Origin of the sequence: Geodermatophilus sp. DF01-2 (genome assembly GCF_004571065.1) — a bacterium.
Taxonomy (GTDB): Bacteria; Actinomycetota; Actinomycetes; order Mycobacteriales; family Geodermatophilaceae; genus Geodermatophilus.
The window spans coordinates 1-49,341 of the sequence record NZ_SPQN01000022.1; the positions used below are offsets into that span (position 1 = coordinate 1).

General features: G+C 69.5%; 52 protein-coding genes, 1 tRNA gene and 1 riboswitch. Of the genes, 23 read left to right on the top strand and 30 right to left on the bottom strand.

From position 1 onward, the window contains the following. The 4 genes from E4P41_RS08385 to E4P41_RS08400 all read right to left on the bottom strand — a co-directional run. On the bottom strand, positions 1-479 hold a 479-nt coding region (locus E4P41_RS08385; RefSeq protein ID WP_245177194.1), incomplete at its 3' end, for a hypothetical protein. Between the two features lie 144 nt (positions 480-623). After that, positions 624-1,244, bottom strand: coding sequence for a GNAT family protein (locus E4P41_RS08390; RefSeq protein WP_135140493.1), 621 nt, complete (start codon positions 1,242-1,244; stop codon positions 624-626). A gap of 8 nt (positions 1,245-1,252) precedes the next feature. Continuing rightward, positions 1,253-2,683, bottom strand: coding sequence for a gephyrin-like molybdotransferase Glp (gene glp / locus E4P41_RS08395; RefSeq protein ID WP_245177195.1), 1,431 nt, complete (start codon positions 2,681-2,683; stop codon positions 1,253-1,255). Positions 2,684-2,724: 41 nt separating this feature from the next. Next, positions 2,725-3,639, bottom strand: a complete 915-nt coding sequence (locus E4P41_RS08400) for a UTP--glucose-1-phosphate uridylyltransferase (protein ID WP_135140495.1) — start codon at positions 3,637-3,639, stop codon at positions 2,725-2,727. A gap of 137 nt (positions 3,640-3,776) precedes the next feature. On the opposite strand from E4P41_RS08400, the gene E4P41_RS08405 reads away from it, so the two are divergent. Next, entirely contained in the window at positions 3,777-4,361 is a 585-nt protein-coding gene (locus E4P41_RS08405) for a 5-formyltetrahydrofolate cyclo-ligase (RefSeq protein ID WP_135140496.1), read from the top strand. A 12-nt stretch (positions 4,362-4,373) separates the two neighbouring features. Here the strand turns inward: E4P41_RS08405 and E4P41_RS08410 are convergent, their stop codons facing one another. After that, positions 4,374-5,105: an FCD domain-containing protein gene (locus tag E4P41_RS08410; protein WP_209307601.1), complete on the bottom strand. Its 732-nt coding sequence runs from the start codon at positions 5,103-5,105 to the stop codon at positions 4,374-4,376. Between the two features lie 118 nt (positions 5,106-5,223). Between E4P41_RS08410 and E4P41_RS08415 the strand changes: the two genes are divergently transcribed. From E4P41_RS08415 to E4P41_RS08430, 4 genes are all read left to right on the top strand, one after another. Then, positions 5,224-6,567, top strand: a complete 1,344-nt coding sequence (locus E4P41_RS08415) for an SLC13 family permease (RefSeq protein ID WP_135140498.1) — start codon at positions 5,224-5,226, stop codon at positions 6,565-6,567. 34 nt (positions 6,568-6,601) lie between these two features. Further along, a complete protein-coding gene (locus E4P41_RS08420; RefSeq protein WP_209307602.1) occupies positions 6,602-7,780 on the top strand; it encodes a CoA transferase in 1,179 nt (392 codons plus the stop codon). After that, positions 7,777-9,309, top strand: a complete 1,533-nt coding sequence (locus E4P41_RS08425) for a carboxyl transferase domain-containing protein (protein WP_135140502.1) — start codon at positions 7,777-7,779, stop codon at positions 9,307-9,309. Before E4P41_RS08420 ends, E4P41_RS08425 begins: the two co-directional genes overlap by 4 nt. A 154-nt stretch (positions 9,310-9,463) precedes the next feature. Next, the gene (locus E4P41_RS08430) at positions 9,464-10,183 is read left to right on the top strand and encodes an AAA family ATPase (protein ID WP_209307603.1); all 720 of its coding nucleotides are present in this window, start codon (positions 9,464-9,466) and stop codon (positions 10,181-10,183) included. 267 nt (positions 10,184-10,450) lie between these two features. Here the strand turns inward: E4P41_RS08430 and E4P41_RS08435 are convergent, their stop codons facing one another. Further along, complete coding sequence (locus tag E4P41_RS08435) at positions 10,451-10,942, bottom strand: MarR family transcriptional regulator (RefSeq protein ID WP_135140505.1); 492 nt, start codon at positions 10,940-10,942, stop codon at positions 10,451-10,453. Between the two features lie 412 nt (positions 10,943-11,354). On the opposite strand from E4P41_RS08435, the gene E4P41_RS08440 reads away from it, so the two are divergent. The 3 genes from E4P41_RS08440 (at position 11,355) to mscL (ending at position 12,848) form a co-directional block, all read left to right on the top strand. Next, positions 11,355-11,681: an FmdB family zinc ribbon protein gene (locus E4P41_RS08440; protein ID WP_135140507.1), complete on the top strand. Its 327-nt coding sequence runs from the start codon at positions 11,355-11,357 to the stop codon at positions 11,679-11,681. A gap of 86 nt (positions 11,682-11,767) precedes the next feature. After that, positions 11,768-12,421, top strand: coding sequence for a Flp pilus assembly protein CpaB (cpaB, locus tag E4P41_RS08445; protein WP_135140509.1), 654 nt, complete (start codon positions 11,768-11,770; stop codon positions 12,419-12,421). Further along, positions 12,387-12,848: a large conductance mechanosensitive channel protein MscL gene (mscL, locus tag E4P41_RS08450; RefSeq protein ID WP_245177196.1), complete on the top strand. Its 462-nt coding sequence runs from the start codon at positions 12,387-12,389 to the stop codon at positions 12,846-12,848. The genes cpaB and mscL overlap by 35 nt, the downstream gene beginning before the upstream one ends. Before the next feature lie 126 nt (positions 12,849-12,974). Here mscL and E4P41_RS08455 read toward each other — a convergent pair whose 3' ends face one another. Beyond that, positions 12,975-13,670, bottom strand: coding sequence for a YbaK/EbsC family protein (locus tag E4P41_RS08455; RefSeq protein ID WP_135140511.1), 696 nt, complete (start codon positions 13,668-13,670; stop codon positions 12,975-12,977). Positions 13,671-13,753: 83 nt separating this feature from the next. On the opposite strand from E4P41_RS08455, the gene E4P41_RS08460 reads away from it, so the two are divergent. The 3 genes from E4P41_RS08460 to E4P41_RS08470 are packed head-to-tail and all read left to right on the top strand — an operon-like array spanning position 13,754 to position 15,377. Further along, the gene (locus E4P41_RS08460; protein WP_135140513.1) at positions 13,754-14,113 is read left to right on the top strand and encodes a VOC family protein; all 360 of its coding nucleotides are present in this window, start codon (positions 13,754-13,756) and stop codon (positions 14,111-14,113) included. Further along, positions 14,113-14,529 carry a PaaI family thioesterase gene (locus tag E4P41_RS08465; RefSeq protein WP_135140515.1) on the top strand — a complete coding sequence of 139 codons (417 nt, stop codon included), beginning with the start codon at positions 14,113-14,115 and terminating at the stop codon, positions 14,527-14,529. Before E4P41_RS08460 ends, E4P41_RS08465 begins: the two co-directional genes overlap by 1 nt. Further along, the gene (locus E4P41_RS08470; RefSeq protein WP_167760979.1) at positions 14,526-15,377 is read left to right on the top strand and encodes a phosphotransferase; all 852 of its coding nucleotides are present in this window, start codon (positions 14,526-14,528) and stop codon (positions 15,375-15,377) included. Before E4P41_RS08465 ends, E4P41_RS08470 begins: the two co-directional genes overlap by 4 nt. Before the next feature lie 8 nt (positions 15,378-15,385). On the opposite strand, the gene E4P41_RS08475 is transcribed toward E4P41_RS08470, so the two are convergent. From E4P41_RS08475 to E4P41_RS08495, 5 genes are all read right to left on the bottom strand, one after another. After that, positions 15,386-16,300 carry an MSMEG_6728 family protein gene (locus E4P41_RS08475; protein WP_135140517.1) on the bottom strand — a complete coding sequence of 305 codons (915 nt, stop codon included), beginning with the start codon at positions 16,298-16,300 and terminating at the stop codon, positions 15,386-15,388. Positions 16,301-16,436: 136 nt separating this feature from the next. Then, positions 16,437-17,288: an NAD-dependent protein deacetylase gene (locus tag E4P41_RS08480; RefSeq protein ID WP_135140518.1), complete on the bottom strand. Its 852-nt coding sequence runs from the start codon at positions 17,286-17,288 to the stop codon at positions 16,437-16,439. 40 nt (positions 17,289-17,328) lie between these two features. Further along, the gene (locus E4P41_RS08485) at positions 17,329-17,775 is read right to left on the bottom strand and encodes an SRPBCC family protein (RefSeq protein WP_135140520.1); all 447 of its coding nucleotides are present in this window, start codon (positions 17,773-17,775) and stop codon (positions 17,329-17,331) included. 18 nt (positions 17,776-17,793) lie between these two features. Then, on the bottom strand, positions 17,794-18,183 hold the full coding sequence (locus tag E4P41_RS08490) for a DUF2695 domain-containing protein (protein WP_245177197.1): 390 nt from the start codon (positions 18,181-18,183) through the stop codon (positions 17,794-17,796). A gap of 98 nt (positions 18,184-18,281) precedes the next feature. Then, positions 18,282-18,659 carry a hypothetical protein gene (locus tag E4P41_RS08495; RefSeq protein WP_135140522.1) on the bottom strand — a complete coding sequence of 126 codons (378 nt, stop codon included), beginning with the start codon at positions 18,657-18,659 and terminating at the stop codon, positions 18,282-18,284. A 95-nt stretch (positions 18,660-18,754) separates the two neighbouring features. Here E4P41_RS08495 and E4P41_RS08500 point away from each other — a divergent pair. Next, positions 18,755-18,830: transfer RNA gene (locus E4P41_RS08500), tRNA-Arg, on the top strand. 193 nt (positions 18,831-19,023) lie between these two features. Next, positions 19,024-19,308: a hypothetical protein gene (locus tag E4P41_RS22000; protein ID WP_167760980.1), complete on the top strand. Its 285-nt coding sequence runs from the start codon at positions 19,024-19,026 to the stop codon at positions 19,306-19,308. Positions 19,309-20,561: 1,253 nt separating this feature from the next. Here E4P41_RS22000 and E4P41_RS08510 read toward each other — a convergent pair. From E4P41_RS08510 to E4P41_RS08555, 10 genes are all read right to left on the bottom strand, one after another. Continuing rightward, complete coding sequence (locus tag E4P41_RS08510) at positions 20,562-21,191, bottom strand: ImmA/IrrE family metallo-endopeptidase (protein ID WP_167760981.1); 630 nt, start codon at positions 21,189-21,191, stop codon at positions 20,562-20,564. A 65-nt stretch (positions 21,192-21,256) separates the two neighbouring features. Further along, positions 21,257-21,652 (bottom strand): helix-turn-helix domain-containing protein, encoded by a 396-nt coding sequence (locus E4P41_RS08515; protein ID WP_135140525.1) that lies wholly within the window; start codon positions 21,650-21,652, stop codon positions 21,257-21,259. Positions 21,653-21,854: 202 nt separating this feature from the next. Further along, entirely contained in the window at positions 21,855-22,181 is a 327-nt protein-coding gene (locus E4P41_RS08520) for a hypothetical protein (RefSeq protein ID WP_135140527.1), read from the bottom strand. Positions 22,182-22,313: 132 nt separating this feature from the next. Beyond that, positions 22,314-22,637, bottom strand: coding sequence for a hypothetical protein (locus E4P41_RS08525; RefSeq protein WP_135140529.1), 324 nt, complete (start codon positions 22,635-22,637; stop codon positions 22,314-22,316). 50 nt (positions 22,638-22,687) lie between these two features. Beyond that, on the bottom strand, positions 22,688-23,758 hold the full coding sequence (locus E4P41_RS08530) for a site-specific DNA-methyltransferase (protein ID WP_135140530.1): 1,071 nt from the start codon (positions 23,756-23,758) through the stop codon (positions 22,688-22,690). Next, positions 23,755-24,495, bottom strand: coding sequence for a replication-relaxation family protein (locus tag E4P41_RS08535; protein ID WP_167760983.1), 741 nt, complete (start codon positions 24,493-24,495; stop codon positions 23,755-23,757). The genes E4P41_RS08530 and E4P41_RS08535 overlap by 4 nt, the downstream gene beginning before the upstream one ends. Positions 24,496-24,694: 199 nt before the next feature. Further along, positions 24,695-26,836, bottom strand: coding sequence for a type IV secretory system conjugative DNA transfer family protein (locus E4P41_RS08540; protein ID WP_135140534.1), 2,142 nt, complete (start codon positions 26,834-26,836; stop codon positions 24,695-24,697). A 620-nt stretch (positions 26,837-27,456) separates the two neighbouring features. After that, complete coding sequence (locus E4P41_RS08545) at positions 27,457-28,017, bottom strand: hypothetical protein (protein ID WP_135140536.1); 561 nt, start codon at positions 28,015-28,017, stop codon at positions 27,457-27,459. After that, a complete protein-coding gene (locus tag E4P41_RS08550; protein WP_135140538.1) occupies positions 28,014-28,238 on the bottom strand; it encodes a hypothetical protein in 225 nt (74 codons plus the stop codon). The genes E4P41_RS08545 and E4P41_RS08550 overlap by 4 nt, the downstream gene beginning before the upstream one ends. 4 nt (positions 28,239-28,242) lie before the next feature. Continuing rightward, positions 28,243-28,572: a hypothetical protein gene (locus E4P41_RS08555; RefSeq protein ID WP_135140540.1), complete on the bottom strand. Its 330-nt coding sequence runs from the start codon at positions 28,570-28,572 to the stop codon at positions 28,243-28,245. Positions 28,573-28,696: 124 nt separating this feature from the next. Between E4P41_RS08555 and E4P41_RS08560 the strand changes: the two genes are divergently transcribed. From E4P41_RS08560 to E4P41_RS08575, 4 genes are all read left to right on the top strand, one after another. Then, on the top strand, positions 28,697-29,476 hold the full coding sequence (locus tag E4P41_RS08560; RefSeq protein ID WP_135140542.1) for a hypothetical protein: 780 nt from the start codon (positions 28,697-28,699) through the stop codon (positions 29,474-29,476). Between the two features lie 138 nt (positions 29,477-29,614). After that, complete coding sequence (locus tag E4P41_RS08565) at positions 29,615-29,905, top strand: hypothetical protein (RefSeq protein ID WP_135140544.1); 291 nt, start codon at positions 29,615-29,617, stop codon at positions 29,903-29,905. Between the two features lie 172 nt (positions 29,906-30,077). Beyond that, the gene (locus E4P41_RS08570) at positions 30,078-32,210 is read left to right on the top strand and encodes a hypothetical protein (protein WP_135140546.1); all 2,133 of its coding nucleotides are present in this window, start codon (positions 30,078-30,080) and stop codon (positions 32,208-32,210) included. 11 nt (positions 32,211-32,221) lie between these two features. Further along, entirely contained in the window at positions 32,222-33,133 is a 912-nt protein-coding gene (locus E4P41_RS08575; RefSeq protein ID WP_135140548.1) for a hypothetical protein, read from the top strand. Positions 33,134-33,221: 88 nt separating this feature from the next. On the opposite strand, the gene E4P41_RS08580 is transcribed toward E4P41_RS08575, so the two are convergent. Then, entirely contained in the window at positions 33,222-34,289 is a 1,068-nt protein-coding gene (locus E4P41_RS08580; RefSeq protein ID WP_135140550.1) for a hypothetical protein, read from the bottom strand. Between the two features lie 365 nt (positions 34,290-34,654). On the opposite strand from E4P41_RS08580, the gene E4P41_RS08585 reads away from it, so the two are divergent. The 3 genes from E4P41_RS08585 to E4P41_RS08595 all read left to right on the top strand — a co-directional run bounded on the left by E4P41_RS08585 (position 34,655) and on the right by E4P41_RS08595 (position 36,365). Continuing rightward, a complete protein-coding gene (locus E4P41_RS08585; protein ID WP_135140552.1) occupies positions 34,655-34,909 on the top strand; it encodes a helix-turn-helix transcriptional regulator in 255 nt (84 codons plus the stop codon). A gap of 105 nt (positions 34,910-35,014) precedes the next feature. Beyond that, a complete protein-coding gene (locus E4P41_RS08590; protein ID WP_135140554.1) occupies positions 35,015-35,239 on the top strand; it encodes a DUF2188 domain-containing protein in 225 nt (74 codons plus the stop codon). 769 nt (positions 35,240-36,008) lie between these two features. Beyond that, positions 36,009-36,365 (top strand): Lsr2 family protein, encoded by a 357-nt coding sequence (locus E4P41_RS08595; RefSeq protein WP_245177199.1) that lies wholly within the window; start codon positions 36,009-36,011, stop codon positions 36,363-36,365. 1,578 nt (positions 36,366-37,943) lie between these two features. Here the strand turns inward: E4P41_RS08595 and E4P41_RS08605 are convergent. Then, on the bottom strand, positions 37,944-38,714 hold the full coding sequence (locus E4P41_RS08605) for a sigma-70 family RNA polymerase sigma factor (RefSeq protein ID WP_135140558.1): 771 nt from the start codon (positions 38,712-38,714) through the stop codon (positions 37,944-37,946). 192 nt (positions 38,715-38,906) lie between these two features. Then, positions 38,907-40,721: an ATP-binding protein gene (locus E4P41_RS08610; protein WP_135140560.1), complete on the bottom strand. Its 1,815-nt coding sequence runs from the start codon at positions 40,719-40,721 to the stop codon at positions 38,907-38,909. Between the two features lie 312 nt (positions 40,722-41,033). Between E4P41_RS08610 and E4P41_RS08615 the strand changes: the two genes are divergently transcribed. From E4P41_RS08615 to E4P41_RS08625, 3 genes are all read left to right on the top strand, one after another. After that, positions 41,034-41,816 carry a ParB/RepB/Spo0J family partition protein gene (locus tag E4P41_RS08615; RefSeq protein WP_167760984.1) on the top strand — a complete coding sequence of 261 codons (783 nt, stop codon included), beginning with the start codon at positions 41,034-41,036 and terminating at the stop codon, positions 41,814-41,816. Further along, on the top strand, positions 41,817-42,710 hold the full coding sequence (locus tag E4P41_RS08620) for a ParB N-terminal domain-containing protein (RefSeq protein WP_135140564.1): 894 nt from the start codon (positions 41,817-41,819) through the stop codon (positions 42,708-42,710). A gap of 350 nt (positions 42,711-43,060) precedes the next feature. Beyond that, positions 43,061-44,071 carry a DNA methyltransferase gene (locus E4P41_RS08625; protein WP_245177200.1) on the top strand — a complete coding sequence of 337 codons (1,011 nt, stop codon included), beginning with the start codon at positions 43,061-43,063 and terminating at the stop codon, positions 44,069-44,071. 339 nt (positions 44,072-44,410) lie between these two features. On the opposite strand, the gene E4P41_RS08630 is transcribed toward E4P41_RS08625, so the two are convergent. From E4P41_RS08630 to E4P41_RS22015, 5 genes are all read right to left on the bottom strand, one after another. Then, the gene (locus tag E4P41_RS08630) at positions 44,411-45,037 is read right to left on the bottom strand and encodes a hypothetical protein (protein ID WP_135140567.1); all 627 of its coding nucleotides are present in this window, start codon (positions 45,035-45,037) and stop codon (positions 44,411-44,413) included. 224 nt (positions 45,038-45,261) lie between these two features. Continuing rightward, positions 45,262-46,197 (bottom strand): LysM domain-containing protein, encoded by a 936-nt coding sequence (locus tag E4P41_RS22645; protein ID WP_135140569.1) that lies wholly within the window; start codon positions 46,195-46,197, stop codon positions 45,262-45,264. A gap of 6 nt (positions 46,198-46,203) precedes the next feature. Beyond that, a riboswitch (cyclic di-AMP (ydaO/yuaA leader) is annotated at positions 46,204-46,358 on the bottom strand. A 234-nt stretch (positions 46,359-46,592) separates the two neighbouring features. Then, positions 46,593-47,441, bottom strand: coding sequence for an ABC transporter permease subunit (locus tag E4P41_RS08640; protein ID WP_209307604.1), 849 nt, complete (start codon positions 47,439-47,441; stop codon positions 46,593-46,595). After that, positions 47,438-48,424 (bottom strand): ABC transporter ATP-binding protein, encoded by a 987-nt coding sequence (locus E4P41_RS08645; protein WP_245177201.1) that lies wholly within the window; start codon positions 48,422-48,424, stop codon positions 47,438-47,440. The genes E4P41_RS08640 and E4P41_RS08645 overlap by 4 nt, the downstream gene beginning before the upstream one ends. Positions 48,425-48,426: 2 nt before the next feature. Then, on the bottom strand, positions 48,427-49,341 hold a 915-nt coding region (locus tag E4P41_RS22015), incomplete at its 5' end, for a hypothetical protein (RefSeq protein ID WP_167760986.1).

Here is a 49,341-nt window from a genome sequence, read left to right on the forward strand (position 1 = left end):
GGGCGCGCGGCGGGACGGGCGACCGGTGCACGGGCGGCGCGGGCGGCAGCCCGGGCGGCCCGGCGCGCGGCCATCCGCTCCCGGCGCGCGGCGGCCCGGAGCACCACCAGGTAGGCGACCACGGCGAGGTCGAGGAGGCCCTGCACGATCCACAGCCAGGGGCTCCAGAGGAGCGCGCCGACCAGGGCCAGCAGGGTGAGCGCCACCAGGCCGGCCAACGTGCGGCGGCGGACGGCGTGCACGTCCACCCGCAGCTCACCGGAGGTCAGCAGCGCCGCGCGGTCGACGGAGACCCGCTCGGTCTCGGCGAAGACCGCGGGGTCCACCGCCCGCCGGCGCTGCAGCGTCCGGCCGGAGTCGGCCCCCGAGGTACGGGCCGCCTGGGCGTCACCGCGGGTCACCACCATGGGCACCAGCACGACGAACCACAGCACGACCAGAGCGGCCAGCAGCACACCCGAGCCCATCCAGAACACCACCCGTCACACGCGTCACCTGCCGGGCGAAGTTACGGCCTGGACTCCCCCGTTCGAGGGAGGCGCGCGGGCGTGTCACTGACGTGTTGTGTGACAGGAGTGCCGGGACGGCGGCGTGTCGACCCGGCGCCCGCGACCGGCAGGTCGTCAGCGTGGTACGCGGGACTGCCACCGGGCCAGCACACCACCGGGCGCGTCCTCGGCCAGCAGCGCGAAGGTGTCGTGGTCGCGCCAGTCACCGTCGATGTCGAGGTAGCGGCGGAGCAGCCCCTCGTGACGGAACCCGAGCCGGTGCACCAGCCCCCGGCTCGGTGCGTTCTCGGGGCGGATGTCGGCCTGCAGCCGGTGCAGCCGGGCAGCGCCGAACGCGTGGTCGCACACCAGCGCCACGGCGAGCGAGGCCAGCCCCCGGCCGGCGACCGAGCGGTCGACCCAGTACCCGAGGTTGCCCGAGCGCAGCGCACCGCGGACGACGTTGTCGATGGTCACCTGCCCGGCGAGCCGGCCCTCGACCCGGACGACGAACGGCAGCGTCGTCCCCATGGCGGCCCGGCGCAGCACCGCCCGCCGCATCGCCCGGTAAGCCGCCGGTGTGTGCCGGGCCGCCCACGGTGCCGCCGCGGTCGGCTCCCACGGCGCGAGCCACGCCTCGTTGGCCCGGCGGACCCGGCTCCACTCCTCCGCGTCGCGGCGGCGCGGAGGGTGCAGCTCGACCGGGCCCCAGGCCAGGTGTGCGGGCCAGCCGGGCCGCAGGGACGGATCGACCACTGCGCCGCTCAGCCGCCGAGCAGCAGGGGCATGACGGTGACCAGTCCGCCGGCGGCCACCTCGGTGACGTCCTCGTCGATGACGACCAGGCAGTTGGCCCGCGCCATCCGCGCCAGCATCGCCTCCCCACCGTCGCCACCGCCGTCCCCGAGAGGCTCGACGACGTAGCCGCCGTCCGGGTGGCGCATGACCTGGCCGTGCAGGTACTGCCGGTAGCCCAGCGGCGAGACCAGCCGCTCGGCGGCGATCGCCTGCACCGTGCGCCGGAACAGCTGGCGCTTGCCCAGCATCATCCGGATCGCGGGGCGGACGAACACCTCGAAGGCGACCAGTGCCGCGACCGGCTCGCCGGGGACGCAGATCACCGGCACGGTGTCCCGGCCGAGCCGGCCGAAGGCCTGCACGGGGCCGGGGTGCATCGTCACCTGGGCGAACCTCATGGGCCCCAGCTCGGCGAGCACCTCCTGCACCAGGTCGCCCTCGGAGGCGAGGGTGCCGGCGACGAGCACCAGGTCGCTGCGCAGCAGCTGGCTCTCCAGCACCTCGGAGAGGCGTCGTCGCTCGGTGGGCAGGATGCCCCACCGGTAGGCCTCGGCCCCGGCGTCGCGCGCCGCCGCGGCCAGCGCGTAGCTGTTCACGTCGACGACCTGCCCCGGTCCGGGCAGCGTGCTGATCTCGACCAGCTCGCTGCCCGCGGAGAGGACGGCGACCCGCGGCCGCGGGCGCACCTGCACCCGGTCGCGCCCGACGGCGGCGAGGAGGCTGATCTGGGCCGGCCCGATCGGGGTGCCGACCTGCACCGCGGTGGTGCCCGGCGCGACGTCGTCCCCGGCACGGCGCACGTAGCTGCCGGCCACCGGGCCGGCGTGCACGGCCACGGTCACCGTGCCGCCGTCGGTCCACACCGCCGGGACGACGACGTCGGCGCCGGCGGGGAGCATCGCGCCGGCGGCCACCTTGTGCGCCAGCCCCGGCCCGATCGACGCGGGACCACTGGGGCCGGCACCGGTCTCCCCGACCACCGACAGGCGGGCCGGCTCCTCGGGGGTGGCGCCCTCGACGTCCATGGCGCGGGCGGCGTAGCCGTCCAGCGCGGCCTGGTCGAAGGCCGGCAGCGCCCGCTGGCTGATCACCTCCTCCGCGCAGAGCAGGCCCTGCGCGTCGAGGACGGCCAGCTCGATCGGGTCCGGCTGCGGCACCGCCGAGAGGATCTCGTCGAGGTGCTGCTCGACCGTCCGTGGCGGCGCCGGTCCGGCCGGGGGCGGCGGCACCTGGCCACGGTCGATCGCCGTCGTCTCGTGCACGGGGGCGCCGGGGACCGCGGCGTCACCGGCGGGCGCCGGCGGCGGCGCGTCCCGCACCGGGGTGCCCCGGCGCAGGTCCAGCGCCGTGGTGTCCCGCTGCCCCGGGAGCGTGCCGTCCCTGCCGTCCTCGGTCATGCCCACCACAGGGGTCGATGCTCCCCCCTGAGCGGCTCCGCTCAGGCCTCCGACGCGCCCGGGGCGGGCAGGTCGGCCACGAACTCGGCCAGCCACGCGCGGAACCCCGGCCCGAGGTCGTCCCGCTCGCTGGCCAGCTGCACCACGGCCTTGAGGTAGTCCAGCCGGTCGCCGGTGTCGTAGCGGCGGCCCGAGAAGACCACGCCGTGCACCGGTTCGCCGCGCTCGACCAGGGTGGCGAGGGCGTCGGTCAGCTGGATCTCGCCACCGCGGCCGGGGGCGGTATCGCGGAGGACGTCGAAGACCTCGGGGGCCAGCACGTAGCGGCCGATGATCGCCAGGGAGGACGGCGCCTCGTCGGCCGGGGGCTTCTCCACCAGGCCGGTGACGGCGACGACGTCCGACCCGCCGGGCTCCACGGCGACCGCGCCGTACTTGTCGATGTTCTCGCGGCCGACGTCGAGCAGCGCCACCACCGAGCCGCCGTGCTCGGCCTGCACCTGCAGCATCTGCTCGAGCAGGTGGTCACGGGCGTCGATGATGTCGTCGCCGAGCAGGACGGCGAACGGCTCGTCGCCGACGAAGGCGGCGGCCTGCAGCACCGCGTGGCCCAGCCCGCGGGCCTCGCCCTGCCGGACGAAGTGCACCTGGGCGACCTCGGTGGAGGCGTGCACGGCCGCCAGGCGGTCGGGGTCGCCCTTCTTCTCCAGGGCCGCCTCGAGCTCGGGGACGCGGTCGAAGAAGTCCTCGATCGCACCCTTGCCACGACCGGTGACCATGAGCACCTCGCCCAGACCGGCGCGGGCGGCCTCCTCCACGATGTACTGCAGCGCGGGCCGGTCGACCACCGGCAGCAGCTCCTTGGGCACCGCCTTGGTGGCCGGCAGGAAACGGGTCCCCATCCCCGCGACAGGGATGACGGCCTTCCTCGTCGGGCGCGCGCTCGCAGTCGGCATGCGCAGAGCCTAGTGACCCGGGTCCGGGCGCCCCCGGCCTGGTCAGGCCGGTACGGCGCGTCCGGCCGGGCCGGGACCGTGCCCCGCGGAAACCGGTCAGGCGCGCGGCTCACCGGCAGGCTGGCTAGCCTGCGTCGGTGATCCCCCCGGACGACCCGACCGGGGCCAAGGTCGCGCTCCGCGCACGCTTCCTGGCCCGCCGCGAGACCCGCTCCGCCGAGGAGCGCGCCGCCGCGAACTCCGCGATCACCGCCGCCCTCCTGCGCGGGCTGGCCGGCACCCGCACGCTCGCCGCGTTCGCGCCGGACCCGACCGAGCCCGGCGCCGGTCGGCTGCCGGCGGCCTTCACGCAGCTGCGGGCGCGGGTGCTGCTGCCGGTGGCCCCTCCCGACGGCCGCGAGCTGGGCTGGGCGGTGGACACCGGCCGGCTGACGCCGGGCCGCTTCGGGCTGCTGGAGCCGGTCGGGCCGCGGCTGGGGCCGACCGCGATCGGCACGGCCGAGGTCGTCGTCGTCCCCGCGGTGGCGGTGGCGCGGACGGGGGTGCGCCTCGGCCGCGGCGGGGGCTACTACGACCGTGCGCTGCGGCACGTCCGGCCCGACGCCCGGCTCGTGGCACCGGTCTTCGACGACGAACTGGTCGACGACCTGCCGGTGGAGCCGCACGACCAGCGCGTCACGGCGGTGGTGACCCCCTCGGGGGGCTGGCTCGACCTGGCCTGAGCCCGGCGACCCTCAGGCGTCGCCGCCGGCGAGTAGCGGGACGTCGGAGACCAGGTCGAGGTGCGCGGTCATCGCAGCCGCGGCCGCGGGTGCGTCGCGGGCACGGATGGCCTCGGCGATGGCGCGGTGGCCCGCCAGGCTGCGCGGCGGACGGCCCTCCTGGGACAGCGACTCGATCCGGCTCTCCCGGACCAGGTCGGCGATCTCGGCCATGAGTCGGCCGAGCAGCGGGGAGTGCCCGGCCGCCGTCACCGCCGCGTGGAAGCGCTCGTCCCCGCCGACGCCGCGCCCGCCGCGCCGGACGTCCGCGGCCATCTCCTCCAGGGCGGCGTCGATCTCGGCGAGGTCGGCCTCGGTGCGGCGGCGCGCCGCCAGGGCGGCCAGCCGTACCTCCAGCGCCTGCCGCGCCTCGATGACGTCCCCCAGGTCGTCACGGCGGACGCGCAGGGCCGCCAGCACCGCCTCGGTGCGGGGTGCCGCGAGCAGGACGGTCCCGTCGCCGTGGCGGACCGACACCACGCCGGTGACCTCCAGGGCGACGAGCGCCTGGGCCAGGGTGGCGCGGCTGACCCCGAGGCGGACGGCGAGGTCCCGCTCGGACGGCAGCCGGTCCCCCGGGCCGAGGCCGCTGGAGTCGGCCCAGGCGATCAGCTGCCGGACCACCTGCTCGTACAGGCGTGGGGACCGGCGGAGCGGCTGCGGGCCGCCAGGGGACGTGATGGCGGGCTCACCGGGCGCGGACACGGACCCCCTCCCGGCATGCTGACGACGTGGCGCCTGACACAGTGTCCCCCACGCCAGTGGCTAGGCCACTGATCCACTGAACCAGGAGTCCAGCCCTCCGTCGCCGTAGGAGCTCCCCGTGTCACCGGAGATCGTCACCATCCTGGCGCTCGTCGCGATCTTCGCGATCGCGACGTTCCTGCCCATCAACATGGGAGCGCTGGCCTTCGTGGCCGCCTTCCTCGTCGGCACGCTGTCGGTCGGTCTGACCACCGACGACATCCTCGCCGGTTTCCCCGCCGAGCTGGTCGTGACGCTCATCGGTGTCACCTACCTGTTCGCGATCGCACAGAACAACGGCACGGTCGACCTGCTGGTCCGGGGCGCGGTACGGCTGGTGGGCGGCCACGTCGCCGCGATCCCCTGGATCATGTTCGCGGTCACCGCGCTGCTCACCGCGATCGGCGCCCTCTCCCCCGCCGCGGTCGCCATCGTCGCGCCGATCGCCCTCGGGTTCGCTGCCCGCTACGGGATCAACCCGCTGCTCATGGGCATGATGGTCATCCACGGCGCGCAGGGCGGCGGGTTCTCCCCGATCAGCGTCTACGGCGTCACGGTGAACACCATCGTCGACGACGAGGGCCTGGCGGGCAGCCCGATCGCCGTCTTCCTAGGCAGCCTCTTCTTCAACCTGGCCATCGCCCTGGTGCTCTTCGTCGTGCTGGGCGGCCGCCGGCTGGTCGGCCGGAAGGTGGGGGCCGCGGCACCCGCCGCCGCCGAGCACGCCGATGCCACCGTCGTCCGCGGCCACGGCGCCCCGCCCGGGCCGGCCGTCGGCGGGGGCGACGGAGTGGACGGCGTCACCGAGCCGGAGCGCCCGCAAGGGGTCACCTTCGACCAGGTGCTGACCCTGGTGGGCCTGGCCGCCGTCGCCGTCCTGGCGCTCGTGTTCGACCTCGACATCGGCTTCGTGTCCATCACGGTCGCGACGGTGCTCGCGCTGTTCGCCGCCGCCCGGCACAAGGGCGCGGTGAGCCAGATCAGCTGGTCCACCGTGCTGCTCATCGCCGGCGTCCTGACCTTCGTGTTCGTGCTGCAGGAGGCCGGCACGATCGACTTGGTCGGCGACGCGGTGATCGGGCTCGGCGTGCCGCTGCTCATCGCGCTCCTGCTGGCCTACATCGGCGGGGTGGTGTCGGCCTTCGCCTCGTCGACGGCGATCATCGGCGTCGCCATCCTGCTCGCGGTGCCGTTCCTGCAGTCCGGGGCCATCAGTGCCGTGGGCGTGGTGGTGGCGCTGTCCGTGGCGTCGACGATCGTCGACGTGAGCCCGTTCTCGACCAACGGCGCCCTGGTGCTCGCCAACGCACAGGACGTCGACAAGGACCGCTTCTACAAGCAGATCCTCGCCTACGCCGCGATCGTCGTGGCCGTCGGACCGCTGTTGTCCTGGCTGGTCTTCGTCGTCCCCGGCTGGCTGTGACCCGATGGGACCCGACCCGATGGGAGACGTACCCGTGACCGGACCACTCGACGGAATCCTCGTCGTCGACCTCACCCGCGCCCTGGCCGGGCCGCACGCCGGGATGATGCTCGGCGACCTCGGCGCCCGGGTCGTCAAGGTGGAGAGCCCCGGCTCGGGGGACGACACCCGGGGTTGGGGGCCGCCGTTCGTCCAGCCGGACACCGGCGACCGGGAGTCCACCTACTTCCTGTCCACCAACCGCAACAAGGAGTCGGTCACCCTCGACCTCAAGGACGAGGACGACAAGGCGCTGCTGCGCGAGCTGATCCGCCGCGCCGACGTGCTGCTGGAGAACTTCCGCCCCGGCACGCTGACCCGGCTCGGCTTCGGCACCGACGTGCTCGAGCAGCTCAACCCGCGGCTGGTCACCCTCTCGATCAGCGGCTTCGGCCACGACGGGCCCGAGGGCGGGCGCGCCGGCTACGACCAGATCGCCCAGGGCGAGGCCGGGCTGATGTCGCTCACCGGCCCGGGGCCCGAGGACCCGCAGCGGGTCGGCGTCCCGATCGGCGACCTGCTGGCCGGGATGTACGGGGCCTACGGGGTCGTCGCCGCCCTCCTGGAGCGGGAGCGCACCGGCCACGGCCAGGTGGTGCGCACCTCCCTGCTGGCAGCGATCGTCGGGGTGCACGCCTTCCAGGGGACGGCGTGGACGGTGGCCGGCCAGGTCGGCCGCGCGCAGGGCAACCACCATCCCTCGATCGCTCCCTACGGCCTGTTCCACTGCCAGGGCGGCAGCGTGCAGCTCTCCTGCGGCAACGAGTCGCTGTGGCGGCGGCTGTGCGCGGAGTTCGGCCTCGACCCGGAGGCCCCGGGCCTGGCCACCAACGGCGAGCGGGTGGGGAACCGGCAGCAGGTGATCGAGCTGCTGGAGCGGACCTTCGCCGACCTCTCCCCGGAGGAGCTGCTGGCCCGGCTCGCGGCGGCCGGCATCCCGGCGGGCAAGGTGCGCGCGATCGACGAGGTCTACACCTGGGACCAGACCCTGTCGCAGGGCCTGCTGGTCGACGTCGACCACGCCACGCTCGGCCGGCTGTCCCTGCCCGGTCCGCCGCTGCGGTTCTTCGCTCCGGGGCCGGACGGCGAGACCGAGACGACCCGGCGCGACCACGCCGCGCCGCCGGTGCTGGGCTCCTCGAACGAGGCGATCCGCGCCTGGCTGCGGTCGTGACGCGGTCGCTCGACGCCCGCGCGCTGCGGGATCTCGTCCTCGACCCCGGGTCGTGGCAGTCCTGGGACCGGCCGATCACGGTCGGCGACGTCCCGGAGTCCTACGCCGCCGAGCTGGCCCGGGCGGCGGAGAAGACGCGGCAGGACGAGGCGATCATCACCGGGGAGGGGCGGCTGCGGGGACGGCGGGTGGCCGTGATCGCCGGCGAGTTCGGCTTCCTCGCCGGGTCGATCGGGGTGGCCGCGGCCGACCGGCTGATCGCCGCGGTCGAGCGGGCCACCGAGGAGGGGCTGCCGCTGCTGGCCGCGCCGGTGTCCGGCGGCACTCGCATGCAGGAGGGCACCGTCGCGTTCCTGCAGATGATCGGGATCACCGCGGCGATCGCCCGGCACAAGGAGGCCGGGCTGCCCTACCTGGTCTACCTGCGGCACCCCACCTTCGGCGGGGTGCTGGCGTCGTGGGGGTCGCTGGGGCACGTGACCATCGCCGAGCCCGGCGCCTCCATCGGCTTCCTCGGCCCGCGGGTCTACCAGGCGCTCTACGGCGAGCCGTTCCCCGAGGGCGTGCAGAAGGCCGAGCACCTGGCCGACCGCGGGCTGATCGACGCCGTCGTCCCGCACGAGGAGATCGCCGAGGTCGCCGACCGGGCGCTGCGGGTGCTCGCCGCCCGGCAGACCTGGCACCGGGACGTCGCCGACGCCGAGCCGCCGACCCCCGAGGACGGCACCGACGCCGGGTCGGGCGGGGCGGACGGTGCAGACGGGCGCAGCGCATGGGAGGTCGTCACCGCGTCCCGCCGCGAGGACCGGCCGGGGGTGCGGCGGCTGCTGCGGACGGCGGCCACCGACGTCGTCGGGCTGTCCGGCACCGGTGCCGGCGAGAAGGATCCCGGGCTGCTGCTCGCCCTGGCCCGCTTCGGCGGGGCGCCCTGCGTCGTCCTCGGCCAGGACCGGCGCGGGCAGTCGCTGTCGGTGCCGCTGGGGCCGGCCGCGCTGCGCGAGGCCCGGCGCGGGATGCGGCTGGCCGCCGAGCTGCGGCTGCCGCTGGTCACCCTGATCGACACCCCCGGTGCGGCGCTGTCGAAGGAGGCCGAGGAGGGCGGGCTGGCCGCCGAGATCGCCCGCTGCCTGGAGGACCTGGTGACGCTCCGGGCGCCGACGCTGGCGGTGCTGCTGGGCCAGGGCACCGGCGGCGGGGCGCTGGCGCTGGTGCCGGCCGATCGGGTGCTGGCGGCGGCCAACGGCTGGCTGGGTCCGCTGCCGCCGGAGGGCGCCTCGGCGATCGTGCACCGCACCGTCGACCGTGCCGACGAGATGGCCGCCGACCAGGGGGTGCGGGCGACGGACCTGTGGCGGGCCGGCATCGTCGACCGGGTGGTGCCCGAGCGGCCGGACGCCGCCGACGAGCCGGTCGAGTTCTGCCGGCGGCTGGGACGGGTGCTCGGCGAGGAGCTGGCCAACCTGCTCGGGCGGGACGACGGCGAGCGCTTCCGCACCCGGCTGCACCGCTACCGCCACCTCGGCCGCTGAGCCGCGGTCACCGTCCCGTCCCCGCCCCGCCCCCGCCCCCACCCCCGCCCCGACGATCAGGTCAGCTGGTCGTTCCGGTTCCGGGCTCAGGACCAGTGGTGAGCCTGGAGCCGGAACGGTGAGCCCGGACGGCGGATCGGTGAGGATGCCCGGCGTGGACCGACGACCCGTCCGGCGGCTGCGGCCCGATCCCGGCGCACCCCGGCCACCGGACGGCGGGTGGCCGCGCACCGTACCGGCGGTCGCGCAAATGCTGCGCGAGGGGCTGGAGCTGCCGGCCGGCGCGACCGTGCTGGTCGGCGAGAACGGGTCGGGCAAGTCAACGGTGCTCGAGGTGCTGGCCGCGGCGCTGGGCCTCAACGCCGAGGGCGGGTCGGCCGGCGCCCGCCACGAGACCCGGCGCAGCGAGCCCGGCTCCCTGGACCTGATCGTGGAGCGCAGCCCGGGCGCCGCACGCTGGGCCTACTTCCTGCGCGACGAGACCCTGCACGGCCTCTACAGCTACCTGGAGGAGAACCCGGAGCCGAGACGCCCGGAGCCGCGGTTCCACGAGATGTCGCACGGCGAGGGGTTCCTCGCGCTGCTGGGCGACCGGGCCACGCGTCCCGGCTTCTACCTCCTCGACGAGCCGGACGCCGCCCTGTCGTTCACCGGCACCCTCTCCCTCATGGTCCGGTTGACGGAACTGGTCGCGGACGGGGCGCAGGTCGTCGTCGCCACCCACTCCCCCGTGCTGGCCGCGCTGCCCGGCGCGCACCTGCTGGAGGTCGGCACCTGGGGTCTGCGGGAGGCGCGGTGGGCCGACCTGGAGCTCGCCGCGAGCTGGCGGCAGTTCCTCGACGACCCCGCATCGTTCCTGCGCCACCTGCGGTGACGGCCACCCCCGGCCACCGGCGACCAGCTCGAGGCTGCGCAGCCGCACCTCCACCCCCGGGTCCCGCTCGGCCTCCTCGCGATCGGGCATTGGTGCCCGGCTCCAGCGTGGACAGCGGCAGCGGCTCGGACGCCACCGGCGGCGACGCCGGGCGCCGGCCGGCGTCGGCTCCGTCAGCCCGCGGCGTCCCACGGACCTGCTTCCGCTCCTCGATCCGCTCCTTGCTCGCTGCGACGCCCGCGAGGAACCGGCTCTCGGACTCAGATCTCAGCCGACGTCGGCGCCGTGCTCGACGCGCAGGCTGCGGTCGGGGTCGAGCCGGTCGAGCACGGCCTCGAGGGCGTCGCCGAGGGCGCGGGCCTGCTCGTCGGTGAGCGGGTCGAACAGCGCCGCGCGGACGGCGTCGACGTGACCGGGCGCGACCGACCGGACGACGTCCCACCCCGCGTCGGTGAGGACGGCGACGTTGCCCCGGCCGTCCTCGGCTGAGCGCTGACGCCGCACCCAGCCCCGCTCCTCGAGCCGGGCCACCGTGTGGGACAGCCGGCTCTGCGACTGGTTGGCCCGCCGAGCCAGGTCGCTCATGCGCCGGCTGCGACCCGGCGCCTCCGACAGCATCGCCAGGACGACGTAGGCCGCATGGCTGAGGCCGGCGTCGCGCTGCAACTGGGCGTCGAGAACCCGCGGGAGGAGCTCGGCGACGGTCAGCCAGGCCCGCCAGGTCCGCTGCTGCTCCTCGTCGAGCCACCGCTGTATCACGTGCCGAACCGTACTGGGGAGCGTCCCCGGCGCGGCCGGATTCGCGGCGCGCCCGTGCGGACCGGGCCCCGGGGGGCAGGACCGGACGCGGATGGCGAGGATGGCGATGTCGTCCTCGCGGCGGCGCATGAGGCCGCGCCCGTCGGACTCCCGCCGCGCGAGGTCCGGGACGGACGGATCCTCCATCGGGCAGCCGCGGGCCACCCGTGGGGCCTTGGGCGTCCGACGCGTGGGCGGGATCGACCGGGCGAGGCCGGACACGGCGAACGCCGGCGCCCTGCTGGCGGCCTCCGCGCGACGCGCTCCTCACACCTTGCCTCGGCACGTGGACGGACGCCGTCCGGGCGCGCATCATTGGCAGTCGCCGGGTGCGAGTGCCAGCCCGGCCCGTCCGACGAGGAGTGCCCGCACCGTGCCCACGTACCAGTACGCCTGCACCAACCCCGCCGGCAAGCACGACTTCGAGGTGGTGCAGTCCTTCACCGACGCCCCGGTGAGCGAGTGCCCCGAGTGCAGCAGCCCGGTGCGCAAGGTCTACGGCTCGATCGGCGTGGTGTTCAAGGGCTCGGGCTTCTACCGCACCGACAGCCGGTCCGGTTCGTCGTCGGACGAGTCGAGCTCGTCGTCCGCCGGCAAGAAGGACGCCGCGCCCGCCGCCGCGAGCAGCTCGTCGTCCTCGGGCGACTCGTCCTCGTCGAGCAGCTCCACGTCTGCCAGCAGCAGCGCCGCCGCGAGCTGACCGGGCCGCGGTCCACAGGTACCCTCGCTCTCCACAACCCGGCGCTCGCCGACCCGCCGCCGGCCGCGGGCGGCCAGCGTGGACCCATGGTCCGCCTCCGCCGCCCGCGCCGGCCGTTGCACACCGCGCGGCAGGTTCTCGCCGCACTGCTCGCCGTCGCCGCGCTCGTCCTGGCCCTGCGTCCGGCACCGGCCCCGGCCCGCGCGCCGGCCACGGTCCCGGTCGTCGTGGCCGTGGTCGACCTGGCTCCGGGCGCCGTCCTCACCGAGGACGACCTCACCGTGGCCCGGTACCCGCCGGCCCTGCGGCCCGGCGGGACGGCGGAGGACCCGGAAGCGCTCGTGGGTCGGGTGCTCGCCGGCGGCGTCCGGTCCGGCGAGCCGGTCACCGACGCCGGCCTCGTGGGAGCCGGCCTGACCGCCCAGCTCGACGCCGGGCAGGTCGCGGCGCCGGTGCGCCCGGCCGACCTCGCGGTCAGCGCCCTCGTCCGCCCCGGCGACCGGGTCGACGTCCTGGCCACACCGCCCGGTGCCGAACGCGCCGAGGTGGTCGCCGCCGGCGCGCTCGTCCTCGCCGCACCCGGTCCGGACGACGCCGGCGACGGCCTGCTGCTGCTCGCCGTGGACGGCGACACCGCCGCCCTGCTGGCCGCCGCGGCGACCACTGCCACGCTGACGCTCAGCCTGTCGCCACGCTGGGAACCGGGTGCTGGACCGGCCCTGCCGGGTGTGGGTGGATGACGCCGTGCTCAAGGGCTTCAAGGACTTCCTGCTGCGCGGCAACGTCGTCGAACTGGCCGTCGCGGTCGTCATTGGTGCGGCCTTCACGGCCGTCGTCAACCAGTTCGCCGAGTCGTTCCTGACCCCGCTGGTCGGCCTCGTCGGCGGCGGTGGGCAGCTGGGCGGCGCCTTCGAGGTCGACCAGCAGGTGTTCGCCTGGGGCGCGTTCGTCAGCCAGGTGATCACCTTCGTGCTGACCGCAGCGATCATCTACCTCCTCGTCGTGCTGCCGATGAAGACGCTCGTGGAGCGGCGCGCCCGGGGCGAGGAGCCCGGCCCGGCACAGCCGACCCAGGTCGAGCTGCTGGTCGAGATCCGCGACCTGCTGCGCGCCAGGCAGGGCGCCGCCCCGGCCCAGGCCCCGTCCAGAGGCTCCGGCCCCGTCTAGAGCTCGCCGCGAGCGTGCGAGCGGTGAGGAGGACGGGATCCTCCTCCGAGCGGTGAGGAGGACGGCGGCCCCTCTGCAGGGTCCCGCCGCGAGCTGGCGAGCGGTGGGGGGCAGAGGGGTCTTTCTTCAGTCGCTGCCCCAGTGCGGCGGACGGTCCTCGAGGTAGCGCCGGTCGGCCGCGGACCGGTCGTCCGGCCGCTCGCCCCAGCCCACGCCGCGGTCGTCGGGCGCCCGCTCGACCGGCGCGGCCGGGGCGGGCCGCGGCGGCTCGGCCACCGGCCGGCCCAGCCCCTCGAGGACCTCGGCGGCGGGCAACGCGGCCAGCGCAGCGCCGGACACCGCGAGCTTGCTGCCCCGCGTCCCCGACCCGACGACGACCAGCTCGGGGGTGGCGACGGCGGGGTCCACGAGCACCGGCCAGGACGGCGGCAGCCCGAGCGGGGTGATGCCGCCGTAGGCCATGCCGCTCTCGGCGACGGCGACGTCCTGCGGGGCGAAGGAGACCTTGCGGGCCCCCAGGTGGCGGCGGACCAGGCCGTTGACGTCGGCGCGGGTGGTCGCCGGGACGAGGCATGCGACCAGCTCGGTCTGCCCGGCGCGGCGTGCGGCGACGACCACGCAGTTCGCCGAGACCTCCAACGGCACCCCGTAGGCGTCGGTGAAGGCGGCGGTGTCGGCCAGGTCGGCGTCGATCTCGGCGACCCAGGCGGGGGCGGTCAGCTCCCCCAGCGCCGCGGCCACGGGGGCGGCCAGCAGCTCGGGCCGCTCGGCGGCGGGCGTCCAGGTCAGCGATCCGAGACGGGGAGCGGTCGAGGGGTCCACGGCGTCGATCCTGCCCCGGGGCCCGGCTGCCGCGGCGGGTGCCCCACTGGCCGGACCGGCACGGGCCCCACGAGGATGGGCACATGATCGGCCAGTTGCACTCCGTCGTCATCGACGCTCCGGACGCCCACGCCCTCGCGACCTTCTACGCCGAGCTGCTCGGGATGGAGGTCAGCAAGGGGTCCTCCGGCGACGACTGGGTGGTCGTCACCGGGCAGGGGTACCGGCTGGCGTTCCAGCAGGCCCCGGACCTGCAGCCCCCGGACTGGCCCGACCCGGACCGCCCGCAGCAGTTCCACCTCGACGTGCGGGTGGCCGACGTCGAGGAGGCCGAGCCGAAGGTACTGGCGCTGGGCGCACGCCGGCTGCCCGGCGGCGGGGGCGACTTCCGCGTCTACGCCGACCCGGTGGGCCACCCCTTCTGCCTGGTGTGGGACGCGTGATGGCCGAGCGGCCCGACGTCGGCCTGGCCTCCGCCAGCCGGTTCGTCGCCGCGACCGGGTTCGACGTCGCCGAGGCCAGCGGCACCCGGGTGACCGGTACGGTGCAGGTCGGGCCCGACCAGCACACCCCGTGGGGTGTCGTGCACGGCGGGCTCTACTGCGCCGTCATCGAGTCGGCCGCCAGCATCGGCGCCAGCATGGCGGTGGCCGACTCCGGGCAGTTCGCGGTCGGCGTCAACAACAACACCGACTTCATCCGCAGCATGACCGAGGGACGGCTCGACGTCGTCGCCGAGCCGGTGCAGCAGGGCCGCACCCAGCAGCTCTGGCAGGTGCTGCTGACCCGGGCCGAGGACGGCAAGCTCGTCGCCCGCGGCCAGGTGCGGCTGCAGAACGTGCCGCTGCCCGGCACGTGACGTCCTCCGCCCGGGCGGTGCGGGCGGCCCTCGCCGCTCGCGCGGTGGCGGCGGCGCACGGAATCCGGGTGGACGCACCGACGGTCCTGCAGGACGGCGTCAACGTCGTCGCCCACCTGGTTCCCGCGCCGGTCGTGGCCCGGGTGGTAACCCTGACGACGCTCCTGCGTCCGCCGCCGCTGCGCTCCCTCGCCCGCGAGGTCGCCGTCGCCGCAGCGCTCGCGGCATCGGGTGCACCGGTCGTCCCGCCCAGCGACGTCCTCCCGCCGGGGCCGCACCGGTACGCGGGGCTGGAGCTGACGTTCTGGCGGTACGTCGAGGTGCAGCCGCAGACGCCGTCCCCTGTCGAGGTCGGGACCGCACTGGCCGAGTTGCACGCCCACCTGGCCGAGGTCCGGGTGTCCGGCGCACCGCTGGACACCCCGCTGGACGACCTCGCCCGCTTCCTCGAGCGCGGTCCGGCCTGGGGCGCCACCCCCGCGCAGGTGGAGCGGCTCGGGGCCCGGCTGGCGCAGCTGCGGCCGCGGCTGGTCGGGGAGGTCGTCGCGCTGCACGGCGACGCGCACCCGGCGAACCTGCTGGCCACGCGCGGCGGCTGGCGCTGGACCGACCTGGAGGACACCTGTCCGGGCCCGCGCGCCTGGGACCTCGCCTGCCTGCGCGCCACCTCGCGACTGGACGGCCGGGCCGCGCTCGACGCCTACCCCGGCGCCCCGACCGACGACGAGCTCGCGCCGTGGCTGGAGCTGCGCCGACTGCACGCCGCGGCGTGGTCGCTGGTCGCCGCGGCCGGGCACCCGCAGCTGCGGCCGGCGGCGCAGGAGCGGCTGGCGACCGTCCTCGGCTGACCGCCGCGTCATCCCGAGTGGCTCGGGTCCAGGGTCACCGAGAAGAAGGCGCGCGGGTCCTGCAGCGTCGCCGGGGGCAGCGCCGCTGACCGGGGCACCACCCGGTCCCAGCGGGCCGGACGGCGGTGCGGCAGCAGCTCGCGCCCCTGGAACAGGTAGTCCCCCACGACCTCGCCGAGCAGCAGCCCCGCGCCGTGCTCGACGGGCAGGCCCACCCGGTCGCCCGGCTGCACCTCGTCGAGGAAGGCCGACAGCTGGCGCAGGTCCTTGGCCGGGCGCCGGCCGGAGATCTCCTTCGCCAGCGCGCGGAGCTCGGCCGGGGACAGCTCGGTGGCGTCGACGTCGATGCCCGACTGGGTGCCCAGTCCGATCACACCGGCGGCCAGGCATGCACCGAGTTCGTCGTGCGTGCGGGGGCGCACCACCCACACCCGCACGCCCTGGGGCGGCGGGGTCGGCGGCACGTCGTCCGGCTCGGGCCAGACGTAGGGCAGGTCCTCGGGCTCGGTGCCGAACACCGGGGCGAAGCGAGGCCGGTAGAAGTCCGGCTCCTTGGCCAGCAGGTTCGACCGGTGCGAGAGGTGCAGCGCCTCGTCACCGACCCAGGAGGGCAGCATCCCGGCGCGGGCCAGCTCCTCCTGCGGGACGCCGACCACGTCAGGAGCGAACTCCGCGATCAGGGTGTGCGTGCTGTCGGCGAACCCGCGCTTGCGCCATACCCGGACCATCGCCAGCCCGTAAGCCACCAGCGCCGGAGTGCGCCCCCGCCACATCCGGACCACCGGGTGCGAGGCCCAGCCGTAGTCGGGCAGCTCCAGAGCCCGCAGCACCTGCAGCGTCTCGACCCGCTGCTTGCCCAGGCGCGGCGCGTCCAGGAAGCGGGCGCTCTCCTCGAAGTCGGCGACGGGCAGGAAGGTCTGCATCGCCGTCGATCCTCGCCGAGGACGGCACCGCCCGCCCGGTGTGCCCGCGGCGTCGTCCCCGGCCCGGCCCGCCGCCCACCGGCGCCGCCGGTCGACCGTCGGCCGGAGGCCGTCTCGGTGCGGACCAAGAACGGACTCACGCGGCCAGACGCCGGACCAGGTCGGGCAGCACCGTCCCGAGCGGGGCGTCCACCCGGACGTCGACCTTCGCGTCCCCACGGGTCGGGCCGAGGTTGACCAGCGCGACGGGGATGCCGAGCTTCTCGGCGCGCAGCACGAACCGGTAGCCGCTCATCACCGTCAGCGAGGAGCCCAGGACCAGCAGGGAGCCGGCCCGCTCGACCAGCGAGAAGCAGACGTCCACCCGGTCCCGCGGCACCGTCTCGCCGAAGAAGACGACGTCGGGCTTGAGCGGGCCGCGACCGCAGGCCCCGCAGTCGACCATGACGAACCCGTCGAGGAGCTCGTCGGGCAGTTCGGCGTCACCGTCGGGGTTGACCTCGTCCACGTGCGGCCCGAAATGCGGGTTGACCATCCGCAGCCGCTGGTCGAGCTCGGCGCGGTCGGCGACGTCGCCGCAGGCGAGGCAGACCGTGCGGTCCAGGCCGCCGTGCAGCTCGACGACGTCCCGCGCGCCGGCGGCCTGGTGCAGCCCGTCGACGTTCTGCGTGATGACCCCGGCCACCAGCCCGGCCCGCTGCAGGTCGGCGACCGCCCGGTGCCCGGCGTTGGGCCGGGCCTCCCGGATCTGCCGCCAGCCGACGAAGCTGCGTGCCCAGTACCGGTGCCGCCCGCGGGGGTCGCGGAGGAAGGTCTGGTACGTCATCGGCGTGTGCCGGCGCAGCGACCCGGTGGCCCCGCGGTAGTCGGGGATGCCGGAGTCGGTGGACAGGCCGGCGCCGGAGAGCACGACGACGTCGCCGTCCCCCACGAGCCCGGTCAAGGCGTCGAGGGTGTCGGGGTCGGCGACGGTGGGGACGGCGGTCACGCGGCCATGGTCCCCCTCGGTCGCCGCCCGTGCCGCCGGCTCAGGAGACCGCGACCTCCCGGTCCAGCCGGCCCAGCAGGTCCTCGTACACCCGGCGCAGGCCCTTCGGGGCGAAGGTCCGCTCGAAGAAGCCGCCCACGCCCCCGGCGCCGTTCCAGGTGGTGCGCACCCGCACCGTGGTGATCCGGGAGTCCGCCGGGTGCACCGTCCACGTGGTCACCATCGAGGAACGGGTGTCGGTCTCCACCAGCGTGTCGGCGTCGGGCTGGCTGACCTCGACCAGCTGGTCGCGCACCCGCTTGGAGGTGGCGGCGAAGCGCCAGGCGACACGGGTGCCCGCGCCCTGACCGCCGGCCTCGACCCGGTAGTCGCTGAACTGCTCGGGGAGCACCCGGCGACGCGTTCCCTCGTAGTCGGCGAGAGCGGACCGCACCCGGTCCACCGGCGCCGTGACGACCCGTTCCGCGGTGGTGACGACCTGACCCATGCCCTCATCCTGCCGTCGTCACCGGCGGCCCCGCCGCCAGGGCTCCCAGTTGGCGCACGGCTGGGACGAACGCGACCCGACCCCGGCGCACGGCGGGCGTTGCGCCGGCCAGGCCGGCTCGCCGTTCTCGTCGGGAACCTGCAGCTCATCGCGGAGCGTCCAGCCGTTGAGGAAGATCTCGCAGTCGCAGAAGCCGCCGCAGGCCTCCATGCGGCGCTCCAGGCCGGTGGCCCGCGGCAGCCGGAGGTCCCGCCAGCGACGCGCCCAGCGCAACGTGCAGTCGCAGCCGAACGCGTCGAGCATGCGCTCGACGTAGCAGAGCACGCACTCGGCCGGCTGGGGCGCGGTGAGCGCCGTCGCCAGGCCGGCGAGGTGCTGCTCGAGCTCGTTCGGTGTCCTGATCTCCACGGGGCCTCCTCGATCGGTGGGAGGCCAGGCTCGGCGGAGTGGACGACGATCGCGGCGCGGCTGTCCACAGCGCGTCCCGCCGTCCACACACGGTGCCGTCAGCCGGCGGACTCCTCCGCGTTGAGGTAGGCGCAGCGGAACCGGGCGCCGGACATCGCCTCGGTGAAACGCGCCTCCCAGGCCGGGTCGGTCGCCGGGAAGGTGCTGAACACGCGTTCCTCGAGCACCGCCGGCAGCCCGTCGAGCCCGGTGTAGGAGCGCCGCAGCAGCACCCGGGTCTCGCCGTCGACCTCGTCGTGCGCCGGCGCCCAGCGGGCTCGGGCCACCGCGTCGGTCAGCTCCGCACGGTCGCGACCGGACAGCCGGCCCGGTCCGGCGTCGGCACGCGCGACCGGACGGGACCAGACGCCCAGCTTGTAGAGGAGCAGGCCGGCGACCAGCAGGAGGAGCACGAGCCCGACCAGCGTGACCACCATGGGACGACGGTAGCCAGCGGGAGCGCCGCGGGCGGGCCCCGGACACCGGCCAGCTAACCTCGACCGGTACGCCCCGGTCGGCCACGTGCCGACGAGCCCCCGTAGCTCAGGGGATAGAGCATCGGTTTCCTAAACCGTGTGTCGCAGGTTCGAATCCTGCCGGGGGCACCAAGAAGTTCTGTTTCCAACCTGCGCCGCATGATCCATGCGGCGCAGGTTGTTTCGTTCTGCCTCGTCCGGGTCGCAACCGCCAGGTCCGGATGAGGCGCAGGTCCTCGATCGTCCAGGCGTCGGCGGACGTGTCCGGGGCATCGCCGGACGGTCCAGAGACGTCCTCTGCGTCGTCGGGGACGGTCGAAGCGCCTTGGACGGCCTGAGCGACTTCCGGCCCGACGAGGGTTCGGAACGGCTCGGCCAAGACGGCGCTCATGCCCTCGTCGCTGATGAGGATCTTCTCGAAGAAGGCCTGGTTGTAGAGCCGGCGAACGCTGTCGCTAGCTCGCAGGTACGCCTGGTGGCAGTCACCGAGCAGCTCCAGGGCGAGCTGCAGGCTCTCCTCGACGGTTTCCGCGGCTTGATCCGCCCGCTGAAGCCGGTCCTCGACGTGAGCCAGCTGGCTGGCGATGCGGTCCTGTTCGATCTTCAGTAGGTCGACCGGGACAGCACCGGCATAGTGGGCCTGCAACAACTTGGTTCGTTCGTTGGTCAGCCGCTGACGCTGGGTTGCCAGGTCCATGCGCTCGTGCTCGGCTGCGGAGCGCGACGTCGCCAGCTCCTGGCGGAGGAAGCGCCCGATCTGGCCGCGTAGCTCAACGGGAAGCTCCAGGTCGGCGTAAAAGTCTTCGACGCGTTCTTCGACCGCGGCGATCAGCAGCGCCTTCTGGGTGCACCCGGTTCGTTTCTGGTGACGGCCGAGGCACATGAAGTACGGGTAGGTCGTGCCGTAGCGGTTGGTCGTCAGGTTGACGACGAAGCGGCTGCCGCAGGCCCCGCAGAAGACGGTCGACTTCAGGTAGTGCGGGTGGGCCCGTTGCTTCTCGCCGACTCGATTGCTCGAGAGCACGGTCTGCACCCGCTGCCAGGTCACGTCATCGATGAGCGGGGTATGCCGTCCGGGGTAGCTGGCACCGTTCCAGGTGACTTCACCCTTGTAATAGGGGCTGGTCAGAATCTTGTGCACGATGTTCGGTCGGACTGGCCGGCTGGGCTGCCTGGGCGTGGCGACGGTGCGCAGGCCCCTGCTCTCCAGCTCGTCAGCCAGCTTAAGAATGGTCCAGTTGCCGCTGGCGTACGTCTGGTAGGCCCAGGTGATTAAGGGGCCACGTTCCGGGTCTACGGCGATGGTGCGAACCTCACGACCGTCGGCGGTGGATTCCCGGACGTTTCGGTAGCCAAGGGGCGCTCGGTTGGGGGTCCCGCCGGTGCGGGCCTTCTGGCTCATGCCCTTGACGACTTCATTGGCGAGGTTACGTGAGTAGAACTCAGCGATCGTGCTCATGATCCCGTGCAGCAGCATGCCACTCGGGGTCTCATCGATGTTCTCGGTGGCCGACACCAAGGTGACTCCGGCCTTCTGAAGCGCCAGGTTGATCTCGACGTCGTCGATGCGGTTACGCGCCAGTCGGTCAACCTTGTGTACGAGCACGAAGCCGACCGGATTCTCTTGGACGTAGCGCAGCAACCGCTGTAGCTCGGGCCTGTGAACCGACCGGGCGGATTCACCACGGTCGACGAACTCAGCGGTGATCGTTACCCCGAGAGCTTCGGCCTTGCGCCGGTTCGCCTCTCGCTGAGCCGGGATGGAGTAGCCCTCGGGATCACCGTCTCGCTCGGTTTGCTCCTTGGTCGAGACGCGCAGGTACGAGACGGCGGTGGCCTGGACGTCGGGAAGGGATTGGCTGGTCACGAGCGCACCTCGGCTCTGTTGGAGGTTGACTGCGGATAGTCCTGATCCCCGTTGTCTGCGTTCAGGGACACCTCTGCATCCAGCAGACCGAGCTGCGCCAGCCGTACACGCGCGGCGCCCATAGGGACGTCGAAGCGGGCGGCGATGGCAGCTGCGTCGCACGTCCCGGTTGCCCAGACTTCGCGGACACGGGCCTTCGGCAACAGGACGCAGGTGGCGAAGTGGTCGGCAACGAGTTCAGTGTGGCGTTCGCAGCAGACCGGATGAGCCTCGACTTGGCGCAGGCCGGGGGCGCCGAAGTCGATGATGTGCTTGAACTCGTGCAGCAGCGTGAACCGTCGCTGTGGCCCGGAGTCGGTGGGATTGAGCCGGATGACCCACTCCCGGAGGGAGCCGTTCCAATGGCTGGCACCGGCTATCGGCAAGGTCGGATCGTCGATGACCCGGATGCGCGGGAAGGTTGTCACAACACTGGTCGGAACAGGCGCGATATTGTTGCCGGTCAGCTCCAGGAAGCGAAGCGCCTGCAGTTCGGCCAGGTGAATGGCCTCGGAGAAGCGGAGTGGTCGATCAGGGACGAGTGAGCGAATTTTGCTCAGGACACTAGGCGGCTGATCGTCCCTCACTTGTGATTGATGATGCATCGTTACCTCCCTTCCTTATTATGGACGTGGCGCCTACCGGTGCGCTATCACGTTTCGTCCTCTTTCTCGGCCGGTCCGGCACCGTCGTACTCGCGGGCGATGCGGTCGAAGTAGCGCTCCATCTCGATGACTGCAGCTTCGGGCAGCTCGGGATAGCGTTCGCGCAGGTAGGGAACAAGATGCGGTAAATCGCGGTGCATGGGGAAGCCGGCCTGGTCAAGGACGCTGGCCAGTGATAAGTGGAGCGTGTTGGCTATCCGGCTCAACAGTTCAATATTGGGCGAACTGAATGAGCCCCGCTCCAGTCGGATGATCTGTGAAACGTTGACCCCCACTGCTGCGGCGAGTTCGCGCTTGGACATCCTTGCGTCCTCGCGTGCTGCGCAGAGCCGTGCGCCCAGTTCGTGGCTCCTGGTGGTCATCATGCGTCCTATTTCCTCCATTGTTATCTCTTAGATTCTACGGGAAATGCTGCAAATATGCATCACTTCGGTACAATTCCACAACAGAACATAAACTGAGCTTTGCTTATCTACTTGGGGCGGTAGCGGCGGGGACGGTGAGCAGGCGACCAGTACGGCCGCTTGTTCTTTGTCCCCGCCGCCGTCGTGCACCGATGCCGTGATCAGCCGCTTGACCTCGGGGTCAGCTGGCTGCCGGCCCGGTCTTGCGGCCCTTGCTGCTGCCATCAGCCGGCTTTGCCCCGGTGGGGTTGAACAGGCTGGTGATGGCGGCCCGGCGGGCTTCCACCTCGCGCTCGATCTCGTCGAGCACCCCGGTTGCCTGGGCGGTGAAGTCCGGATCGGCCACGGCGAGGGCGATGTGCGCCTCGATGGCTCGCCGGATCTCATCGGTGATGGTGGTGCTGCGCAGTTGAGCGACCAGGCTCATCTGGGCGTGCATGTCCGGCTCCAACCGGATGGCCAGCGTCTTTACGCCGCCACGGGTGGGACCGTTGTCCGCGAGGGACATCGCGACCTCCTCGGTGCTGGGGTCCTTCGACGAGCTGCGGTATCGCAGCTCTGTGGGATCGAAGGGCCCGGTGCGCCGACGAGGCCGGTCGGGCTCGCCCCTGCCTTGGCGAAGCCCACCCCGGGTAAGCGGTCAGCTGTACCCGTCGAAGACGTAAGTGCCGCTGTGGTCCGGGGCGTCAAAGACCCAGAGCTGCCCGGCTTGCTCGAAGTCCCGCACGACAGCCTCGCCATCCAATCGGATGTAGGCCTGTAGCCAGTCGGGCAGTCGGGTCAGGCGGCCGTCGGCACCCAGGCTGCTCAGGAGCTGCCGCCCGAATTCCTCGCGGCTGGCGTAGCGGCCCATGTATGCCTCACGGAAGCGGGTCTCGTCCTGACTGCCGGTCCAATACTGGAAGGCGTACCAGGCCGTCTCCTGCTCGATGTTTCTCTGTGCTTCTTGGGTTTCACTGTTCACGTCACCTCCTCTCTTACTTAAGTTGCGCGGCTGCTGTCGGTGTCGGTGCGCTACGGCGGTAGCCCGTTGTGACCCGGCTGGCCCTCTGGGCTACCGCTCGGACTGCCGGGGCCCTTCGACTTGCGTTGTCTGTGACGCGCCGCGCGGGCGGCATCGATTCGCTGACTGGCCTGGGCCGCGTAGTCGGCGTTGAGTTCGATGCCAAGCCAATCGCGTTCCAGGTTCTCGGCGGCGACCGCCGTGGTGCCCGAGCCGATGAAGGGGTCCAGCACCAAGCCAGGCCTCTTCGGTGCGTCGCAGGCGCAGGCCGATTGCCGTCGCCGGCTGTCCGGCTGCTGTTCTTCCGCGACCCACGGCGCGCCGCATCGGTTGCAGACGAGTCTGGGACAGGCGGCCCGGATTACTCGGTCGGCGAACGTCAGCGGGAAGGTGGCGTGGTGTCCACCGCCCGAGCGGGCGCTGCCGATCGGCCAGACATCGCCAGGGTTCTTGCCGAGCAGGTGCCCGGGCCGACCGGTGGCTTGCAGCCGAGCCAAGCCGCTGGCGCCGAGGCTGTTGGGTCCCCGCCAGGCAGCACGTGCCTGCGAAGCTGGAGGACGGGAAGCTGCGCGAGCTCGACTGCGGTGTGGTTGGCGGATCGCATCAAGGTCGAAGTAGTAGCTCGGGCGACGGACGAGGAAGAAGACGACCTCCCAGGTAGCAGCCAGCCGATCCCGGACCGGACTGGGTACCGGGTTGGTCTTGCTCCAGACGATCTTGTTGCGAACCAGCCAGCCGTCTGCCTGCAGCGCCAGAAGAAGCCGGTCGGGGCCCAGGAGCAGGCTCTTGCGGGGCGCACCCTCGCGCGGGTGGGTGGCGTAGCTGTCACCGAGGTTCAGCCACAGGCTGCCGGTCGGTGTCAGGATGCGCTCGATCTGTCGGGTGACCTGCCGGAGGTTGCCGACCCAGCTGTCGATGTTGGTCTCCAGGCCGAGCTGGCCGGTGATGCCGTAGTCGCGAAGCCGGAAGTACGGCGGGCTGGTGACCACCAGATCGACGCTGGCGTCCGGCAGCCGGGCCAGCGTCTCCTGCGCGTCGCCGACCAGGACCTCGTTCCGCGGCCGGGACGTCGCGGCGTTCATTCCGTGCCTCCGCCGGTGAGCAGCGGCACTAAGTCATCCATGGTGACGGCGTGGAACAGGCCTGCGTCCAGGGAGCGGGTGCTGCGAAGGGCCAACCGGAAGTTCTCCAGGCGTCGCGCTGTCGGCAAGATCCAGATGATGCGTGGGAACAGTCCGGTCTCGGACTGCTCGGTACCGCTGGCCCGGTACTGGGCGTAGGCCTGGCACTGGCGAACGAGCGTCGGGATGCCCTCGGTGCCACGGTCGACCTCGATGAACCAGTGATCCTCGTAGGTGGCCGTTGCCGTGACCGCGAACAGGTCCGGCTTCAGTACCTGCCGGGTTCCCATCGGGTCGAGGTAGTGCCGCCAGCAGGTCGGCTCCAGCTCCAGGCTGAGCAGCTCCAGCTGCTGAGCCCGGACGGCGCCGAGCAGCGCCAGGCGGACGTCAGCGATGGCGAGGTAGTGACCGATGAAGGCGCCGCCGGGCTGACGGACGCGCACGGCGCTCCCGCGCCCTTCTCGCAAGCCCAGCAGCCGTTGGCCGGCGCTGGTGAGCATCCAGACCGACGTCGCCGACCCGCCACGCAGCCCGCCGACCCGGCGATCGAGTCGTTCGATGAGGTGATCGTCCTGCAGGCGGGCCAGCACGCGCCGACAAGTTCGCGCCGCAGAGATCGAGGAACGGTGGTCGGTGAACACCAACTGCTGGACGTGCTCGGTGGTCAAGAAACGGTGCCACTGCACGGTGCTGAGCACGTCAATGTCGCGGGGACTCAGCCGTGCTGACAGCGCCTGGAGGCCCGACCGCCCGGGACCGCGGCGGCGTTCAGGACAGCTCATGAGCGGCCTCCCGTGAAGCAGTCTTTCCGGGCAGTAGATGTGCCGGATTCGCCGCTGACCAGGCGGGTTGCCTCGGTAATCAGCGCTACGATCGGCAGCCCGATCGGTAGGCTGCTCATGCGTCCCTCCGTGGCCGGCGACCGCTGTCGGATCGGGTGTCAGGTTGGTCGATTAGTTCGGCGAAGCTGGCCTCGACAGCTCCCACCGGCTGGCCGTAGCGCTCGGCGCTGACCCGGCGCAGCTCGCTCCCCTCGCTAGTCGCTGGGGATGGCGGCAACGTCCGACCGGAGGCGTAGCGCGTCACTCGTCCGCCGCCGAAGAGGGAGGCGTAGACCTCGTACTGGCCGAGCGCGGTGAAGTCCTCCGGTACGAGCTCGGGATGTCCCTTGGCCAGTTGGACGGCGTCCTCGGGCGACAGCTGGAAGCAGACATGGGAGCGGGCGTTGGCGAGCACAGCCGTGCGCATGGCCTGCGGCAGCTGGCCGAGGTACTGGTGCGCCAGGGTGAAGCCGACTCCCAGGCCGCGGGCCTGCGCCAAGGCGTCCCCGAGGTCCGTCGGGAGGTGCAGGTAGTCCTGTACCTCGTCGATGTAGACCATGACCGGGTGTCGCCGCTCGGCCGGGATCGCCGCCCGCGCCTGGGTGTATTGCCAGAGTCCGGAGACCACCATCGAGCCGAGCAGGCTGGCCGCCTCCGGTCCCATGACGCCGCTGCGCAGCGGCACGAGCAGAATCTTGCGTTCGGTGAAGACCTGCTGCAGCGAGAAGGCCGGTGTGCGCTGGCCAAGCACCGCCCGCAGGCTCGGGTGCAGCAGCCACTGACGCAGCTTGTTCATGACGGGCGCGATGACAGCAGCTCGCTCGCCATCGCTGAGCCCCTCGTACCAACCCCAGAACGGACCAAGCCCGATCGGGTCATGCAGGCGCTGGGTGAGAGAGCGGCGGAAGCCGGGGTTCGTCAGTAGCAGCGGCAGCATGACCAGGCTGGCGTCGTCGCGGTGGCTCAGTGTCAGCAGGCAGGCGTGCAAGATGTCCTGCAGCCGCGGGCCCCACATCTCGGCGTAGAGCGCCTTGAAGACGCTCAGCACGTTGTCGGCGACCACTTCGGCCGACTGGCCCCTGCGCAGGAGCGGGTTGAAGCCAACCGGTCGACTGTCGGTGGGATCGAGCACGACGACGTCGCTCTGGCGGTGCTTCGGGATGCGCGCCAGGACGTCGTCGACCAGATCGCCCTTGGGTTCGATGACCACGACTGCTCGGCCATCGGCGATGTCCTGCTCGATCAGCCGGCCCAGCAGGACTGACTTGCCGACACCGGTCGGCCCGACGACATGCAGGTGGTGCAGGGCCGCCCGGGCGGACAGGGTCAAGGCGTCCGATGCACCGGGGGCGGCCGCGGCGGCAACGACCCGCCCGCTCCGCTGCGCCGAGGGAACGGGGGCGAGCAGCCGAGGATGGGCCGGGGGCTGCCCGGGGAGGTCGTCGCTGCCCAGCGGCCAGGCAGTGAGGGCGAGAACCTCTCGGACGTTGAGACGGAGTGGCCATATCCACGGCGTGCGCACCAAGTTGAGTCGTGTCGGTGGCTCCAGGCGGAGCTGTAGCCGAATCCCGGGCGCCTCACTGATGCGCATCGCGGCCAGCAGCCCGAGCAGTAGTCGACGCCGGCCGCCCGGGGTCTGCGCAGAAGCGCCGAGCCGCACCGTGCAGGCGAAGCCGTGGTCGCTGAGCTTCTCCCGCAGAGCGGTTCGCTTCTCGCTGTCTAGCGTCCCATCCCGTCCGCGCCACAGCGCCTCGTACCAGGGCGCCACCGTCGATGACGAACTGCGTGTCGCCACCGACAGGGGTACTCGCCGGGGCCCCAGGATGATCTGCACGACGAGCTGTTCACCCGCGTGCACGGAGGTCAGCGCCCCGAGTGCGGCCCGGATGACGGGCTCGGGATCTCCGCGGCCGATCGCTCGATGCCGCGTCGTGGCCCACAGGCGTGCCGCCGTCTGTACGGGTTTCCGCTCTCGGGCGGGCAGTAGAAGAGCGCCAGACGTTGACTCCGTCAGCACAGCGGTGACGTCGTCGAAATCCGACGTCTTCGCGCCGATCAGGTACCGGACGGACGTCCCCTCTGCACGGGCCTCCAATACCAGCTTCGGGCTGCGCTGGTCGGTCGCCCACCGGCGCAGCACACCCAAGGCCATGTCGGGTGTCAGCGGTCGGTGCCACACCAGAAGCCGCCAGGTCAGGGAGTCGGCGGGGGCGCTCATGAGTCCGTCCCGTCTGTCTCGTCTGCGTCCGGTGGTGCGCTATCGGGCTCGGTGGGCTCGGTGGCCGCCTGCTTCTCGGCCGCTGCAGCGGCTTCGTCGGCGGCTTGCATGAGCAAGGCCTTGGCGAGCGTGTGCAGATCGGGCGGGTTGCGGCGAACCGCGCGGGCATTAATTCGTCGTCGCCGATCACCTCCCTGATTGGTATTTCGATACGTTCTTGACATAGCTCCGCCCTCCTTTCCGCTCGATTGGTTGAGTGAAATGCTGCAAACTTGCAACAGTAAGAACTACTATCTGCTGCAAATATGCAGCAGTCAACGAGATGCGACGATTTCACAACAGCGACCGGAAGGCCGGCACTTCCGACTGCTCGCGGTTTACTGACGTACTTGCTGCTACACCGGAGCGAGCCCCCTTATGGCTGGATGCCGGTCACCAGCCGCGAGACCGGTTGTAGTAGCGCCAGACACACCACCCAATGACCATGACCCCAGCGACAACGGCGAGTACCGGGAGGGCCTCGAGCAGGAAGCCAGCTGCTAGCTGAAGAGCCACGGAGGCCGCCAGCACCGCGAACGCGAAGCTCACGATGCTGGCGCCCCATGACCGCGGCGGCTCACTCACGCTGCTGCGAGCCCCGGTAGCACGAGCTGACTGCGCTGAGGACTGACGTCTCCCCGGATCTCCATCAGGAGGGCGTGCTCCATGCCCTCGTTCAGGCAGCGCTCCACGAACTGTCGCTGATCAACCGGGAACCGCTTTCCGATCGCGATCAGGTGGACCTGGCCGACCAGGTCGGCGTGGAACATCCGGTACTCCAGCGAGTCCTGGCCGAAGCCGGCCTTCTCCAGCGCTGCCAGATGGATCATCGCCAGCTGGAGCTCCTGCGGGGGACTGAAATCCAGCCCCCGCAGGACGTGCAACACGTCATGCCAGAATCGCAGGGCCAGATTCACCTCGCACGAGGCGTAGATGACCGACTCGGTGTTCTCGTTGCTGACCGGCAACGACTCCCCGGTCTGCAGCGAGTGGTGAACCGCCCGCCGCAACTGCGGGTAGACGCTCGGGGCGTCCGCCCGCCCGTCCCAGGCGAAGCCGACGACTTCACTCGTGGCAGACGCCGCGTGCAGGATGAACTCACTCAGCTGCTGGCCGGCCCGTTGCTGGCGGACGGCGCTCACCGGTGACCGCCTGACCCCGGACGCTGTTCGTAACGGCGAGCAGTGGTCCGCATCGCTCGGATGGTGTCGTGGGTCTGCGTCCGCATGCGCTGCTCGGCTATGAGCTGCCGCCGGACGTTGTCGAGCGCACGACGATCCCTGGCGAGCAGGGCGCCTCTCGCCCAGAGTCCGACGAACACGCCGATGACGAGCACACCCAAGATGACAAGGATCAGCGTCATCGGGTCACCGTCGCCGCATATCGCGCCGCAGGTCGGCCACGGCATCGCTCATGGCGAGCGCGTGATCGTCTGCGAGCATGGCCAGCCGGCCCGACGCTTCCGGGACGAGCTGCTCCAGCTGCCGCTGGACCTGTGCCACCCGGACCATGTTGCTCATGGCACTGCCCGTTGCGGTGGTCAGGGCATCGATCTTGGCCATGACGACGTCGGTGTCGACGTCGATTTTGGCAATGCGGGCTTGGCCGCCGACGTGGTGCCGGCTGACCGTGCGGGCGGCGAGGCGTACATCGCTGGGCACGAGCTCGCTGCTGCGGTAGAGGCTGACGTCCTTCACGGTGACTCTCCTTGACTCCCACCCCGCCGTTCGGGGCGATGTCAGGAGTTCAGCGCTGCGCGGAGGGGATGCGCAGGGTGAAAAACTGGGGGAGTTCTCACCACCAGGCAGCGAGGAGGCATCGGTGCCCATCCCTCCGCCACCAGTCTCCGAGCGGCCACCCGAGCCGGAAGTCATCGCCAAGGCGCTGGGCCGGATCGTCCGGCGGGGTCTCCCCGTGACGCCGGGCACGGCAGACGACGACCTCCTGGCGCTCCGTGGGGTCTGGGCCCGCTCGATCGACCCGGATGACCGCGCCTACCGGGTGCAAGGGTTAGACCGGCTGCTGCGCGAGCTGTTGACCGACTATCCCGACGACGAGCTTCGCTCGGCCGCGCAGGTGCTGTTCGGCATGGCGCCCGGCAGCCGCGGCACGACGCTCACGAAGCGGCTAGAGCGCGTCGCGCAGGAGCAGTCGTACACGTTCGACCACGTACGCCAGGACATCCAGAAAAAGATCGTCCAGCAGGTTGCCTGGCTCGTGCACGTCGACAGCCAGACCTACACGCCCAGGGGTCGGGGCGTGCCGCCACCACTGGCTGTCTCCGGGGACACGCCGCAGATCGCCCCCGAAGACCTGCAGACTCGGGAGCGCCTGGAGCACGAGGTCGCGCTGTCGCACCTGTGGGCGCTCGTGTACGCCCTGCGTGCCGAGATCCTGACGGTAGAGCGTCACACACGGTTTCAGGACGAAGAAGGCGCCGAGCAGCGGCTCGACGTGGCGCGGCAGCGCCGGGACCGCCTGGTCGCCTCGCTGGGCCAGTCGATCGAGGACTACGTGGAGCGCTGGGGCGAACGCATCACCCACGGGGAGGCCGAGTTCGACGCTCGTCGGCTCGTCAGGCTCGCCGGATGGCGCGGATAGAAGAGACGCAGTCAGATGTGGTGGGGAAGCCGACCAGCTCGCTACTGCCTCGCCATCAGCTGGCGGGCGTCATGGCCGGCCGCCCGGGGTTGTCCGCCAGCTGAGGCGCGGGCGGCGGCCTGCATCCGCTGTTCGGCCATGAGCGGGCTGCTGAGCCGGTCGAGAAGCCGGCGGTTGCCGATGATGACAACGCCCCCCGCGCATAAGCCCGATGGCAAGGCAGCGATGAGTACGCCCAGCCAGCGCGCCGGGCGTCGGCGGGTAGCAGGGGAACGCAGCCATAAGCGTGATAGCACCGACTTGCCCTACGCTGCGGCCATGACGCGGGTGTGCTACCCCGAGGCCCGCGCGGACTACTTGATCGACTACGGCCACAGCACCGCACAAGCCTACTCGGGTGATCTTGAGTACCTGTACGACTGGGTGTGAGGCCAAGGATCTGGACTTATTCGAGCTGACGGAGCAGCAGTTCTGGTACCAGGCGCTCCTGCGGCGGCGCTCACAGCCGCAGCTCCGACCGCCGTCCGATGACCGTCCCGTCCAACATTAACGGGCCTACCAGTTTGCATTTCGCAGCAATCAGTAGCGAAGGAGCAGCGGCATGACAAGTGAGACCTTGATCGTTCACGACGGACGGGTGCCCGGCGGAACAGGCGCTGTTGTCCTGGCTCGTCTGCTGCGGCGTCAGGATGCGCGGCCAGTCACCGTCGAACATCTTCGCACCGGTCAGAATGCCCACTATTTTTGGACTGTCGAAGTCGACCGACTACTGCGAGCGGCTAACAAGGAGACCAAGCTTGTCCTCTTTGGTGTCACCTTCTACGACCTAGAATCTCAGCTGGCCAGCACCGCGATAGACAGCCTTCGCGAGGCCTACGGCGACATTGAGGTATGGTCCCATCGTTGGCCGGACGGCTACTCGCAGGCCGTGGGACACGTCAATATTCCGCCACAAGACATCGTCTACGGCCCCTTAGGATTTGGCCTAACGCCACCCGAGAAACGTCTTCTTCGACTCTCCTTGGTGGCGGCCCGAGCCGTACCTGTCGCAGACCTACAGGCGGACGTCGACCTCGCTAATGCCCTTCAGGACTGGGTCGGCGCCCATCCAGAGAATTGGGAACGACTCGTGAACGAGTCGGACCTCGAGTTGCTGCTACAGGAGGCGCGAGACTCTTTCACAAAGCGCGACCGCACAAATGATGCCGTCGTCGTCGAGAGCCATGCAGACTACCTTGAGATTGACATCGACGACTCCCAGGTCAGCAACGAGATAGCCATCATTGATGACATCCTGATACAACGGCACAGCTCCTCCCGGACGGTTGTCGTAGCATGGTTGGGAGCGAACCGAGTCTTGCTGTGCAGGCGTGATCCGCATCTTGACCTTCCGTCACTGCGCTGGCTCATCGATAGACGATTCCAACCACAGTTGCCGGTATCACTATGCGGTAAGGCGTACGGACCTCAGGATGCAGTCTATTTCCGGCTCGCTGGGGACGACAACAAAGCCACCTTACGCCAACCCCTGCGGGACCTTGCGAAGCAGCTCGCAGGAGCGACGACCGGCGGTCGCTACCTTACGGCCGCTCTGGCTCGTGACATTGCCAGCCTGGCCAACAACGCATTTCGATCACTCGACCTTACGGGCAAGTTCACACGCGGTAGTGCACCGAGTATCGAAGTTGCTGCGACTGATCTGTACGACTTAGCGCATACAAGTAGCCGGACGGGGGAGAGGAGGCGCACCCTTACCATGCCCATTAGGGTTCGCGGGCCGAAGGCCATCGCCTTCTTCTTCATCGACGGGGGCTACAACTTTCAAAAGGCTGAGCGTTTCCTCGAAGGGGCTGTGCTGGGTCTGGGTAGCCGTGGTGTGGCCTGGTTGGGGCTTCCACCGCAGTCTGGGCGACTCCGCCTTGATGTCCAGCCGATGCTAGGAGATGACCCTCAAGATGAGATTGCCGCCGTGCGTCAGGCCCTCTTAGAAGCGCGCGTCAAGTCCGTTGACTCAAAAGGGCTGGTTACGGACGAATCCGTGATTGGTCGATTCCTGAGTCACGTGGAATTGTCACAACTGGTAACCATCGCCGATTCGGAAACAATTGGCCCCTCAGTCGCGCATGCGCTCACGCTTATGGCCGCAGCAGATGCAGTGGCGGATGGAAGACGCGGAGCTTCCGCACTGGATCTCTTCGCCGGCAGCGGTGTCGCACACCGGCTCCTGTCACTCCGTCAGGTTCAGGTGACCTCCGTCGACCTGTACGTGTCCGCCAGCTCGGTCGGCCTGGAAGCAGCAGACGCAACCACCGGTCTGTGGCTCAGGGCCGACGCTCGGGCGGTGCTCGACCGGATGTCACCGCTGATTGAGCGCAATTTCGACGTCATCGGCTTAGACCCTCCCCACTCGGAATTGGTCGAGCTACTGTTCGGGGCGGAGGGCAGCGACTCCCTGGTGCACTTGTGCGCTCGACGGTCGGACCTCCTGGTCCTCTACCAAGGTCACAGCACCCAACGCGGTCGACTTGTGCTTGTCACGAACGGCTTGCGTGAGGCCGGCTGGGTTCATCACGCCATCTTGCAGGTAGAGGAAGAGATTATTGTGGTCGCGGCCACTGACAAACGGGACGAGTCGGCTTTCCGCGACCTAGTAAGTCGCATCGTTGGCGACGTGCAGCGGTGGTGTGATCGACACGGCATGGAGGATGTGCACGCCATGGAGCTGTCACTGTAGCAACTTGTGCTATGGACGACGCTGATGAAATGAGATTAAATAGGGCGATGAATGTTGATGATTATCGGATGAGCGGCTTCCGTCATATTCCAGCGGTGGCCACTCTCGGGGACTTCTTGCCACTTAGTGGCGAGTCCTCATCTCGGCATGCCGACATCCTGATTGGGGAAATTGCATGTCCCCAAGTTCTTTCATTGATCGAAGATGTGCCATGGCCTGGACGCTCACTCCTCAAACGCGTCGGGTTGGGTCGGGGGTTGGACCGACATGAGTGCGTAGACATCGCCACCGGCTTCATCCGGTACCACAGCGCCTTACGGGACTCGACAGATTGGCTGCTTCCCGAGTTGGTCGAGGTCATGACACATCAGGAGAAGTCCGAGTGGCATGTCTGGATTCTTGAAAACTACATACGCGGAAGCGCGCTGAACGACGTGACAGCTTCGCCGCGCCGCTCGTCCGATGATCGAGTTAAAGTCTACCGGCGGGTCCTCGGTAGACTGCTTAGTCATCCCAAACTGAACCAGACGATTAAGCTCGGCGACTGCGAGCTGTCGCTTATGTCGGTGGGTATAGATCTGAAACCCTCAAACGTGGTAGTTGCAGATGATGCGTGCGTCTTCCTCGTGGATCAATTTCCGCCGCTCTTGCTGGATGGTCAGGGAATCCCTCGCTATCATTGGAAGAAGTTGCACTCTTTCAATGAGGGTAAGTTGCTAGGGTTGTGCTTCACGCAAGGCGGCGCAGCGGTTCGGCTTCTCCGGCTACTACAGCTGCAAGTGGCTAGTACCGGCCAACGGCACCGGATACAAGATGAGTTCATGCGCGCACTGGCGGAGACGTTTCCCATGGGTGCGGACCGGCGGTTTGTAGAAGCTGAGGTCCACAACGACTTCCCTGTCCTGGATCATTTTTATGCTTGAGGTAGCACTCTCCTGTTATAGTGCTTTAAGTTGTGACTTCGGCGCAGGTCCAAATCGCCAAACTCTCTGCGACAGTGGGACATTTAAATCATGTGCCTAGTTCTTTTGATGTAGCCGTTGGTTGCGCCCATACGAAGGCGACGCCGGACCGCGGGAACACCCACCCGTCAAACCCGACTTTCACCCGCTGGCCCGGCACAGTCTTCGGGCTCTGCGAGACCCGTGTCCGCTCACTGCTGGCGATAAAGTCCACAACGTTGACGTACTCGATGCCGCAGTCGCTGTAGTCCAGCGCGATGTCGACGCCCTTGGTTGGCTGCTCAAGGTCCAAGTGCAGCAGGTGTCCGCGCACCGGCACGACCGTCTGGTAGGTGTAGGCGATGGTGACCGGCTGGCCCGCCTCGATGACCTCCCGGCCGATGTTGACGCTGTAGGTCTGTCCGTCTTGGCGCTCCGTTCGGCGGATCGGCCGCTCGTCGCCGTCGACGGCGAACTGCACCAGCTCGAAGGCCTCACGGCTGCCCGGCTTGATGCCGTGCCTGGGGTTGACGTACCAGACGGACGTCGTCGGGTCCTGGGTGAGCTCCCGGTAGTCGGCCCGGTCGTCGACGCAGGTGAAGCGCCGGACCTGCGTGGTCGGGACGACCGTGTACTCCCAGGTGACGGTAGTGACGAACAGCGGGGAGCGGGCTGTGCCCGCTCCCCTATCCATGGATAGGCGTATCGAGATGCGGGCGTCGTACCAGCGCTCGGTCGCCCGGATGGCCTGCTCGCGGATATCGGTGTAGACGTCCTCGGCGAAGGCCGCGTCGCCCAGTCGCAGCGCCAGGCTGTTGGTGACGATCTCGTCTAGCCGCTCGGGCGTCGCCACGCGGGCCAGGTCTTCCTGCTTGAAGGCGAAACCGTCAATGACGGCGTCCCGGATGGCCGGCGCTTCGCTGGCGATCACCCGCTTCAGTCGCTCAGCGGCACGTTCCTCGCTGTCCTGGCTGTCGAAGTAGGTGAAGACGACGGCCACGAGGCCGGTTGTGAAGAGCGCAGAGCCGAGGTCCGACACCGGCAGCCTGCTGAGCCATTGCCAGCTCGGCTCACCGACGCTCCAACGCGCCAGCACGATGAGGGCCAGCCCGACCACCGTGAAGATGGTCGCCAGCAAGGCGAGCTTCGTTTGGTATAGCCGGTGGAGTGGGTCGCGCATACGTTATTGCCCATTATGGCAAATGACTTGCGCTTTGACAATTGAGGAATGCCAAAACCGGGCATGAGAAGAGCGCCGCGGTGAGCGTACCGCCAAGCAGGCCCACCGCGGCGCTCCGGTCCTACGTCAGGATCGCGGTACCTAACCGCCGCCGCCGTTGTCCATGTCGGTCGCCACCCCGCCCTCCATGTCCGCCCCGTCAGGGCCAGCCGGCCGCCGGTCGACCGGCCAGGCCAAGGTAAGACGCATGGGCATGAGGCGCAAGAGCATGGGACGCATTGTCTCTGGTCGCAGGGTCGTGGGGCGTATGTGCTTGCCCGGTCATGCCCGTCTCTCCTGCCCCGGTCTCCAAGGCGGCCGTCCAGTTCGGCGAGCGAGTGCGTGCCCGGCGCCATGAACTCGGCCTCAGCCAGGAGGCGCTGGCGGACGCGAGCGGTCTGCACTGGACCTTCGTGGGCCAGGTTGAGCGCGGCCGGCGCAACCTGACGTTGCACAACATCCTCAAGATCGCCCGGGGACTCGGGGTCGACCCGGGGGAGCTGGTGCAGGGGCTCCGGCCGCCGCGCGACGAGACGTGACCGCCTGGTACCGGATCCATCCGGCAAGAACTGTCGTAGGCCGCCCCTAGCCTTCGCTGGGTGCGACCACGAGGCGCACATGTAGCGAGACGAGGAGTAACGCCCATGGCGCGCAAGGTCTACCGGGTCCTCCCGGCCGGCGGCTCGTGGAAGGTCGCGGGTCCGAGTGGTTCGGCGCTGTCCACCCACTACACCAAGCCGCCGGCGGTTTCCGCCGGTCAGGCGGCGGCGAAGGCGAACCAGCCGAGCCAGCTGGTCGTCCACAAGGCTGACGGCACATTCGAGTACGAGTACACCTACGGCGACGACCCCTTCCCGCCGAAGGGGTGACGCCCTGGCCGCCCTCCTCGCCTCTCGCAGGCGGTCCGTCGGGGAGGGCGGCCACCTCGGTGGAATGAACAGCTCTGTCATCCTCGTCTGTTCGGTGGGTACCGGTCCCGACATGCTCATCGTCATGAAACGTGCGTAGTGGTGCCGGCGTAACGGCGTTACCGAGAGGCGACGGTGTCTGGTCTCCCGCTCATCACAGGACGGGCCAAGGTGACGCGAGCACAATGGTGCCGTGTTCGATCCCTTTGCCGTCGGTCCCGCCGTCACGAGCGCCAGCGTAAGTGTCGCGACGCTAGTGAGGGCTGTGCGTCGAGATCGCCGGGCGGACTCAACTGCGGAGAGGTCGGTACTACAGGGCGTCACCGAGGTGCACCTGACGTTCCAGGAGGCCGCTACGGCAGTCCTGTACCGGTTGAATTACCTATCGAGCATAGGTTTGCCGCCGTCCTTGGTCGGAGCCGCCTGGACGTGGCCAGCGGTTTACCGAGCGACCAGGGACTTGCCGGCTGTCCTTGAACGGTTGCACTTGACGTTCGTGGCGGCCAGCACGACCGGTCCGACTGAGCTCTTGGCACCGGCGGAGGCTGTATTCACGGCCATCGGTGCTGCGTGCGATGTCTTCGCCACGCGTCGTCAGCCCGGTCGAGCGTTGTTCAGTGACCGTGTTGATCAGGCATACGAGCGCTTGGGTGACTACAGCCTTAATCTCCGGAAGTTACTGGCCACCGGCAAGTAAGTCAGGTCCTTGCTTGACAGTACGACAAACGTTATGGAACATCGGCGTATGGCTAAAAGGACGATCGTAACTTTCGTCGACGACCTCAACGACGAGCCTGCTGACACCACCGTGAGCTTCGGGCTCGACAACCAGGCGTACGAGCTGGACCTGACCGACAAGAACGCCGAGGAACTGCGCGACCTCATCGCCTCCTACATCTCAGCGGGCCGGAAGGTGTCGGCCGGCCGACGTAGCTCCGGTAGTGCACCAAAGGTGGCAAAGCCCGCTTTCTCCGGAGTCGACGGTGCTGCTGTCCGCGCCTGGGCCGCGGGGCAGGGCATCGAGGTGTCGCCACGGGGGCGCATCAAGGCCGAGGTCATCGAGAAGTTCCGCGCTGCTGGCAACTGACTTCGGGATCCACCCGAGCGGTGCAGGTCAAGAACGGGCTCCGACTTCCTTCAATGGTCGCTGGCGACGAGCCGGAGTCGCAGGAGGGATGGGCGCATGTCGTATCCACCGCGCCCGCAACTTCGCCCCCTGACGGAATTCGTTGGTACCAACCGTCCACGGCTGGACCCCGTCGTCCAGGCCCGCGTCGAGGCGTTCGTCCTCCGCGAGTACCGCTCAGGTCGGTCGCTCCGTGAGATCGCCGAGCTGATCGATCGGTCGCACTCAGCCGTGCGCAACATCTTGGAGAAGCACCGCGTTCATCGCCGTGGCGATGGGATAGTCGCTTGGCGCGGTACTGGACATCAAGACCTTTGAAGAATTGCAACAGCACCTCCCCGCCATGGAGATCTAAGGTCTCTGACTCCAACCTCTATTACAGAGTCGATAAGGCCGGATCGGCGACAATCGCTGCATGACAGGAACCATTACATGCATCAGAGCTGTGCGCGTAGCCGGAGAATCGATTCGAACTCCGAACTCAGCAGTAGGTCAGCCGCCTACTTCAACCAGAGCCTTCAACCAGAGCTCCTTGGGAATGCATAACGCTACCCCGACCCCAGGGAACCAGGAGGATACATTCTCTGGCCAGTGAGAAGTTCCACCAGGTCCTCATGATCATCCATCGCTCTATCAAGGGGGATGGGGGGTGTGCGACCTAGCCTCCACGGCGTGAGAAGGCCGCTGATTAGGTGCTCACGCATAAAGCCAAGCGAAGGTTCGGAAATCGCAGCGTACGCGACGGCGTCGGAAGTGTAAGTCGTTAGCAGTCTGGTGCCATGAATTTGTATGGTGGCGACCCGAAAGTGATGACCTGTGCACTTGTGATCGCGTCTGAGGATTGTGTGCACGCTGGTCCGCATTTGGTGTCGCCGGTTGGGCTCGACGGCATGCACCCAAGTGAAGAATCCCTGCGGTGACTGGCCACCTGGGTCATCCTTTACTGCTTCCATCAATGTCTGCGCAAGTGGCAGAGACATGGCCTTTGCAGCTTGATCTCGCGACTCAAGGACAAGGGCGGTCTTAGCCGTCCAGTTCTCGATGATGCGCAATTCTTCGGGCTTGAGCGTTACCTCACGCCCGGTGAACAAATCAGAAAGACAGGGCTCTGAGGCCTCCTCGAGCCTCCTCATCCAGCCAGTGTTGCAGTCCCGGCAGACGGTCCCTTGGACAGTCCACGAAAAGGCGGGGTCAGCGGGTCTTGGTTCGTCCACCCGCTCGATCGGGCCGCTGATGGAGAACTTGCTATACCAGGCCAGGAGGTGGAGCCCCGGCGTGCCGAAGCCGTACTTCCTGCGCCATTTCCGCGCTAGGACGTGCTCACTGGTGTAGTTGCGGCCCGTGGCGCTGCGGTGACAGAAAATGCAGACGCTAGCGGGATTGCCAGAGGCGTCCCTAACTATCGACGGCATCGCCCCTCGCTTACCTCTTCTGGTTTCGACACTATGAGGCTTATTCGCCGACGAGTCCGTCACACTCGTCGGCGAATAATGGAGTAATCTATAGCAGGCTCAGACGCTGCCTTGTTCGGTTATGGAGTCACCGCACCTGTCGGGACGGCAGGTGAGCATTTCCGATTACAAGTTGCTTGGATAGAGGCGTTGATAGCCGGCATGCCGGCGGTGCCGTGGATGGTCGGCGGACTTCCGCGGCACCCGTCTCGTTGGCAGCGGCACACCTCTCGCGCGTTCCCTGAGTTGGCGTTCGAGGATGCGCTGCGGCTGGCCTTGCGACCAAGGACCGCGCCTGGACGTAGTTTTCCGCCAGCTTCTTATGAATGGTCTTGAGGCGCTGACTAACTGCACTGACAGAGCAGCCGTGGCGCTTCGCAATCTCCGCAAGGGACTTGTCGTCCCGATAGCGCGCGAGCACGAGAACGTTCTGCTCGGACGACAAAGTGTCGAAGAAGATTTCTTCCTCGTCCGCTGAGCCAGGCAGGTAGATCGAGGACTCCACCTCGGGCAGATCGTCAGACGGGACAGGAACCTCGGGGACGTGATGACGCTCGACCGCGCGTTCCGCCTCACCGCGCACGTAGCGCATGAGATAGCTTGTGAACCCGTCCCGGCGGCCGTCGTGGTGGAGCACGGCCTGCACGAGGCCCCAGCGACCGCCGTTCACGAGGTCGTCGAACACTGAGGCCGGTCGCTCCATGCGCCGGACAACTGACTTGATCAGCGGCTCATAGCGCTTCAGCAGCTCATTCATGGCGGGGGAATCGACAAGGGCCGCGGCCCGTGCCTCCGCGAGCAACGTCCCGGGGTAGACCCCGAGGTCGGTCTGCTCGGCTGCGAACACAGAAAAGCCCATCCCGTGAGGCTCCGTCTTCTTGTAGGAAGAGGGGCGCCCGAGATGGGCTTGTGAACCGGTGGCTCGCCTCGTCAGTAGGCCCAGGACTGTTGCCCAGGCAGTGCGACGAACCCCTCAGTGTTGAGTTGTAAGCCAAATGATAGTAGCAGGTGGCTGCCTGCGTGAGCCTGGCAGCCACCTGCTGCAGTCGTACTAGGCAGCGTCAGCCGCCCCGGTTTCGTCCGTGGCCGAGTCGTCCTTCTCGACCACGCTGAGGTCGATCAACTTCAGGGTGTTGAGGGCAGCCGTGAGCGTCGCGGACCACACGAAGGCCCTCTCCTGCTCGTAGAACGCCCGGCGGGGGCTGTCGGGGTCGGAGTCGACCTCGGCGTTGCCGAGCGTCCAGAGCAGGACCTCGAGCCCGGCCCGGAAGCGCGGGTTCGAACCGGGGCCCTGGTAGAGCTCCGTGTAGAAGGGGTGGGCGACGTTGAGGTACAGCACCCGGGTGCCACCCTCCTGGACGCACCTGAAGAACGCGGCACCCGGCATGTCCTCGGTCTCGACCTTATGCGCCTGGCCGGTGCGCTCAGCCTCGAGCTCCAGCTGCACGAACTCCGGCTTCAGGCCAGACTGGCGCGCCCGGCGGTTGGCGGACTGCTCGAAGTTGTCAGCGGCCTCCTTCAGGCGGACCGGCGTGTCCTTCGGCTTCGGCGTGATACGCCTCTGTTCTGCCGCCTCGATCGCTTCCACCGAGGCGCGACGCTCGGTGCCCGAGTTCTCGGTCTTGTTGGTGTGGGTGGCAGCGTCCTTCTGGTACGCCGAGCGCATCGCGCCGATGGCGGACCAGATGTTGGCCTTGTCCTTCAGGATGTCCCAGACGCGCTCATCGGGCTTGACCTGCTGCTTGGACGTGGTGATCGAGAAGAACTCGTCGAGGGTCGCGTCGAAGTCCACCTCGATGCCCCAGAAGCGGTCCGTCGTGGCGTTGAAGCTGGCGAGCGACCGAGGCGGCCGGACGACGTCGATCTGCCGCCCGTTGCGGAGGAATATGACGCCGTTGTTGGCGTCAGCGATCTCCAGGCGCGGGTTCATGTTGCCCCGCCCGGGCTTGTTCGTGTGCTTGGCGTCGGGCTTGCGGAAGAAGGTCGCGGGCAACCGCGAAAAGCGGACCCGCATCCGGCCGATGACCTCACCAGTCTTCTTGTCGGTGACATCCACGACGGCCGGGTCGAGCGCGATGGCGCGGTCTTCGTCGAGGTCGTAGTAGCGGAAGCCTTCGGTCAGGAAGAGCGGGTCACAGGGCTGCACCGTCTCTCCGTCGACGGTCATCGGGGTGGCCGTCAGGTAGTTGCGGTAGATGACGCCGAGGTTGGTCAGGAGGTCAGCCCTGAGCTTCTCCCGCTGCTTGTAGTCGGTGCGGTCGAGACCCTCCCAGACGACGACAGTGCCGCTGACGAAGGACGACCAGCGGTTGGCCTTCTTTAGGTAGTCCACGACGAACTCCGGCGGCTCGGCGAGGGTCTGGGACGGCATCTCGATCCGTCCGTCCTTGGTCCACTTGTGGTCCTTGATCTCGTCGATGTCCAGGTAGGCGGTGTTCCAGGCACCGTCAGCGGTCTTGGAGTAGACCGATACCCGGTGGCACTGGCTGACCGAGGCACTCGGCAGGCCGTAGCCGTACTTGCCGAAGCCGTCGCGGTTCTCTGCCCGCGTGCCGGCGCCCCACACGAGCGAGGCCCGCACCATGGTGGGCTCCATGCCGTAGCCGTCGTCGATGATGGCGATGTGGGAGGGCATGTTGCCGCTCTCGAACCCGAAGACGATGTCGATCTGCTTGGCGTTGGCCTGGATCGAGTTGTCGATCAGCTCCGACATGGCGAAAGCCGTGCTCTTGTACCCGATGTCCCGCATGCCGCGGACGAAGGCGTCTCCCACGAGGATGTCCCAGCTGAACTGGGCGTCCTCCAGCTGCTTGATGTAGTCCCGCTGGACCCGCAGGCCTTCACTGGCGGTCGTGATGGTGTCCATGTCTAGCTCCCTTGATCAGTTGGACGCGCCCGGTTGGCTCGTCACGGAGGGGACGCTGGTAGTAGGAGCACTCGTGACTGGCGAGTGAAGGATCCGGCGAAAAACCATCCCGGCCGCCGCGAAATCCCAGGTCAGAGGCTTGGCTGCGGCCGGCGATCGAGGGTTGCGACGCGCCCGGTTGTCCTGCCAAGGTTCGTTGTCGTACCCCTCTGGCAGAGTGACAACGGTGTAGTACGGACGAGGGGATGGATCATGGCGACCGGCGGTAGGACGGTCTTGGGTGGGGTTGGGGGTACCCCTGCGGGAACCCACGTGCTCAAGGTTGTCAGTGTCCAGGTCGACCGGATTCGTCCGGAAGAGGGACTCGATCGGAAGCGCGACCGCGAGGGCCATAAGGAGCTGCGGGACTCAATCCAGCAGTTCGGCGTACTCACGCCGGTCACCGTCCGGCTCGCCCCGGATGAGTCGGGGGACTACCTGCTCATCAAAGGCCAGGGCCGAACCTTAGCCTGTCGGATGCTCGGTCTCCCTGAGATCCCAGCGGTGGTGGTCGACGACGCCTTCGCAGACAACGAAAAGGTGCAGCAGTTCCTCGTCGAGAACGTGGCGCGGCTGCGGATGCGGCCGATTGACCGAGCGATGCTAATCGCCCGCGCCCGCCAGAATGGTGAGGAGACCGCCGAGGTCGCCCGGAGATTCGGTGTCTCGTCTGCCACGGTGCGACGGCTGGAAGCGCAACTCGAGGACGCCGGCCCGCGCGAGGTCGCAGTGCTCAAAGAGGGCAACGTGAACCTCACTCTCCACGCCGTCATAGCGCGCTTCACCGAGCCGGGCGAGCGTGGCGATGTTGTCGCTGCCGTGGCGCCGTACGCCCTACGACCCAAGGAGATGCAGGCGCTGTTCACCGCCCTCGGTTGGCCGCAGTTGGTCGCCCTCGGCAGCGAATACGCACTGCAACGTATTGCCTTGCTGCAGTGGGCCTGTCAGACCTTCGTGCGCCTACCGGTGTCATCGATGAGCGAAAAGATGCGGCAACTTGCAGCTGAGCTGCCGTTGGAGTTCTTGAAATCCTCACGGACCGGTGTGGTGATGTAAGTGAAGCTCGTCAGAGTCAAGTTCGATGACCTTGTTGTCAGCGATGAGCTGCGCCGCTCTGGCAGCTCCAAGCAATTCGAAGATCGGCTGAAGGCGTCGATCTCGGAGATCGGCCTCGCTGAGCCGTTGAAGGTTGCGCGTACTCCCGAAGGAAAGTTCTTGATTGTTGACGGTGTGATGCGCTACCGCGCTATTGTGGCAATCCGGGGAGTCGATCCATCAAAGTTTAAGGTGGTACCTGCATACCACACCGATTTTGCCCGGCGATTCGAGATCCGGTACCAGACAGACATCTATCAGGACCTGCTGCCGAGTCAGCTTGCCGGACTGGTGGAGCACCTCCACAAGGCCGAGCAGGTGAGTAAGTCCGACATCGCTCGGTACATCGGCGTGTCGCCAGCAACGCTGCGGAATTACACCGGCCTTTGGCGGCTCATGCAACGTGGCGGTCTTTTCGCCCAAGTGGTCGAACTGATGGATGCTGGCGTCTTCCCGTCTTCCAATCCCTTCGCTTGGCTGCGTCTCACCGCTACAGGTCTGCGGCACGTCATCGAGTCAAGTTTCGCGACTGAAGGGGCGTCCGCCGAGCAGTGGGTCGAGCAGTCACTTCAAGAAGCCCGGCGGGGTCAGAGCGTCAAGCGCTACCCGACAAAGCTGGTCGAGACGGTCACTGACGGGCTGCCGCCGGACATGTACCGTGAGGCCCAAGAGGTCCGGGAAGTGAAGCGCGACCTGGGTCTCCGCCGCGCCGCGGCCGCGCCAACGCTTTTTCCGGCCAAACCCAGGTCTGCCAACGTCGGCGCGGCACGTCGACACTTGACTACTGTCTCCAATCAATCTCGCGAGCCGGTACTACAAACCGCCGCACAGTCGCTCTTGGAGTACCTAAAGTGACAATGGCCGTGGACTGGTCATCCGACGCCTTCTTTGACTCGCCTGAGCGAGACTCGCTGGATGGCGGGACGACGAACTGCGGACCGTTATGGCACAGCGCAAGCGTGCGGTGGGGCCACTCCATGCACACGATGTGCTCGTACCACGGCATGTTCCCAGCCAAGCTGGCCCACTACTTCATCCAAAAATACTCGCGCCCTGGCGACCTTGTTATGGACCCTTTCAGCGGACGGGGCACCACCCCGCTGCAGGCGCGCGTTGAGGGGCGTCGCACCATCAGCGGCGACCTCAGCCCCCTTGCATACGTGCTGTCGAGGGCGAAGGCAAGTCCACCGAGTTGGACGGCAATCATGAAGTACGTCGATGAACTCGAAGCGGCGTACAACAGAGCCGGACGTACCGACTGGGATGTACCAGCCGATATCCGGATGCTGTACCACGAGCACACGCTCGACCAGATGTGCTTCGTGCGCGACCGTTTACTGCGTAGATCCAACTTCGCTGACTGGTCTCGCGAGGATCTGATGGTCGCCGGTTCACTTGCAGGCATCATGCATGGTGCCCACCGGCGTGATGGCACATCGCAATATCTGAGCATCAGCATGCCGAACACTTTCAGCATGGCGCCGAGCTACGTCCGAAAGTTCATCAGCGAGAAGAAGCTCGCAAAGATCGAACAGAATGTCTTCGAGCGGCTGCGTGACAAGCTAGCGCGGTTGTATCTGGACGACATCACCGGACCCGATGGCGAGACTCACGTCCAGGACGCCAGCGCGCTGATGAGCAAGAGCTCCGTTGCCTCAGGGAGCGTCGACTTGATCGTCACGTCCCCGCCCTACCTGCAGGTCGTCAACTACGGCGCCGCCAACTGGATTAGGCTCTGGCTCCTCGGCATAGATGGCGTTTCGCGAGACGGCGGCCAGGGGCGGCGGACGCTCGATGCCGCGCTCGATCACCGACACACGTACGCCTCTTACAAGGGATTCATGTTGCGGACGATGCAAGAGATGCATCGAGTCCTCAAAACTGACGGGGTCGCAGTGTTGGTTATTGGCGACGTAGCCGATCCCGGCAAGGAACCTGTGGCGCTGGCCAAGAAGATTTGGGATGAGGCTGGCGGCGAGACTGGCTTTCGACTGTTGGACCTGATCGAGGACAACTTGTCCGTAGACAAGAAGGTTAGTCGAATTTGGGGCGAGACCAAGGGGCAAGCGACGGACCGCGACTGTGCGCTCGTGCTCGCAAGGTCAGACGGAAACCCAGTCTCTTACGTTGAGAACGTTGATTGGGATGAGCCCTACAAGGATGGTGGCCCTGACGCCGCCCACCTCCGCGGTCGCCTTGCCCGCGCTGGGCTCTAGGGCGGGAGATGCTGATGCCTTCCGGGGCGTATGTGGGTGCACTGTTAGGCATGTGCATGGCTGCAGTCGAGTCATGTTGACGCGGCGTCAAGAGTTCGCGGCGTTGCTTCCCGAGATCGTGCGCTCTGAAGAGCCGGTGGAGCAGTGTCAATTGCGGAGATATACGCGGCTGTTGAGCGTGACCGTCCTGATTTGGTCGATGACGAGGTTGAACCGCCGCCGTCTCACGCTTTGCGGTGGCGGCACGAGCTGCGGTGGGAGATCGAGACGCTCGTGGTCCAAGGGCGACTGCAGCGACGAAAGGATTTAGGTCGCGGGCTTTACTCTGCATGATCGGCGTTAGGACGGACGTGTCCGGTGATCCGTCTTCGCTCGCAGCCTGACGCCGCGGCCCTTGAGTCCCCGCTGCACCGTGCTGGCATTGGTACCGAGCCGCTGGCCGATCTTGGCTGTTGACAGACCCTCGGCGTAGAGCCGGACCGCGACGTCGATCTGGACCTCGGACAAGGCAGCAGAGTCTGAGCGTAACTCGATGTCCCGCCGCCGAAGGTGAGCCCGCACGGTCTGTCGGTGCATGCCGAACTGCTCGCCCAGGGCCTTCAGGTCGGCGCCGCCGAGGTAGGCCGTCACCAGCTGGTCGACCTCTGCCGGCGTCAGCTTGCGGTTGGGTTGGGTGATCTTGGCCTTGGACGGCCTCTGTCGACCAGAAGTGCTTGTCTCCAACTGCGCCCGGGCCTCAGCCAGTTGTCTGAACAGGGGCAATGAGCTGGAAAGAGATCCTCGTAGGTGCACCGGCGTACCCACAGGTCGACCCTCGGCCCGCCACCGGTCTGCACGAGCCGCATCCGTCCGGTCCGCAACGACGTCCAGCTCGTCGCTGACACCGTCGCACGCGGGAGGCGCCGCCCCGACCTGTCCCTCGACCACCGTAGGCAGTCCGACGTCGGGGATGAGTTCGACGACCACCGCGCTCAGCCCCAGGTTCCGGCAGGAGAGAGCGGGGGTTCATCTGTCCCGACCACGCGGATTCCCGGCGCGGGGAGTCCCGGCGGGCCGGGTGGCGGAACACGCCCTGAACGCGGCTCCACGGGTATGCGGGTTCGCGTGACGACGAGCGCCCCCTGCCCGAACAGGGAACCGGGCAGGGGGCGCTCGTCAACCCCGGGCCAGCGGCCCACGAGGACGGTCGGTCACCCGGCCGGCAGGAAGGCCACGTGGGGATGGTCCATGTGGTTGGCCGTGGGGGATCCGCGGTCCTCCATCGCACGCCAGGCCCAACCGGTCCACGGACCGGCGATCCGTTGCCGCCAGATCACGGACTCGACGCCCAACCGGGCCGCGTTGTCGATCACGTACTGGGCGATGGCGTCGCCCTTGGCCCGGTCGGAGTGGACCATGAAATCAGCGGCGCGGCCCTGGGTGGGGCTGTGGCCGGGGCGGGTGACGACCGTGGAGACGTCGAACCGCGCGGTGACCTCGTGGACGGCGGGCCGGACGTGCGGGTCCCACATGCCGTAGGAGCTCGACGTTGGAGTCGGTCTGCCCGATGGCGCCGACGCCGGGACCGCGGCGACCCCAACGGCGGGACGCTCCGATGCTCGGCTGGCCCGCTCGGGGGCTGCAGTCGGCGCAGGGGCCGGGGCCGGGGCCGCTGTGCCGCTGATCACCAGACGCTGACCGACGCGCAGGACGTTCGGATTCGCGCCGATGACCTCGCGGTTGATGGCGTGCAGCTGCTGCCAGGTGGTGCCGTGGCGGGCGGCGATCTTGCCGAGGGTGTCTCCCGCACGCACGACGTAGCCGCCGGACCGGTTCGGGGCGGACGGCGTCGAGCTCGAGCCGCCGATGGTGAGCACCTGACCGATCCGCAGGACGTTCGGGTTGGGGCCGATGGTGTCGCGGTTGTCGGCGTAGACCGTCCGCCACGAGGCGCCGTGGCCGGCCGCGAGCTTGCTGAGGGTGTCGCCGGAGCGAACCGTGTGCTCCCCGGTGTGAGCCTGGGCGGGAGCCATCACCCCGAAGGAGACGGCCGCTGCTGCCGCGATGACCACGGCGGGACGTGCCACGGCCGCCACGGCGGGATTACGGGTGGGACGACGGCGCCGTCCCTTGTAGCGCTTGGGCATGGATGGTGAGCCTCTCGCCGCCTGCGGAGTTAGCTGTCGGGTTCGGGCGAGAGTTGCCCGGCCGCATCCTGCGGCTTCACCCCAAGGCCCGAGGGCCTGGTCCTACGAGGTGGGTCCCCCGCGCCTGCCCGTCGTCTCTACAGGACCGGTGACGGTGGGCAGGTTGGGCGGTGCCGCCATCCGGGTCCACCGATTGGCGAACCCCGGCACCGTAGACAGATCCTCGGCACGGACAGCAGCCCGCAGAGCGACTTTCCCGGGTTCCTCCGCGAGGACGCACGCAGCGTCACGAGGTGCCGGCGCAGTGTCTGTTCTGTCAGCTCGGGCCGATCGCCTGTGGCGGGTTGGCCGGCCGCGCCCGACGCTGGGCCCGCCGGCGGCACCGGAGGCCCGCGTCAGATGTCGCGGCGGTTGAAGACCAGCGCGGTCAGCCCCCAGACCATCGCCACCCAGACCGCTGCCCACAGCAGGTAGGCGACGGTGAGCGGGGCCTCGCTGAGGAACGGGAAGCCCTCGGCCGCGACGTCGAACGCGCTGAGCACGGACGGGTCCTGGAAGGCGTGCATCGCACCCCGCCACAGCCCGTCGGTGGGCAGCAGCACCCGCGACACCGTGCCGACACGCTCCACGCCCTCGTTGCCGAGGGCCTGCCCGACGCCGCCGACCACGCCCGCCACCCACGTCGCGCCGAACAGCCCGACCGCGACCACCCCCGACGCCATCGGGGAGATCACGCTCGAGAGCAGCAGCGCGAGCGTGAGCAGCACGACCGTCTGCCCGGCCAGCAGCGCCAGCCCCGCCGCCGGGTCCGGCGGCCAGTAGCCCACCGCCCACCGGACGACGAGGAACTGGGCGAGCCCGGCCACGGCCACGTACCCGGAGCCGAAGGCGACCAGGCCGAGCCACTTGCCGAGCAGCACCGCCGAGCGCCGTACGGGCCGGGCCAGCATCGACAGCGCCATCCCGGACTCGATGTCCCCGGCGAGGGTCGGCCCGGCCAGGAACGCGGTGCCCAGCGCGGCGATCAGGCTCAGCCCGAACATCACCAGGTTGAGCAGCTGGGAGGCGACCATCCGGGCCTGGCCCGAGGTGAGGTCCCCGAACTCCGTGTCCAGGCCGGCCAGCCGGGAGAAGCCCCAGCCGCTGAGCGTCAGCAGCGCGACGGTGAGGACGGCGAGCGCCCACACCACCCGCCGGCGGGCGGCCTCGCGCAGGGTCAGCCCCGCGGCGATCAGCACGCTCACCGCACACCGTCCCCGGACCGGCCGCGGAGGATGCCCAGCAGCCGCTCCTCCAGGCTGATCCGCGCGGGCTCGACGGCGTGCACGGAGACGCCGAGCGCCACCAGGTCGGCGACGAGGCCGGGCACGGTGCCGCCGTCGTCGTCCGCCGGCAGGACGACGGTGAACCGGTCCCCGCCGCCGGTCACCGTCCCGGCCGCCCGCAGCCGCGCCTCGGCGCGGCCGTCCACCCCGGTGAGGTGCAGCCGGACCTCGTGCCGGCCGAGCAGCTCGGCCAACGTGCCGGACGCCGCCACCCGCCCCTGGTCGAGGATGACCACCCGGTCGCAGACCCGCTCCACCTCGCCGATCAGGTGCGAGTTGAGCAGCACCGCCACGCCCCGCGCCTTGAGCGCCAGCACCACGTCGCGGACCTCGGCCCGGCCGATCGGGTCCAGCGCGCTGGTCGGCTCGTCGAGGACGACCAGCTCGGGCCCGCCGACCAGCGCGACGGCGAGGCCGAGCCGCTGCTGCATGCCCTTGGAGAACCCGCCCACCCGGTCGCCGGCCCGCCCGTCCAGGCCGACCGCGGTCAGCCGGTCGCGCCCCTCGGCCTCGGCCATCGGCACCCGCGCCAGGCGGGCGTGCAGCGCCAGCACCTCGGCGGCGGTGAGCCACGGCTGGTACCGGAACAGCTCGGGGAGGTAGCCGACCCGCAGCCGGGACTGCGGGTCGTGCCCCGGGCGGCCGAGCAGCATGACCTCCCCGGCGTCGGCGCGGACGAGGCCGAGCAGCATCTTGATGACGCTGGTCTTGCCCGCCCCGTTGGGCCCGAGCAGGCCGACCACCTCGCCGCGCCCGACGGTGAACGAGACCTCGTCGACCGCCGTCCGGCGCCCGTACCGCTTGCGCAGCCCGGAGCACCACACCGCCGGGGAGGCGGGCAGCTCGGCGACCAGCCGGGCCGCGGCCCGGGTGTCCTCGGCGACCACGTCTTCGGCAGGCACGGTCAGCGCAGGCCGCGCGCCACGGCGAGGGCCTCGTCGGTGCTCACGGCCCCGGCGACCCCGGTGACCACGCCGTCCGCCACCCACACCACGCCGGCCATGGTGCCGTCCCGGGAGGCGAGCACGGTCGCCGGCTCCCCGGCCACCTCGGCCGCGGCGGTGGTCACCATGTCGGCCGGCACCGGCAGCGGCAGCGTCGTCGGATCGCCGGAGAAGTCACACAGCTGGGCCGCGACCTCGGCGGAGAGACCGGGCAGGGACAACAGGTAGTCGCGCACCGTCCCGAACGGGACGCCGTCGGAGAACGCGGTGGGCGCGATCGCCCGCCCGACCGCCAGGACCGGCAGTCCGGACGGCTGGGTCCACACCGCGGCGGCGCCCGGCCCGGCCTGCAGCCGCACCCGGCTGCCGTCCAGCCCGGGCGGCGGGGGCGGCAGGGCCTCCCCCGTCGCGGCCGCGACCTGCGCCGCCTTCTCGGCCGAGAAGGTGAAGACGGCGCTCACCTGGTCGACCACGTGGTAGGTGGGGTCGCCGGTCACGCCGGTCGGCAGGTCGCCGACCTCGGGGACGGCCAGGCCGGTGCGCTCCTCCGCGGCGGCGGCGTCCGGCACCTCCGACGGGCGGACCTCACCGGTGACCTCCAGGTCCCCGAACGCGGAGAGGTCGGGCAGCGCGACGAGGTCGGTCCTGTCGACGGCGAGCGGCGCGACCTGCTCGGTGCGGAACATCGGCAGCCAGTCGTTGGCCGCGGCGACGCCGGCGCCCGACAGGACGACGACGACCCCGAGCGCCGCGACCGCCGGCCGGCGCAGCGCGGCCGCCCACCGTCCGCGGCGGGCCGGCGCAGCCACCCGTGCGGCCGGGCCGACGCAGGACAGGCGCCTCCACGCGGTGTCGACGTCGGCCCCGAGCAGATC

Coding starts and splice junctions, on each gene's coding strand:
- glp (WP_245177195.1), bottom strand. CDS start 2,683: ATGACCGAGGACGGCAGGGACGGCACGCTCCCGGGGCAGCGGGACACC.
- E4P41_RS08400 (WP_135140495.1), bottom strand. CDS start 3,639: ATGCCGACTGCGAGCGCGCGCCCGACGAGGAAGGCCGTCATCCCTGTC.
- cpaB (WP_135140509.1), top strand. CDS start 11,768: ATGGTCCGCCTCCGCCGCCCGCGCCGGCCGTTGCACACCGCGCGGCAG.
- E4P41_RS08460 (WP_135140513.1), top strand. CDS start 13,754: ATGATCGGCCAGTTGCACTCCGTCGTCATCGACGCTCCGGACGCCCAC.
- E4P41_RS08465 (WP_135140515.1), top strand. CDS start 14,113: ATGGCCGAGCGGCCCGACGTCGGCCTGGCCTCCGCCAGCCGGTTCGTC.
- E4P41_RS08475 (WP_135140517.1), bottom strand. CDS start 16,300: ATGCAGACCTTCCTGCCCGTCGCCGACTTCGAGGAGAGCGCCCGCTTC.
- E4P41_RS08485 (WP_135140520.1), bottom strand. CDS start 17,775: ATGGGTCAGGTCGTCACCACCGCGGAACGGGTCGTCACGGCGCCGGTG.
- E4P41_RS08495 (WP_135140522.1), bottom strand. CDS start 18,659: ATGGTGGTCACGCTGGTCGGGCTCGTGCTCCTCCTGCTGGTCGCCGGC.
- E4P41_RS08515 (WP_135140525.1), bottom strand. CDS start 21,652: ATGGAGGAAATAGGACGCATGATGACCACCAGGAGCCACGAACTGGGC.
- E4P41_RS08520 (WP_135140527.1), bottom strand. CDS start 22,181: ATGTCCCTCGCGGACAACGGTCCCACCCGTGGCGGCGTAAAGACGCTG.
- E4P41_RS08530 (WP_135140530.1), bottom strand. CDS start 23,758: ATGAACGCCGCGACGTCCCGGCCGCGGAACGAGGTCCTGGTCGGCGAC.
- E4P41_RS08540 (WP_135140534.1), bottom strand. CDS start 26,836: ATGAGCGCCCCCGCCGACTCCCTGACCTGGCGGCTTCTGGTGTGGCAC.
- E4P41_RS08550 (WP_135140538.1), bottom strand. CDS start 28,238: ATGACGCTGATCCTTGTCATCTTGGGTGTGCTCGTCATCGGCGTGTTC.
- E4P41_RS08565 (WP_135140544.1), top strand. CDS start 29,615: ATGAGCGGGCTGCTGAGCCGGTCGAGAAGCCGGCGGTTGCCGATGATG.
- E4P41_RS08570 (WP_135140546.1), top strand. CDS start 30,078: ATGACAAGTGAGACCTTGATCGTTCACGACGGACGGGTGCCCGGCGGA.
- E4P41_RS08575 (WP_135140548.1), top strand. CDS start 32,222: ATGGACGACGCTGATGAAATGAGATTAAATAGGGCGATGAATGTTGAT.
- E4P41_RS08585 (WP_135140552.1), top strand. CDS start 34,655: ATGCCCGTCTCTCCTGCCCCGGTCTCCAAGGCGGCCGTCCAGTTCGGC.
- E4P41_RS08590 (WP_135140554.1), top strand. CDS start 35,015: ATGGCGCGCAAGGTCTACCGGGTCCTCCCGGCCGGCGGCTCGTGGAAG.
- E4P41_RS08595 (WP_245177199.1), top strand. CDS start 36,009: ATGGAACATCGGCGTATGGCTAAAAGGACGATCGTAACTTTCGTCGAC.
- E4P41_RS08605 (WP_135140558.1), bottom strand. CDS start 38,714: ATGGGCTTTTCTGTGTTCGCAGCCGAGCAGACCGACCTCGGGGTCTAC.
- E4P41_RS08610 (WP_135140560.1), bottom strand. CDS start 40,721: ATGGACACCATCACGACCGCCAGTGAAGGCCTGCGGGTCCAGCGGGAC.
- E4P41_RS08625 (WP_245177200.1), top strand. CDS start 43,061: ATGAAGTACGTCGATGAACTCGAAGCGGCGTACAACAGAGCCGGACGT.
- E4P41_RS22645 (WP_135140569.1), bottom strand. CDS start 46,197: ATGCCCAAGCGCTACAAGGGACGGCGCCGTCGTCCCACCCGTAATCCC.